Here is a 55,631-nt window from a genome sequence, read left to right on the forward strand (position 1 = left end):
CGCCGCTGATCATCTTCGTCACCGCCTACAACAGCCACGCGCTGGACGCGTTTGAAGTGCACGCGCTGGACTACCTGCTCAAGCCCATCGACGACGAACGGCTGGCGCGCACAGTGGCGCGCGCGGCGTCCATGCTGGCCTGGCGCCACGGCGACGGGTATCGCAACGCCTTGCGCAACTACGCGGCCGTGACGCAACCGGCCCACGCCGAAGTGCTCAGCGTGCGCTCGGTCGGCTCGATCGAACAAATCAGGATACAAGACATCCTGTGGCTGCAATCGGCGGGCAATTATGTGGAACTGCATCTGACGGCGCGCGCGGTGCTGCACCGCATGCCGCTCAGCCGCCTGGAGCAGCTGCTGCCGCCGGACCAGTTCCTGCGCGTGCACCGCACCGTGATCGTGCGGCGCGACCAGATCCGCCGGCTGACGGTGGTGGGCGATGGCCGCCACGAGCTGACGCTGGCCTGCGGCGCGCGGCTGGCCGTCAGCGAACGCTATGTGCGCGACCTCAAAGCCTGCCTGTGAGCGGCTTCAAGCCTCGCCGGCGAGCGAGCGCAGGTCCTCCTCGCGCACGCGGCGCTCGGGCGCCAGCACGCGGGCGATCACTTGCGGATTCAGTCCCATGTTCTGCAGCAGCTCCACCGCACCGGGCGTGCCGACGTCGCGCTGCACCTGCAGCGCCTGCCGCACGATGAAATCATAGGAATGCCAGCCGGCGGTGTCCGACGTTTGCGGCCGCTGGCGCCTGTCGTGTTCCGGTTTCATGACCTGCCCCTCCCTGTTATACCCGCATAGGGTAGCGCAAGATGGGACCAGTCGGCGTACGGTAGGCCTACTCCTTGCCGGGGTCGTGCGACAGCACCACCTTGTAGCCTTCCGGCGCCACCGAGGTATCAAAAGGATAGTTGGCGAGGTTTTGCTGGTCCAGCATGCCCAGCTTGATGAGCACGGTATGCGGCAGCTCCTTGGTGCGTCCCTCCAGCAGGTTGACCGCCGCGTTGATCGCCACCCGCGCCTGGCTCACGCCCTTGGTGTCGGCGGCGGCATAGATGTCCTTGCTGCGCACCAGGTGGGCGATCTCGCTGGTCAGGTCGTAGGCCACCACGCGGACGCGCCCGTCCAGCCCGGCCGCCTTGATCGGCCCCAGCGCGGCCGGCGCGCAGCCGGTGCAGCCGAGCAGGTAATCGAGCCGGTTGCCGTGCCGCGCCAGGATGCGCCCGGCCAGCTGCGCCTGCAGGCCGCGCTCGCTGTCGCCGTAGCGGATGTCCAGGATGTTGACCTCGATCGGCGCCTCCTGCGCGGCGATGCGCGTGCCATCCACCTCGCCCTTGACCCAGCCCGCCCCCATCGGTCCCGGCAGCAGGGCGATGTTGATCGACTTCAGGCCGCGCTGCTGGGCGTCGCGGATGGCCCAGCGCGTGGCCTCCAGGCCCATCGCGCGCAGCGAGGTGGTGACCTTGAGATTCAGGTCGTCGCTGCGGCTGTCGTTGGCCAGCTCCAGCACCGGGATGCCCGCCGCGCGGGCGCGGGCGATCGAGTGGTTGTTGGCCGTCATGCTGATCGGCGAAATCACGATGGCGTCGTATTTGGCGGCGATGGCCTCGTCCATCTTTTGCAGCTGGCCCTGCAGGTCATCGTAGCCGGTGGCGGGCAGGATGTCGGCCGCCACGCCGAGCCGGCGCGCCTCGCTGATCACGCCGTAGGCGCAGCCGCTCCAGTAGGGGTCCTTCAGGTGCGGGAACAGGAAGGCGATGCGCCAGCGTTTGCTCGCGTGCGCGGCCGGCGCGTACAGTCCCGGTACCACGCGGCCGCTGGCCAGCGCGTCATCGGCGGTGCCGTTGGCCTGCAGTGGCCGGAAGATCGACGTCACCGGGATCGGCGCGAACTTGGGCGCCTGCTGCGCCAGCGCCGGCACGCCAACACAGCATGCGGCCAAGAGGGATAGGCTTGCGTGGAGCTTCTTCATGGTCCGGCCCTGTGTTTTTCGCCGCATGCCGCCGGCGCGCGCGACGCGCTGTCGCCGAGCGGCACCAGCACGCCATTGCGCGCGCCCAGCCGCGCCAGTTCGCCCGAGCGCACCATCTCGTTGAACAGGGCGTTGTAGCGCTCGCGCACCGCGCTGAATTTGGGATCGCGCGGGAAGGCCAGGTAGCCGTCCAGCTGCGCGATGTCGGGGCACAGCACCGTCAGCGACTCGCCCAGGTGCAGGCTGTCGATCAAGCCGGTGCTGTTGCGTTCATTGGAGGCCAGCAGGTCGACCCGGCCCAAGGCCAGCATCTGCAGGCCGTTTTCCAGTTGCGTCACTCCGCTGACATCGAGCTGTGGGCGCGCCGCCTCGAACTGCGCGCCGTAATGCCAGCCACGCACGGCGGCGATGCGGCGCGACTTCAGCGCCGCCAGGTCGCCATGCCATGGCGGCTCGGTATCGCGGCGCGCGTAGAACACCATGCGGTCGCGGTAAAACGCCTGATCGAGGAAGGCAAAGCGCAGCAGGCGCTCCGGCGATTTATAGGGGCCGACCAGGATATCGGCCTGCGCCCGCTCCACCATCGCTTGCGCGCGCGGCCAAGGATACAGCTGGAAGCGGATGGTGTCGCCGGCGCGCGCGGCCAGTGTGCGCAGCACGTCCACGCCCAATCCCTGCCACTGGCCATCGCCCCCTTGCTCGAAGACGCGGCTGAACGTGGCGCCCACCGCCACCCTCTGCGCCGCATGGCCGGCCTGCGGCGCGCTCGCGCCCACGACGATGGCCAGCAGAAGAGAGGGGATCTTTCGCATAGCTTTCATACTAGCACGGAGCTACCGCAAATACTGACGCAGGAATGCCACGCTTGCCTCCACCGTCGGTTCCAGCCAGGGGTCGAAGAGCCAGAACGAGTGCGGCGCGTCGGGCAGTATCAATTTATCATTGGCGACGCCGGCCTGCGTCATCTTCGCCATCATCTCCTCCCGCCCGGCCGAGAAGCGCGGCTGGCCGCTGCCGATGAACAGCATGGCCGGCATGCCGGGACGCACGTACTGGATCGGGGAAGCCTCGCGCCACAACGCGACCTGCTCGGCGTAGCGGCCGCCGAACCAGGCGCCGGCCGACGAGGGATTTTTCCTGGGATCGTCCTCGTAGCGCAGCGCCAGCGCGCTGGTGAAGTCGGACAGGCCGTCGATGTTGATGACCGCCTTCACGCCCTCCCCGGTCACGCCGGCCAGCGCGGCGATCTGGCCGCCGGCCGAACCGCCGGCCAGCGCCACGCGCCGCGGATCGATATGCAGTTCGGCCGCATGTTCGCGCACCCAGCGCACCGCCGCCTGCACGTCCCGCACCGCCGCCGGATAGCGCGCCTCGCCGGACAGGCGATAGCTGACCGTCACCGCCGCGAACCCTTGCCGCGTCAGGCGCAACGCCATCGGCACGAACTCGGAGCGGTAGCCGGACTTCCAGCCGCCGCCATGCACGAACACCACCACCGGCAGCTGCTCGCCGGCCGGCAGGTAAGCATCCAGCTTCAGGCAGCGCGCGCCGTACTGCGCATACACCTGGTCCGCCACCTTGCGCACGCCTTCCGGCAGCGCGGCGTCGGCGATGCGGATTTGCGGATACTCGCCCGCCAGCTTGTCGTAGGTGTGGGCGGCGTCATAGGTGTTGGCGGGATCGGGGGGCGGCTCCACGCAGGGTTGCGTGGCGGCCAGCGCGGCGGCAAGAACGGCACTCGGGACGGGCATTGAAACCTCGGCATGAAACACATGCCGCGAGTATGGCATAAAAAAAACCCCTCGGCCGGTGAAGGCGCGAGGGGTTGCTAAGACCACAGACAACACTGGACTACATGAAAAACTCTTTGCTTAGAACGAGCGGCCCACGTTGATGCCGAAGGTGCGCGGCGGCAGGTACTGCGCCTGCCACGGACCGTTGGCGTTCATGGCGCTGGTCTTGATCTTGCCGTCTTCGACGTTGCGGACGAAGGCGTCGAAGTACCACTTCGAGTTGGCGTCGTAACGCAGACCGATGTCGGTACGGTTGTAAGCCTTCTGGCGATCCGGCTCGCCCAGGTTGAACACGCTCAGCCAGCTGGACGTTTCGTAGTGGGTGCTGATGCGCGGGATCAGCGTGCCGTCGGCCAGCGCGAAGCTGTGCTGGTACTGCAGCTGGGCGCTGAACTTCGGCGCGTGCGGCATGGTGTTGCCGGTCACGTCCAGGCAGGTGCTGATGCCGACGATCGGGCAGGCCGGCAGCGCGTAGTCGTTACTGCCGCCGATCAGGTGCTTCAGCTCGGCGTGGGTGTAGGCGGCGGTGAACTGCACGCGGTCTTCCGGCGTGATCTTGGCGGCGATCTCGGTTTCCAGGCCCCACACGGTCGCGCCCTCGGCGTTGTTGGTGGCCAGGCCGCGGGTGCCGTCGGGATTGGTGACCGGCGCGCTGAACTGGAAGTCCTTGAACTTCGAGTAGTAGGCCGAATTGTTCATGCGCACTTTGCCGCCGAGGAAGGTCGACTTCGAACCGATCTCGTAGTTGGTCAGCGTCTCGGCGCCGTAAGGACGGCCGCCGTCCTGCAGGCCGCCCGACTTGTAGCCGGTCGATACCGAGGCGAACACCATATTGTTCTTGTCGATGTCGTAGGTCACGCGCGCCAGGCCGGTCAGCTTGTTGCCGCTGTAGCTGCCGCTGTTGAACGAGTACGGGGTGAAGCCGTTGTTGCCGCCGGGGACCAGCGGGTTCATCGACGGGCTCACCGGCACCTGCGGCACGGTGTCGTAGTTGCTCCAGCCGTTGCCCAGGCCGCCGATGTTCTCGCGCTTGTCCGAGGTGTAGCGGAAGCCGCCGGTCAGGTGCCACTGGTCGCTCACGTTCCAGGTGGCCTGGCCGAAGGCCGCCTTCGAATCCACGGTTTCCTTCGGCTGGATGAAGGAACCCTGCCAGCTGACGGTGCCGATCTCGGTGCCGTTCATGATCGGGATGTCGAAGCGGATGCCGTTGTCCTCGTTGGCGTAGTACAGGCCCAGCAGCCAGTCGACGTCGCGTTTGCCGGTCGACATGATCTCCAGCTCATGGCTGTAGTTCTTGTACTTGGACCAGACGGTGTTGTTGGCCTGGTAGCCGGCGTTGCCCGGGGCGCCCACAGTGGTGAAGCTGGTGGCCGGATTGGCGCCGCCATCCTGGTCGAAGGTCGAGGAACCGTTGAAGCGCGAGTAGCCGGCGATGTAGGCCAGCGCCACATCGTTGTTGATCTGGTAGTCGACGCGGCTGCGCACCGAGTTGGAATCGCGGTTGACGTTGGGCGCGGTGTCGATCAGCGCCGACCAGAACTCCTGGCCCGGACGCTGCTGCTGCAGCAGGTTCATGTTGGGCGTGCCGCGGTCGACGTAGTGCTCGTACGCGATGTTCCACTTCAGGTCGGCCGATGGCTGCCACAGGAAGCTCAGGCGCACCGCGCTCTGGTCCTGGGCGTTGTACTTCTGGCCGTTGCGGATGTAGGAATTCTCGTTGATCGGCTTGAAGGTGACCGGATTCAGCGGGTGCTTGGCGTTCCACTCGGCGATCGCCGGCGCGGCGGCCGCCTGCTGGGCGGCCAGCGATGGAATCACCGGCGCCTGGTAGTCGACATAGCCGTCGTGCTGCTCGTGCACCACCGCCACGCGCATGGCGGCCGTGCTGCTCAGCGGGATGTTGAACGCGCCGCGCGCGCCGACGCGGCTGTAGTTGCCGTAGCCGAGCTCGAAGTTGCCGGCGTTGCTGCCGATCTCGGGCTTCACGGTCTGCATGTTGACGGCGCCGACGGTCGAGTTACGGCCCCACAGCGTGCCTTGCGGGCCGCGCAGCACTTCGATCGCGTCCAGGTCGAATAGCAGCGCGGTCGCGCCTTCCGGACGCGGCGAGTACACGCCGTCCACGAAGGACGCCACTTCCGGGTCGGCGTACTCGGTCTTGGCCGAGTCGTTGCCGATGCCGCGCAGGGTCATGGTGATCACGCCGTGGTCACCCTGGCCGGTGGCCGAGAAGCCCGGCACCAGGTTGACCACGTCCTGGATGGTCTGGACATGGTTGTCGTCCAGCGCGGCCGCATTCAGCGCGGTCACGGCGACCGGGGTTTTCTGCAGCGAGGTGGTGCGCTTGGTAGCGGTAACAAACACTTCGGTGATTTTGCCGGCTTCCGCCGGTGCGGCCTGTTCAGCGGTCGGCGCAGCGGCGGCCTGGGCTTCTTCCGCGTGAGCTACATTGGTGCCGGCCACCAGGGCAAGGATGGCCATCGAGATTGGGGACAGCAGCAAGCGCTTCCCGGACTGCGGTACGTGGACGTTCATAAGTCTCCTTTGCGTAGCGATCGCCGAGGGGGAAGGGCGGTGCTACCATTTATCGTGGAAAACGATTTCATATTATGTGAAAACGATTTCATTTTTCTTGAAAACGTTTTCTGTGTTTGTGAAATCGATTTCATAGTACATAATTCCGATCACCGATGTCAAATTAAAAATTGTTGCAGCGTTGTATCGCCGGCCTCTTCCTTTTGCCGGAGCCCTGCCTACGGAGACCCTTCATAGTATGAAAACGTTACCAAAAGATGGCATCAAGAACGTCCTGATCGTCGGCGGCGGCACCGCCGGCTGGCTCACGGCCTGCTTTTTGGCCAGGCAACTGGGCACCGGCGCCGATGCCGGCGCGGTGCGGATCACCTTGGTGGAGTCGAAGGAAATCGGCATCATCGGCGTTGGCGAGGGCACCTTCCCGTCGATACGCGGCACCTTGGCCACCATCGGCATCGACGAGGCGCGCTTCATCCGCGAGTGCACCGGCACCTTCAAGCAGGGCATCCGCTTCAACCACTGGGTGCGCGAGCCGGGCGCCCCGGGCGCAGACCACTACTTCCATCCGTTCAGCCTGCCGAGCCAGCGGCCCGGCGGTCCGGAACTGCTGCCCTACTGGCTGCAGGGCGCGGCCGGCGAAGGCGTGGCGTTTGCCGCCGCCGCCACCATGCAGAAGCGCGTGGCCGACGCCTCGCACGCGCCCAAGCGCCCCGGCGACGCCGACTTCATGGGACCGCTGAACTACGCCTACCATTTCGACGCCGGCAAGTTCGCCGCCCTGCTCTCCACCCATGCGCAATCGCTCGGCGTGAAGCACGTGCAGGCGACCGTGGAGCGCGTGTCGCTGGACGCCGACGGCGCCATCGGCGCGGTGCACACCAGGGAGGAAGGCGAACTGACGGCCGACCTGTACATCGACTGCACCGGCTTCCGCGCGGCGCTGATCGGCGAGGCGCTGGGCTCCTCGTTCCGCAACATCAACGACGTGCTGTTTGTCGACCGCGCGCTGGCCATGCAAGTGCCGTACGACCAGCCGGACGCGCCGATTCCGTCCTACACCATCGCCAGCGCGCATGAGGCGGGATGGACCTGGGACATCGGCCTGCATGACCGCCGCGGCATCGGCTATGTGTACTCGAGCCGCTACACCGACGACACCCGCGCCGAGCAAATCCTGCGCGGCTACATCGGCAAGCAGGCGGAAGGCCGCAACCCGCGCCAGCTCAAGCTGAACGTCGGCTACCGCGACCAGCATTGGGTGAAGAACTGCGTGGCGGTGGGCTTGTCGGGCGGCTTCCTGGAACCGCTGGAATCGTCGGGCATCGGCCTGATTGAAACGGCGGCCTACCTGGTCAGCTATCTGTTCCCGCACGACGGCGACTTCGCGCCGGTGGCCAAGGTGTTCAACGAGATGATGAAGGCGCGCTACGAGCGCATCGTCGATTTCGTCAAGCTGCACTACTGCCTGACGCAGCGCAAGGACAACCAGTTCTGGATCGATAACGCCGATGCGGCCAGCATTCCGGATTCGCTCAAGGACAAGCTGGCCATGTGGCGCAAGCGCGCGCCGCACCGCATGGACTTTGTGGTGGACTACGAGATGTATCCGCCATCTAGCTGGCAGTATGTGCTGTATGGGATGGAGTATCGGACCGACCTGTACGCCAACGGCAAGACGCTGCCGCGCATCGAGGAGGCGCGCAAGGAGTTCGCCATGATCGCGCAGATGTCGCAGCGCGCGCTGGCCGACTTGCCAAGCCACCGCGCCATGGTGCAATACCTGACACAGCGCGCCGAACGCAAAATCGCCTAACCCCACGTCATTCCCGCGCAGGCGGGAATCCATGCTGAGCATCCCGGGAGGCGGTCTATGGATTCCCGCCTTCGCGGGAATGACCGGTCAGGCCTTGCGATCGGAGCCCAGCCTGGCGCTGGCGGCGATCAGCAGCATGAAGCAACCCAGTCCGCCAAAGGCCAGGTTCAAACTGGAGGCGTGCGCCACGAAACCAATCAACGCCGGACCGGCCAGTATACCGGCATACCCCAGCGTGGTCACCGCCGCAATCGCCAGGCTGGCCGGCATCGCATGCTGGTTGCCGGCCGCCGTGAACAAGATCGGCACCACGTTGGACGCACCCAGTCCCACCAGCACAAAGCCCACCAGCGCCAGCGGCACGTTCGGCGCCAGCACCGAAAGGAAGAAACCGGCCGCGCCGCACAAGCCGCCCAGCAACAGCACACGCTTGCCGCCCAGCTTGCGCACCACGCGGTCGCCGGTCAGGCGGCCCAGCGTCATCGCCACCGAGAACGCCGCGTAGCCGATGCCGGCGCGGCTGGCGTCCAGCCCCTGTTCCGTGTTCAGCAGCACCGCGCTCCAATCCAGGATCGCGCCCTCGGACAGGAACGACAGGAAGCACAATGCGCCGATGAAGATCACCGCGCCATGCGGCATCACGAATAGCGGCCCCTCGCGCGCCGGGCCATCGGCGCCATGCAGCATGTTCGGCGCCGCGATTGCCAGCAAGGCCGCCACCAGCAGCACGATCGCGACGGCCGACATGGTCGGCGTCAGCCCGCCCCACAGCATCAGCGCCATCAGGCCGGCGCCGACAAAGCCGCCGGCGCTGAACAAGCCGTGGAAGCCCGACATCAGCGAGCCGCCGCTCTCACGCTCGACGATCACCGCCTGCACATTCATCGCCACGTCCATGGTGCCGATCGAGGCGCCCACCGCGAACAGCGTGGCGCCCAACAGCAGCGGCGTCGGCGCAAACGCCAGCCCCGGCACGAACAGGCAGACCAGCGTGCCGGAGACCAGCATGACCAACCGGCAGCCGAGTCGCGCGGTCAGCATGCCGGTCAGCGGCATCGCCATCAGCGAACCGCCGCCAAGACACAACAGCAGCAGGCCCAGTTCCGCCTCGCCCAACGCCAGCCGCGCTTTCGCAAACGGCACCAGCGGCGCCCATGCCGCCATGGCCAGACCATTGGCCAGAAAAACCAGACGGGTAGATAAACGTTGCTGCGGTCCGACACGGGTCATGCGCTTGCCTCCATGGATGAGGGCCACAGTATAGTCAATCGCGATCCATATGTGGGTGCACGAACATACCGGCCGCGCGCGGCAGCGCATGATGAACCTCACTTGAATAGAAGGAGCCATCATGCAAACACAAACTCTCCACGCAGGCGTGGCCGGTGCGGCCGCGCCCACCGCCACTGTCGCCGCCGCGCCGGATGGCGACGGCTTTAAGTCCGGCGTCTCATGGGGCGCCATCCTGGCCGGCGCCGCCGCTGCCACCGCGTTGTCGTTCATCCTGCTGATACTGGGCATGGGCCTGGGCCTGTCCTCGGTGTCGCCCTACGAGTACAACGACAAGCCGCTCGGCACCGCCAGCATCGTGTGGATCGCCTTCATGCAGCTGGCCGCCTCCGGCATCGGCGGCTACATGGCGGGACGCCTGCGCGTGAAGTGGGCCGCCATCCATGGCGATGAAGTGTATTTCCGTGACACCGCGCACGGCCTGCTGACCTGGGCGGTGTCCACGCTGCTGATGGTGGCGGTGGTGAGCGGCGGCGCGCGCGCCGTGTTGAGCGGCGCAATCGATGCCGGCAACGCCGTCGCCACCGCAGCGGCGCCGGTGGCCGGCGCCGCCACTGCCAACACGACCGGCAACAACGGCCGCGCCAACACCTATTTTGCCGACATGATCCTGCGCTCGCCCAACGGTGAAGTGGCCACCGAGTCGCAGCGCAGCGAAGTCAATCGCATCCTGCTGACCGATCTCGCCTCCGGCAAGATCAGCGGCGAGGACCGCATCTACCTCGCGCAACTGATCGCCAAGCGGACCGGCGTCACGCAGGCGGAAGCCGAACAGCGTGTGGACCTGATCTACGCCCAGGCCACGCAGGCAGCGGCCGACGCTAAAAACAAGGCTGCAGCCGCCGCCGAGCAAGCCCGCAAAGCTGCCGCCCATTCGGCCCTGTGGATGTTCGTCGCCCTGCTGCTGGGCGCTTTCGTGGCCGCGGTCACCGCCATCGTGGGCGGCCGCAATCGGGATCATGCGCGCGTGGTGGTCACGCAGCGCCCCATTTAAAACAAGGAGAACACCATGCGCTCGATACTACTGTGGATGCTCGGCGTCCCCCTGCCCATCATCATCCTGATCGCGTTGATCCGTTAAAGCTTGCCGACCTCGATCACCGCTTTGACGAAGGCGTCGGGTGCTTCCTGTGGAGGATTGTGCCCGATGCCGCCGGTGAGCAGTTCATGCTTGTATTTGCCGGTGAAGCGCTTGGCGTAGCTGGAAGGTTCCGGATGCGGCGCACCATTGGCGTCGCCTTCCAGCGTAATGGTCGGCACCGAGATGCTCGGGAACTTGGCCAGCTTCGCCTCCAGGTCCGCATACTTCGCTTCGCCCGTTTCCAGGCCGAGGCGCCAGCGGTAGTTATACACCGTCACCGCCGCGTGGTCCGGATTCTCCAGCGCCACGGCGCTGCGATCATAGGTGGCGTCATCGAATTTCCACTGCGGCGACGCCAGCTTCCAGATCAACTTGGCGAAGTCCTTGTGATTCTTCTCGTAGCCCACGCGGCCACGCTCGGTCGCGAAGTAGAACTGATACCACCATTGCAGTTCCGCCGCCGGCGGCAACGGCTGCTTGCCCGCCTCCTGGCTGCCGATCAGGTAACCGCTGACCGACACCAGCCCCTTCACCCGTTCCGGCCACAGGGCGGCCACGATGTCGGCCGAACGCGCGCCCCAGTCATAGCCGGCCAGCGTGGCCTTGTCGATCTTCAGCGCGTCCATCAGCGCGATCACGTCGGTCGCCAGCGCGGCCGGTTCGCCGTTGCGCACCGCCTTCGGATCGAGGAAGCGGGTGGTGCCGAAGCCGCGCAGGTGCGGCACGATCACACGATAGCCTTGCGCGGTCAGCTTGGGCACCACGTCGATGTAGCTGTTGATGTCGTACGGCCAGCCGTGCAGCAGGATCACCACCGGGCCATTGGCCGGACCTTCGTCAACGTAGCCGACATTCAGCTCGCCGGCGTTGATCTGCTTGATGTTGTTGAAGGTGGCCGGCGCGGCGGCGTGGCTGGCGCCCGACAGGGCAAACAATGCGCCGGCAAGGGCGATGGCTTGAATGGTCTTGTTCATTATGCGTCCTCCAGGATAACGGTGGAAAGGCTGGCGCCATCATTGACGCCGGCATCGAGAGAGTAGGGATCGACGCCGTCGAGGCAGCCGATGTTCACGCGCCACAGCAGCGGGTCCTTGCGCGTTTGATGAAAGGGATAAATCCCGCAGTGCTTGCAGAAGTAATGCTTGGCCACGCGGGTGTTGAACTGATAAAGGGTGAGCGCATCCTCGCCCTTCACGATCTTCAACTCGGCCGCCGCGAACGGCGGCGACATCAGCGCGCCCTTGCGGCGGCACAGGCTGCAGTTGCAGCGCGCGGACGGCGTCAGCGCGGTGCGCACTTCAAATTGGACGGCGCCGCAGTGGCAGGAACCGTGATGCAGATCGTTGGTCATGATGCGCTCCCCTTCTTCCGGTTAGATCAGGTTGATTTGCACGTCGATGTTATTCCGGGTCAGCTTGGAGTACGGGCACGCCTGGTGGGCGCCGTCGACCAGCGCCTGGGCGGTTTCACGGTCGATCCCCGGCAGGCTGACGTTCAGGCGCGCGGCCAGGAAGTAGCCGCTGTCGTCGTTGACCAGATCGACTTCCGCGTCGACCGCCACGTCGGCCGGCAGCTTCACTTTCAGCTGGCCGGCGGTCAGGCCCATGGCGCCGATGAAGCAGGCCGACCAGCCGGCCGCGAACAGCTGCTCAGGATTGGTGCCGGCGCCGGTGCTGCCTGGCGAGGACAGCTTGACGTCCAGGCGGCCGTCGCTGCTGCGGGAGGCGCCTTCACGGCCGCCGGTGGTGTGGGTTTTGCCGGTGTACAGTACTTTGCTCATGATGAACTCCTTCTGGGTTGATTTAAATCGCATTCGATTGAAGCGCATGCGTTGTATATTACCAGCAAAAAATCGCTTGTCAAGCAATTCCGATTAAATCGGATCCGATGTATAATCCCCATATCTATCGAAGGAGGTATGTCATGAGCAAACCGGACACCCCGCAACTGTCGGATTTCCTGTGCTTTGCGGTCTATTCAGCCAATCTGGCCTTTGGCAAGGCCTATAAACCCATCCTGGACAAGCTGGGGCTGACGTACACGCAATACATCGCCATCATTGCCTTGTGGGAGGAGGACAACCAGACCGTGAGCGGCCTGGGCGAGAAACTGTATCTCGAATCCAACACGCTGACGCCGATCCTGAAGAAACTGGAGGCGATGGGTTACGTCCACCGCGCGCGCGACGCCGCCGACGAGCGCCAGGTGCGGGTCGGCCTGACGCCGGAGGGCCGCGCCCTGCGCGAAAGCGCCCTGCACATGAGCCTGCGCGACGCCACCGGCCTGACGCCGGAGGAATTCCCGGTGCTGCAGAAAGCCGTGGTCAAACTGCGCAACAACCTAGTGAAGGCGGCGCCGGGCAAGGGCTAGGCCAGTAACGCAACCTGAAGCAAAATTCAGGAAGAGGTGCGGCATTTCTCTCTAAAATTCGGCCCAGTTTCCCGAACTGGTCCGGATACATCATGCGAGAGATAATGCGAAAGTTTTTCATTGCCGCCAACACGTCCCTGCTGGTCATGCTCATCGGTTGCGGGGGCGGCAGCGGCAATGCGCAGCCGCTTGCCTCGGCGGGCAACGGTAACAGCAACGGGACCGCCTCCCAGGCATCGTCGTTCGGTATCGCGAGCGATGCCACGGCCTTCACCGTGGACACGGGCGCGGGCCTGGTGTTCAAGGTCCGCCGGCACAACAGTGACGGCAGCACCAAAGGCCTCGGCGACCTTATCTCGCTGGTCTACCACGGGACGGAATACCAGGATGGCCTGAAAGGCAGCCAGGTCAATTCCGGTTTCAACTATCTGTACACCGGCCGCAGCGATGTCGCCGTCAGCTCGCAGATGGTCGATGCCGATCACATCAAGATTACCGTCACCGCCGGCCAGCTCACCCACTATTACCTCGCCCTGCGCGGCCAGGCCAGGATTTATATGGGCACCTACTTCGCCAGCGAGCCCGATACGCTGAATATGGCCCGCTTCATCGTCCGCGTCCCCATCGCGCTACTGCCCAATGGACCGGCCTCCTCCGACATCCGGGGCAATACCGGCGCCATCGAGGCGCACGACATTTTCGGCTTGCCCAACGGCGAAACGCGGTCGAAGCATTACTCGAATCATCGCCTGATGGACTGGTCCTATATCGGCGCCACCGGCGCCAACGTCGGCATCTGGATCGTACGCGACAACAATGAGGGCAATTCCGGCGGCCCCTTCTATCGCAGCCTGCTGAACCAGGGGACCGCCACCGATCAGGAGATCACCTACATCATCAACTATGGCGAGGCGCAGACGGAGCCGTTCCGGCCCGGCATCCTGAATACCTACACCCTGGCATTCACCGATGGCAGTGCGCCCGGGGCGATCGACACCTCGTGGCTGGCCAACATGGCTCTGAACGGCTACGTGCCCGCCGCCGCGCGCGGCGCCGTGGCGGGCGCCGCCATCACGGGGCAGGACCCGGCGTACCGCTACGTGGTCGGGTTCTCGAATGCAACGGCCCAGTACTGGACGGAGGCAGCGCCGGGAGACGGTCATTTCCGCAGCGCCGGCATGATCCCCGGCACCTACACCATGCGGATTTATAAGAACGAGCTCGCGGTGGACACCCGCAGCGTGACCGTCCAGGCGGCCCAGACCACGAACCTCAGCCCCATCGCCATTGGCGGCGATCCCGCCGCCAGGGCGGCCGTCTGGCGCATCGGCGACTGGGACGGCACGCCGGTCGAGTTTTTGAACGGGGACAAAGTCACCACCATGCACCCGTCGGACGCGCGCATGAAGCCGTGGCAGACCGCCGACTATGTGGTGGGCACGTCGGCGCCGGCGGACTTCCCCGCTTATCAATGGAAGGATATCAACGGCGCCATCACCGTGCGCTTCAACCTGCGTCCGGACCAGATTGCCGACATGACGCTGCGCGTCGGCATCACCACCGCCTATGCGAATGGACGGCCGACGATCACGCTGAATAACTGGACCGCGCCGATACCTGGCGTCTCGCCGCAGCCCACGACGCGCACGCTGACGACAGGCAGTTATCGCGGCAACAACACCCTGTTCAGCTTCGCCATTCCGGCGAGCCGCCTGGTGGCCGGCGCCAATGTTTTATCGCTGGGCGTCGCCAGCGGCTCGGGCACCAAGGCTTACCTCAGCGCAGGCATGGCTTATGACGCCATCGATCTCGTGACGCCTTAGGGGTGGGGTATGAAGCCTGGAAGCTCAAACGGGACGTCCTAGAGGACAACTGGAGCGGGTGAAGGGAATCGAACCCTCGTATGAAGCTTGGGAAGCTGCCGTTCTACCATTGAACTACACCCGCGTGCCACGCATTCTATGCGGGTTTGACCGCTGTTGGCAACCTTGCTCGGCGGTCACTATGATGGAAAATGAGATGGCCGATTTCACCCAAGTGTGATGGCCGTTGCAATTGTAGTTCGCCGAACGACCACTATCTCATCAAATACCATCAGCCAACGAACGCCAATCATTGTTCTCGATGATAGTAGCTCGTAATACAGGAAGCTCCTTACATCCATCCATGGACTGAATCAGTTGCCTAATGGCCGAAACAGTTGACTGAGGCAACCATGGGTTAAGAACAATTTGTTCTATCGTGGCAAGAGGAAATGTGAAATTCTCGAATTTTTTAGAAGATTTAAGGGAGTCAAAAATCAATCTAAACTCTGCCTCATGTTGATAAGCTTTTCTTTTAATAAAAGGAATATCATCAAGCTCAATTTTATTTTTAGATATATCATCCTTAAGCTGCTTCACTGTACGATAGATAACTTTGCGACCAACAATATCTTTCTGTTCTTTCAGCCAATCTAGAAATTCACCTCGCTTAAAATAAATACATGCCCCCGAAGAACCTTGAGTAAATATTCGCCAGTGGTGATACGTCTGAGATGCCTCCGTTAAACATAATGCAAGCACAGACATCAGATCTTTTTTCTTGCGGTAACATTCGACATAGTGCGCGTCGTTCTTATCATCCCACGAAGCAGGATTAAGAAGGGTAAGCGACTTAGATTTAAGCATTTGAAGTACATATGGGAGATCTGTATATCTTACAAGTTTGTCGATTGCCATATTATTTCACATTATTAAAATTTAATTTTACAAAAATAATACAATTTTAAAAATTCTTCTTATCTTTAATGTTTTTTAAAAAAATATTTCTTCATTTCTTCGCTATCAATCGCATTAAATGCATGCTCTTTAGCCTTAACTGAGCTTCTAAATCTCTTCTTACCCTCTTTGCCATTGGCTCGTATGTAAAAGTCACCACTGATTTCCTTGACAATCTCAATCGAAAAACCTTTGAAAAAGATCCTTTCGAGGCTGTTTGTCACAGTCCAACGGCTAGCCATCAAAAATCGCTTATATCTGGAAAGTTTCTTTCGAGCATTGCTCGCATCTTCAGTGCCAGTTAAGTTATCACAACAATCAGTTCCCACTTCCATCGGCTCCCAATGCCGATGCGAAACATAATGAACATAGCGAATGGACGTCCCACATAGTTCACAAACTCCGATGAGATCGCCTAAATCACTCTCCCCGTCATAAGTCCAGCCATGATCTGGTCGAATTTCTCCGTGTTCGCGGGCATGACAACCTTGGCAAAGAGTTTCACAGTCATCGAAAGAGTACTCCCAAGGCTTACGGTTCTTGATGTAACGCTTGTGGTGCACCTGAAGGATTACTCCGTCAGCCTCCGAGCGGCCGCAATTCACACAACTCCCTTCGTCTATTTCAATGACGGCGGCACGAAAAATCTTCCACTTCTCGTTAGTATATGAACCCATTCTGGCCTGAAATTAGAGTAAAATTATTTAATAAGTAACTTATATTTTATAATAGCAATATATAAAATCATTTGCAGATAATTTTGAGAAAGATCGAGCTAACTTTGATTTGTGAATGGTGGTTGGATCAGAAAACTGCAATATTTCGCGAGCCCACATCATGAATGCTAAGACTACTGCAACCGAGCTGTCCAAGGCAACGAACGATCAGAAATCGGCAACACCCGCCGTTACGACCACCACGCCACAAACTGTTGCACCGGCATCGCCAAGCGCAGCTGGACCGATTAAAACCTCCGCTACGCCGATTTCATCGACGCAGACGACAGATGCGACAGCGAATGAAGGAAGAAGCGATGCTAGCGTTTCTCCTCCGGTCAAAGCCGAGAAGAAATCAAAAGCACCGACGAAAATGGAAATTGCCTCCGTCATCTACCTGCGCATGTCCAAGCAAAAGGACGTGACCCGCAAGCAAATCGTGGAACAGTTCGTATTGGAGGCCAAGCTGAGCGCAGCCGGGGCCAGCACCTACTACCAGCTGATCAAAGCGAAGCTGGGCTGAGACGCAATTGCAGCCAGCCTACCTGCACAGGCTGGCGCAATCTATAGCGTTCTGTTGCATCGATTTCGCAAATAAGGCAAACTCAAACCGGACGTACCAAAAGGTATTCCGATTTGCTAGTCAGACTGAGTCGACTGGCTCCCGCGATGTTCTGAGAGCAGACGGGGTTTCTTAACACAGGAACCCATATGCCTAATACCCTTAAGCGCTTTCGCGCAAGTGCATTTCTTCGTCAACATGGCCGCTGCATCTACTGTGATAAACCGATGTGGCTGTCTGGCCTTGTCCTTTTTGCTGACGAACAAAATCTCACCGTCAAACAGGCACGCCATCGTCAATGCACAGCTGAACATCTCTGCGCAAGAAAGAATGGAGGGAACGACACCTCAGCCAATATCGCTGCCGCCTGCCTGTTCTGCAATCTACGCCGCCACCAGCGTAAAGCTGAATTGACACCAGAGCAGTTTCGAGTTCACGTTCGAACACGAATGGCGCGGGGCCGGTGGCATTTATGATCAATCCCGGCACGCCAGAATTGCGCTTACTCATTATGCAAGTTCGGCCTTTGGTTGACATCGCCCATCGGCAATCATCTTCGTTAACCATTGATCGAGGAAATTGTTCAGCTCCGACTTCGCCATCGGACTGAACGCCATCATCTCTGGACAGAACACCCGGCGCGATCCGAAGCAATCAGTGTAAGTCAGCGCGCCCACCGTCTCTGCCGCCAAGAACACTTCGACGGTCATATCAGGATCGGGAATCGCCGAGCCATGTAGACGCTCAAGATAGTGGCTCATGCGCAGCACCAGCCGGTGCTTGTTGCGCTCGATCACATCGATATTGACATCGTTGTGGCCGAGCGCGGTGAGCTTGACTGGTCCGTTCATGTCGTGCAGGCCGGGCAAAAGTTGAAGCAGCTTGCGATAGTTTTCTTGATAACGATCCATTCCGGCTCCTCATTGATTTCAATGCAGAAACCATCCTTGGAAAAGTGTGAACAGACAACGCTGCCATAAGCGATCACAGCCTACCAAAGTGAGAATGTGTGATTTTTCCAGTCAGGCAAGATGCTATTCTGAACATCAAGCAACGTCCATTTAGTGCTATAGCATTCCCCGTTTCTCTATGTTCTTAGTAGCACACAGTTATTAAAACTCACTATTTGAAAAGTTATTTGATTTTTTATCGAGGTTCTCAGTGTCCACCGTAACCAGAAAAACTGAAATGTCAGCAGTGAATGGGACGCCAGAAAAGCGGCTGTTTCTTTCTATAATCAGCGACTACGATCTTCGTACGGGTATTTGCGAGCTTATAGATAACGCGCTTGATCTAGCAGTGGCAAATTCGACGTTAAACACACTAAAGATCGCGGTTACACTCGACGCAGATCGTCAACTTATTCAAGTGAAAGACAATGCTGGTGGGGTACACCATGATCAACTTCGTCTACTCGTAGCCCCGGGTGCAAGCGATCGAAAGTTCGGGCGGGAGCTGATAGGAATTTTTGGAGTTGGGGGAAAGCGTGCAGGGGTGGCTCTTGGCGAGCTCGTTGAGATAAAAACACGAAGTAAGGGAAGCAAGAGCGCTCAAATAAACATCGACTCTGAATGGCTAGCTTCTGACGACTGGGCATTAGCGGCATATGAGATCCCTGCAATAGAGGCAGGAACAACCATTGTCGATATTTCAAAACTTCGGCGTAGTTTTACCGAAGATGACGTTGAGGAAATCTCCACCCATTTAAGAGAAACGTACTGCTGGTTTATTGAAAATGGATGTGAGTTACGCCTTAACAATATCGTCCTTGATGGCATTCGTTTTGACCAGTGGGCCTATCCACCTAACTTTCATCCTAGTGTGGCTACCTTTGATTTTTACCCGGATGGTTCACAGAAGGTAACCGCGAAGATCAATGCGGGATTAATTCTGGATCGAGATCCAGAAAAAGAGAATTATGGCGTTTATTTTTATTGCAATAACAGACTCATAGTAAAAGAGTTACGTACGAGGGATGTTGGATACTTTGTCACTAGTGAAGCAGGCGTTCCGCACCCAGACGCGTCTTTGTGTCGCGTTCTTGTTCAGTTAAACGGTCCGGCTGAGCTAATGCCCTGGAATAGTAGTAAAAGTGGCATAAATTATCATCACTTGGTTTTTCTTCAAATACGACCGAGATTAATTGATCTCGTTAAATTTTATAGTTCTTTGTCGCGCCGCTTTAGACATAGTTGGGAATCAGAAGTTTTCCAGCACACGTCTGGGACTCCAATGGTTATTCCCGGCGAAGAAATGTTGGCTTCAAAGAAAATTGTATTACCTCCTCTGCCTCGGGTCAGAAAACTAGCAAGAATTGATGAATTAAAAGCCACAAATTCAAAGGTGTTAAAGGATAAACCTTGGACTCTTGGCCTTGTTGAAGCGCTGGGTCTAGTTGATGTAGTCATGAAGCAATCGCTAGACACCAGAAACCGTGCGGCAATGATCTTGTTAGATAGCAATTTTGAAATTGCACTTAAGGAATTCATCGTCAACCGAACTGATTTATTTCCACCGCATGTATATAATGATTCAAAAATTAGCACTATATTCAAGGCGCGCCATCAAGTAATCAATGAGGTGAAAGCGCACGTGACAATTTCCCCGGTTCTGCTGGGCAAGGTAAGTCATTACTACAATTTAAGAAATAAACTCGTTCATGAGCGCGCTACCGTAGGTATAACTGATAACCAAATACTAGACTATCGAACGACTGTGGAGAAAATTCTAACTAAGTTGTTTGGTTTGAAGTTCCCTAAAGATTAAAGATCAAAGGAAATTAAAGAAATAGTTTTAAATCCTCATCAGCAGCTTTTTCGACTAGACGTGGGGTCGAAACTGTGATGGCGGATAACTTGTTGATTAAGGTGGAGTTTTTGTGTGATCGCATATTCATGCGTTTGAAACGCGCATGAACAGTGGCGTTTAGCGATGTGGCGGGGCTTGGGAAGCTGCCGTTCTACATTGAACTACACCCGCATGCCTCGCATTCTACGCGGCATTACGTCATCTTGACAAAGCTGCAGAGACTAAACCCCGTCAACTTCTCTATAGCTTTTGACGGCGTCGTTTGCGTGCTCGGAAATGGTTTTGAGAATTTTGGGGTGCTCCTTGTATTTTTTTGTCAAATCGAAAAGCTGGCGGTTGGCAGCGCCGCAGTATTTAGTGATCGCTTTTGTGATTTCTCTGCGCCTTGCTTGGGGTAAGTCCCCATCCCACTCCCTGCCATATGCTCGCAGCTTTCAGCATTGTTCACAAAAACTTGTACGTCTTTCGGCAATTGGTCTGCCGCCAAAACACTCTGCGCGGTAACTAATAGGAACATGAAAATAGCTTGTTTATCATTTTGTATCTCCTCGCCTAACGGCCCGTGGCCGACCAATGCGGTTTATCCTTGGCGCCGCCGATATATTTCTTCACGCCGAGAGCCAACGCTTACATTGATCCAGGCTGAAGATTAATGATCTTCCGGGTCCGACCACAGCGCCATGTACAACTCGGAGCGGTTCAGCAGGTTCTTGTCCATTTCCGGCAGGCGGTCCTTCGGCGGCTGCAGCGGGTGCTGGTTGAAGCCGCTGTAGCCCAGGCCCATGCGGCCGCCGGGCACCGCGTAGCCGGTGAACTCCATGATGGTCGGCAACAAGTCGAAGTGCAACAGCTCCGGGCGGTTCGGCGCCGGCGCGTCTTGTGAGATGAAGCGGTTGAAGATGGTGCGCTCGCGCAGTTGCGACAGTTTCGACGTCAGCGGGTTCTTGCGCGACAGGTGGTCGCCCAGGATCACGATGTTGGTGTCTTCCAGATAGCCGTTCTCCTGCGCGTAGCGCACGAAGTCCGCCACCTCGGCCGCCGTGCACGAGACCACGCCCTCAAAGCCGGTGAAGCCGCGCCGCGCGCAGTCGGCCGACAAGTGCCCTTCCGGCTCGTGCGTGTCCACAGTCAGCAGCGTCAGGTTGAATTTCTGACCCGACTCCTTCAGCGCGCGCAGCTTGGTCTTGGCGCGGCTGAACAGGTCCGCGTCGTACAGGCCCCAGCCATTCATATCGCCGCTGTCCACGCCGCTCTTGAGCCACTCCTCGCGCCCATATACCTCGTGATAGTGGTGCTGGGTGAGGAATTTGTCCTTGCCGGCGAAGTTGGTCGAGGCGCCGCCCATGAACACGTTGCGATAGCCGCGTTCGGCGAGCAAATCGGTCAGGCACACGGCGTTCTTGAGGAAAGAGTTCATCACCTGCCCCTGCGTGTTGCCGTCGAAGATAGTCATGCGCTCCAGCGGCACGCCGCACTGGGTCGCCACCATGGCTGCGATGGTCCAGCCGGTGCCCGGCACCTGCTGGTACGCATCGAAACTGGTTCCCCGCAGCGCCGTGAGCGGCGCCAGCAGGTCGCGGCCGAAAGTGGCGGGCGAGGCGTAGCTCTGCTCCAGGCTCTCGACGTAAATCAGGACCAGGTTCTTCGGCTGCCGCGCTACCACGGAAACCGACGCCGGTCGAATGTAGTTGGCGCCGAAATAGTCGGGGCCGAAATCCGCTGTTACATATTTAAAGGCCGACACATCGCACATCCAGAACGTGGTCGCGCCGAACACCAGCAGCTGCGGGAACCAGCGGTGAACGCGGTAGAACAGCGCATGGCAGCACCGCGGCGCGCGCGCGATCACGCGGCGCATCCTGGCCTCGAGATAGAACAGCAGCGCCAGCAACACCAGGGGCGCCAGCACGCACCAGCGCACGAAGCGCCAGGTCACCGCCGGGTCGACGGTGTCCATCAGCTCGACGCCAAAGTTCAAGTGGTACACGATCTGGTCCAGATCCGGCTGGCCAAAGGACCGGTGGATCCAGTAGCTGAAACAGAACAGGAAGATGGCCAGCAGGTACAGGCCGCTGCGCAGCATGCGCGATCGGAGATGTGTTTTCATTCCGCCATCTTCCCTATGCAACTTGTCTGCAAAGTTGCGCTGCGCCGCCGTTTTGTATCGTAGTGTTGTGCGGCGTTTACATAGATTTACTTCGCAAGCGCGCTTATCTCATGCACAATGTCCGGGCCTCTTTTGACGACAAGGACGTAACATGAAAGCAGTTCTGGGTTTGAGCCTGGCGCTGGCGTTTGCCGCCCCCGCCGCCGTCGCGCAGACGGATCCCATCTCCGTACTGGTAAAACAGCTGGAACTGGAGAAGTACAAGGCCACCATCAAGGGCCTGACCAAATTCGGCGACCGCCGCCAGGGCACCGAGCGCAATCGCCAGGCGCTGGACTGGATCGAGGCGCAGCTCAAGTCCTACGGATGTAGCAACACCGAACGTTTGCAATATCAATTTACACAGCCGGCGCCGGGCGAACCCGCGCCCAAGCGCGCGCCGGGCATTCCGAGCGGCGGCGCCGGCGGCCCTCCGGGCCAGGGCGGCAGCACGCTGTTCGGCAACCGCATCCCGACCGGCGTGAATACCGATCCGATGCGCCAGCCCGACGAACGCCTGCGTGCGCTGAACGCCGAGCAGACGCCGGTCGGCACCTCGCCGCGCGAGAACGTCTACTGCACCAAGGTGGGGACCACGCATCCGGAAGAGATGTACATCGTCAGCGCCCACATGGACGGCATCGGCTTTGGCGAGGCGGCCAATGACGACGGTTCCGGCACCGCGCTGGTGATGGAGCTGGCGCGCATCTTCAGCATGCCGGGCGTGGAGACCGATCGTTCGATCCGCTTCATCTTGTGGAACAACGAGGAGACGGGCCTGAACGGCGCCGCCGCCTACGTCGAGCAGCGCAAGGATTTGCAGGGCGTCGAGTCGCCCAAGGGCTCGGGCAAATATCCGGAGCCGAAGTGGCTCGGCATGATCCAGCACGACATGATGATGTACGATCATGGCATGCCTATCCCCAAGGTCGGCGCCGATGGCAAGGTCACCTATGTGTCGCCGCCCGAGCAGCGGCTGGAGGCGGACGTCAACATCGAGTATCAGTCGGTGTCGAAGCAGGCCGAGGGTTCGGCCAGGCTGGCGTGGGCCTTCCGCGCCGCCAACGACAAGTACGCGACCAACTACCCGGCCGCCGTAGGCTTCCACATGACCAATACGGATTCGACACCGTTCATGGATTTGGTGCCATCGATCTCGCTGCGCGAGAACGAGCGCGGGCAGCAGATCGGCGCCGGCTGGAATCCGAACTGGCACCAGCCGACCGACAACTACGACAACTACTCGGACAAGGACTTCCTGCTTGGCCTGAACGCGGCCCAGACCACGCTGGCCGGGGTGGCGCAGCTGGCCGGGGTGCGCATCAGAAAATAAGGCTTATTGTTTCTGATAATTGACCGAGCGCGGGCCGTACAACATGCCGTTGTTCAGGCCCGCCGACAACAGGCGCGTGCTGGCCACGCCAGCCACCGGGTGCGACTGATCGGTGGTGCTGTTGATGACCTGCTTCACGGCGGCCGCGACCAGCGCGCCGATCAAGCCGCCGGTGTTGTTATTGCCACCCTCGTTGCTGGAGGCACTCGCGGCACCGGTCCACAGCACGGTACCGCTTTTCAGGTCCACCAGCTTGGCTTCAGCCGCCACCACGACCACACTGTCCAACACCGTGTAGGTAGAACCGTACTTGTTGATGGTGATGTACATGCCCGCATCGGCGCCAAAAATCTCCTGCAGCTTGGCCGTTGGCAGCTGGTGGATATCGGCCGATGTGGTCATGCCGTTTTGCTTGAAGGTCTCATTCACGAGAGCGACCGGCAGTACATAGTAGCCAGCTTCCGCCAGAGGATAGGTCACCTGCGCGTAGACGCTGTTGCCGGCGTTGACTTCCGGCGAGTTATTCAGCGGCGGCAGCACCAGGATGGAACGCGGCTTGGCTGCTTTGAACGCGGTGTAGTCATATGGCGCTGGCTTGGTGCCAGCGCAGCCGACAGCCAACACCAGCGGCGCCAGGCAAGCGCTCAGTTTCAAGATACGCCCGATCATAATTTTTCACCCTTCTTCACTTTCGCCAACAGGAAATCCATGTAGGCCGCCGACTCCGGAAACAGTTTTTTCTCATCCTCGAACTGCGCCACCATCTGATCCTGCTTGCCGGTGATCGAGTACAGCATGCCAAGGTGCGCATGGAAGCCCGGCGGCACCGAGGCGCCCTTGGCGCTGATGGTCTGCAGCGCCTTTTCCATCTCGGCGATCTGCTGATCCGGGCTTTCGCCTTTGAAGTGTTGATAGACCTGAGGCTGATAGCCATCCCAGCCATACAAGGTTTTCGGTGCGGAAGCGCAACCGGACAGCATGGCGCTGCCAGCCAGCGCCAGCATGATCGCGGCGCGTGTCAACCAGATTGTTTGCATTGGCGTCCTCACTGTGCGCGCAGCTTCAAGGCGCCGGCGTCCACGCCCGCCACCAGTTTGTCCACCGCCTCCCGCATGGCCAGATCCAGCACCTTGCCGTTCAGCGTGGCGTCATAGCTAGCCGTGCCGCCAAAGCCCAGCACCTCGCGGTTCGACAGGCTGTATTCGCCGGCACCAGCGGCCGAGTACACCACTTCCGAGGTGGCGATATTCACCACATTAAGCGTCACCTTGGCGTATGCCACCTGCGTCTTGCCACGGCCGGCAATGCCGAACAACTGATGGTCGCCAACTTCTTTGCGGCCAAATTCCGTCACGTCGCCGGTGACGATAAAATCGGCGCCTTTGATATTCTGTGTCTGCTGCTTGAACCCGGCTTCCTGCTTCATTTCGCTCAGGTTGTCGCGATCCAGCACGCTGAAACGGTTGGTTTGTTGCAGATGCGAGATCAGGACGGTTTTGGCCTGGCTTCCCAAACGGTCTACACCGTCGGAAAAGATGCCGCGCATGAAACTGGAACGGTTATCGAACTTGCCGACCGCGATCAGCGAACGCGGACCAACATAAGGTTTGGCCGCACTGGCCACGGTAGCCACGGCAACGGCCTGAGAACTTTCTGTTGCGCACCCGGCGAGTGCCGAGATCGCCAGCGCTGCAGCCAGCAACTGGACGTTTTTTTTGATTTGCATTTTTTCCCCAAAGTGAAGGCTGAATTCTTAATAAAAATAAAGAATTCCCATATGCAATTTTATAGATTATCGCAACCGATAATCTATCCAATAGTCACGAATGGTTCAGGATTCTTGCAACGCCTCCAGCACGATGTCGTGCAACCGCTGGGCCGGCGGATTCAGTTCCGCTTCGGCGCGATGCAGCAGCAGGCCGACGTCGGGCAGCGGTGGCAGGCGAGGGTCATCCAGTACGCGCAGCGATGATGGCACGCCCATCCCGGTGCGCACGGTCAGGCCCAGTCCCGCCGCCGCCGCGGCCCACACGCCGGACAGGCCCGGGCTGGTGAAGGCGATACGCCATGGGATGCCGGCGTTGTCCAGCGCGCGCGTGGCGGCGCTGCGCATGATGCAGGGCGCGTCCATCATCACCAGCGGCAGCGGTTCATGTTCGGGCAGCGTCAGCCGCGTTTCGTCGGCGGCGCCGATCCAGCGCATCGGCAGCACGCCTACCTTTACCGCATGCGCGGCAGGCGCGCCGCCATCCCAAGCCAGGGCCAGATCCAGTTTGCCGCCACCCAGCAGTTCCATCAGTTCCGAGTTGCGCGCCACGCGCGCTTCAATGCGCACCTGCGGGTGCACGCGCGTGAAGCGCCCCAGCACCTCGGTCAGCATTTGTTCGCCAAAGTCCTGCTGGATGCCGAGCCGCACGCTGCCCGCCAGTTCGGCGCCGCGCACGGCGTTGGCCGCTTCGTCGTTCAGTTCCAGCAGGCGGCGCGCGTAGCCCAGCAGCGATTCGCCGGCCGGCGTGGTGGCCATGCCGCGCCCTTCCTTGCGCAGCACAGGCATGCCGAGTTGATCCTCCAATTTTTTCAGCTGCGCGCTGACGGCGGAGGTGGAGCGCCCCAGCCGGTCCGCCGCCTTGGCGAAGCTGCCCAGGTCGACGCCGGTGACGAAGGTGCGCAAAACGTCGAGGTCGAAGGTAATTCGTCGCATAACCATCCCGCTTTATCGAACTATTTGTCAAAATATTCCTGATTTTCAGGATTAATTTAGGCGTGTATCGTGTGACTGTCAATTGAAAAAAGGGAGCGTCATCATGCCTATGAGCCGTATTTCTTTGTTGAAAGGGAAATCGCCTGAGTACATCCGTGCGCTGGGCGATAGTTTGCAACGGGCGATGGAGGAGTCGTTCAATGTGCCGAAGAACGACCGCTTCCAGCTGGTGCATCAGCATGAGCCTTACGAGATGATGTTTGACCGGTCTTACGAAGGTGGCCCGCGCTCGGACGATTTTGTGCTCATTACGATCACCATCGGCAAGCCGCGCAGCACCGAGATGAAGCAGGCATTTTATCGCCGGCTGGTGGAGCTGCTGGCGGAATCGCCGGGCTTGCGGCCGGAGGATGTGATGGTGGTGGTGTCGTCGTCGCAGGGGGATGACTGGTCGTTTGGTGGCGGGCGGCCGGCCGCGTCCTTGTTGGGAGTGCGGTCGTGATTGCGATGCAGTACAGCTTTGTGCTGCCGGCGGATTACGATATGGCGGTGATCCGCGAACGCATCGCCACCAAGGGGCCGCTGCTGGATGGCTTGCCGGGATTGGTCTTCAAGGCGTATCTGTATGCGGATGGGGCGGAGCATGCGTATGCGCCGTTCTATCTGTGGCGCGATGAGGAGGCCATGCATGGCTTTCTGAACGGGCCGGCGTTCGCAGGCGTGGCGCGGGCGTTTGGATGGCCGTCGGTCAAGACCTGGACGCCGTGGCATGCCAGCGTTGGCGCGGACGTGCGCGCGGCGCGGTTTGCCACGCGCGGTGGCGCGGTGATTGCGCCGTATAGCGCGTTGTCGGAGTTGCGCCTTCAGGAAGAGGCGTTTGCGCGGCAGGCGTTGGCGCAGGGTGCGCTGGCGGTGGTCGTGGGGTTTGAATCGGTGACGTGGACGATCACGCGCCTGTGCCTGTGGCGTGACGCGCCGCCGGTGGAGGCCGGGCAGCGCTATTCGGTGGGGCATGTGTCGGCGCCGGCAGGGGCCCTGGTTGCAGTCAGGTAGCGCGCGGTGGCGATTTATCAGGCGTTCTATGGATTCCGGCCTTCGCCGGAATGACGGGGGTGGTGCTAGCGTAGCAGGAGCAGGGCTTGCTGTGGCAGGGCGTTGGCCTGGGCGACGATGGAGGCGCCGGCTTCGCGCAGGATGCGGGTGCGCGTCAGTTGCGCCGCTTCGTCGGCGTAGTCCGCGTCCAGTATCCGCGAACGCGCCGCCGACAGATTGTCCGCCGCGTTGCCGGCGTTGCTGGCCGCCGCCGTCAGCCGGTTGCTGGTCGCCCCTAGCTGCGCTCGGATATCGTTCACCTCATTCAGCTTGCCATCGATGTATTCCAGCGCCGCACTCGCGCCGCTGAACGTCGACAAATCCATCGGCGGCTCGCCCGGCGTGTAGGTGGAACGCGGCTGATAATCCGGTGCGCCAAGCCGCACCGATGTCAGCGAGCCGGCGCTCAGACCCGCTTGGGCCGGATTGTTCCCGCTGATCTTCATGGCGTGCACGCCGGGGCGCGGCGCCTCGTTGATCGTCACCGTCCCCTTGTGCGCGCCGCCGCCCAAACCCAGGGAGCCCAGCGCCCCGGCCACCGCCTCCGACAACACGATATCGCGGCCATCGATGGAAGACAGGGTCAGCGTGCCGCCGCTGGCGCTGGCCGTGACGCCGCTGGTGGCGGAAGTCGCGCTGATCGCACCCGCCGCATTGGCGGCACGCACGGCTGCCGTGCCGCCGCCGATCGCCCCCACGTTCACGCCGTTGACCGAAAACGACGACGCCCCCAGCACCCCGCCCGCATTGACGGCGCCGTCGAAGCTATTGGCCGCCGTGGCCGAGATGTTGAGGATATTCGAGGCGTTGATCGCCGCCGCCACCGCGTACGCGCTGTCCGCCGTCTGCCCCACCTGCGCACCGGCGACAGACGCCCCTACCGCGGCGTTATTGATCACCAGGTCAGCAAACTGAATTGCGCCCAGCACCGGCGTGCCGACCGCCGTTGACTGCTGCGGCGCCACGTCCACCATGCCTGTCGCGTAGCTCTCCAGGGCCACCGCGCGCGGTATCGCCAGCTGCATGATCTGCCCGGCAGCCGCCCCCACCTGCAGCTGCTGCGAGAACGATCCATCCAGCAGACGCTGATTGTTGAAGCGCGCGCCATCGACGATATTCACATTGGCCGCCACCAGGGCATTGACTTCCTGCTGTATGGCCGCACGGTCAATCTTGCTGTTTGTGTCATTGGCCGCCTGCACCGCCAGCTCGCGCATGCGCTGATAGTTGGCGTTCAGCTGGCCGGCCGCGCCATCCGCCACCTGCAGTAGCGAAATGCCATCATTGATATTTTGATTCGCCCGCCGCAAGCCGTTCACCTGCGCCGTCATGCGCGAACTGATGGCCTGCCCGGCCGCGTCGTCGCGCGCGGAATTGATGCGCAAGCCGCTCGACATGCGCTGCAGATGCACGGCCATGGCCTCGCCCGAGCGCGTAAGACTGCGCTGGGCGTTCAAAGAGGCGATGTTGGTGTTGATCTGCATGGGCGGCCGTCGTCCCGGGCGCGAAATTGCGCTCGTCGTCTAAATAACGGCCATTCCAACGAGAAACTTGAACTTTAGCCGGGCAGCGCTTCCATGCGCTCGCGCGCCTGCGCCAGCTGTTGCGGATCCATGCGGCTGGCCGCGTTGGGCAGATAACGGGTGGCGGCGCCGTAGCCGGCGCGCTGCGCCATGGTCAGCCACATCCACGCCTGGGCGGCGTCGGCGCGCACGCCCTGCCCGGCCAGATACATCAGGCCGAGATTGAATTGCGCCCGGATGTGGCCTTGCGAGGCGGCCTGCAGATACCAGTGATGCGCCTGGGCGTAATCCTGCGGCACGCCGAGGCCATTGTCATAGCGCAGGCCAAGCGCGAACTGCGCCTGCGTGTGGCCCTGCTCCGCCGCCTTGGCATACCAGTGGTGCGCCTGGCTGCAATCGGGCTGCGGGCCCTCGTCGTTGTCGTACAGGAGACCGAGGCTGTACTGGGCCGCGACATAATCCTGCTCGGCCGCGCGGCGATACCAGCCCATGGCCTTGCGATAATCCTGCGGCACGCCGCGCCCTGTCTCGTAGCGCAGGCCCAGGTCGAACTGCGCGCGCAAGTGGCCCTGGTCGGCCGCCTTGCGATACCAGAAAATCGCTTCCTGATGATCCATCACCACGCCGTGGCCGGCGTCGTACAACAGGCCCAGATGGTACTGCGCGCCCGGGAAGCCCTGCTCCGCCGCCTTGCGATACCAGAACTGCGCCTGCTCGTAATCCTGCTCCACGCCCTGGCCATGGTGGTAGCGCAGGCCGAGATTGTTCTGCGCCGCCGCGTGCCCCTGCTCTGCCGCCTTGCGGTACCAGTCCAACGCCTTCTGCTCGTCGCGCGGCACGCCCTGGCCGTTATCGTAGATCAGGCCCAGGTTGAACTGCGAGCTGGCGTGATCCTGCTCCGCCGCGCGGCGGTACCACAGGATGGCCTTCTGCGAATCCTGCGCGATGCCGTCGCCCTTGTCGAAGCGCAGCGCGAGGTTGAACTGCGCCGGCGCGTAGCCCTGGTCGGCGGCCTTGCGATACCACGACATGGCCTGGCCCACATCCTGCGGCACACCCTGGCCATTGTCATAGCGCAGGCCGAGATTGAACTGCGCGCGCGCATACCCCTGCTCGGCCGCCTTGCGATACCAGAAGATGGCCTGCTTGAAGTCCTGCGGCACGCCTTTGCCGGTGTCGTACATCATGCCGAGATTATTCTGCGCGCCGGCGTCGCCCTGTTCGGCCGCCTTGCTGAACCAGTGCATGGCTTGCTGCGTGTCGTTCGGCACGCCCTGGCCCTTGGCATACAGCCAGCCAAGGTTGTACTGCGCGGCCGCGTAGCCCTGCTCCGCCGCGAGGCGATACCAGGCGGCCGCCTCCTCGAAATTCTGCTCGACGCCCTGGCCCTTCTGATACATCACGCCCAGGTTGTACTGCGCGTGTTCGAGTCCCGCCTGCGCGGCCTGGCGATACCAGACCACGGCCAGCTCATAACTCTGCGCCACGCCCTGTCCGTTGAAATACATGAAGCCAAGGCTATGCTGAGCATTGGCCACGCCGCGTTCCGCCAGTCCCTTGACGCGCAGGAATTCAGCTGTGTACGTACTGCCGTTGTTCGCGTCGGCTTCGTTGGGACTGTATTTCGTCATGCTTTCTTATCAGGCTTGAATCGCAATCATCGCCGGTTGTTCTTCAACGGTGCCGGGCACCGGGTGCAGCACAGCGACCGAGGGCGATGACCGGCGGCTCTGCTCGTGCAATACATCGATAAAGCTGGTCAGCGAGATCGGGCGATGGTACAGATAGCCCTGCATCGTGCTGCAGCCATTGGCTTCCAGATAGCGCGCCTGCACTTCGGTCTCCACGCCTTCCGCCACCAGGTGCAGGCCCAGGCCCCGCGCGATGGAGATGATCGCCAGGATCACCGGATAGTGACCATTCTCGTCGTGGATCTCCTTGACGAACGACTGGTCGATCTTGATGGTGTGGATCGGGAAGCGGTGGAGATAGGCCAACGACGAATAGCCGGTGCCGAAATCGTCGATCGCCACCGACACGCCCAGCTGGCACAACTTGTTCAGCTGTTCGATCGCATACTGCGGATTGCGGATGCAGATGTTTTCGGTGATCTCGACTTCGATCTGCGCCGGCGAAATGCCGTAGCGCGTCAGCGCGCCGCGCATCTTCTCGAAGAAGTCGCCGCGGTCCAGATATTGCGGCGACAGGTTGAGCGACAGGCGCAGCGCCTCGCCGCCGTTGGCGTTCCATTGCAGCAGGTCGCGGCACAGCGCGCCCAGCATCCAGTCGGAGATCGGCAGCATCAGACCATTCTCTTCGGCGAACGGCAGGAACTCGCCGGCCGACAGCAGGCCGCGCTGCGGATGGTTCCAGCGCATCAGCCCTTCGGCGCCGATGATGCGGCCGGTGGCCACGTCGACCTGCGGCTGATAGTACATTTCCAGCTCGTTGTGCTCCAGCGCCTTGCGCAGCGCCTGCTCCAGCGCGATCTTCTGGTGCGACACATCCAGCATCGAGTTGTGATAGAAGCTGTGGCCATTCTTGCCCAGCGCCTTCACCTGGTACATGGCGATGTCCGCGTGGCGCAGCAGTTCGTCGATGGTCTCGCCGTCGCCCGGATAGATAGCGATACCAATCGACGCGGAGATGTGCACCTGATGGCCATCGAGGTCGAACGGCCGTTGCAGACTTTCGAGGAACTTGTCCGCGATGGCCTTGGCGTCCTGACGGTCGCGCAGCTCCGGCAACACGATGGTGAATTCATCGCCACCCTGGCGCGCCAGCGTGTCGCCGCGGCGCAGGCAATCCTTGAGGCGCTGCGCCGCCTGCTGCAGCAGCTCGTCGCCCTTGACGTGGCCCAGCGTGTCGTTCACCAGCTTGAAGCGATCCAGGTCGACGAACATCACCGCCAATTCGGTCAGCTTGCGCTTGGCCTGAATCACCGCCAGGCCAAGGCGGTCCTTGAACAGCATGCGGTTCGGCAGGTCGGTCAGGATGTCGTGGTAGGCCTGGTACGAGATCACTTCCTCGGCGCGCTTGCGGTCGGTGATGTCGCGCGCCACGCCGTAGGTGCCGAAGAACTCGCGCGTCTTCACTTCGTGATCCGGAATGTGCATGCCGATCGCGTTCAGCGAAATCGTCATCAGCGTGTTGTTGAAGGTGCGCTCGATGCCGCCGCCGGCGCCGGTGCCGGGATTGCACTTCAAGCGCAGCTCGACGTTGCGCGAGGCGCGTTCATCGACGCGGCGCTCGTTGAAGGCGTAGCGCGCGCGCTCCTGGTCCTCGTCGTGCACCAGCACCGAGTAGTGCCGGCCGATCAGCTCTTCGCGCGTAAAGCCCAGCAACTGCTGCACGCGGTCGTTGACGAAGGTGAACTTGCCCTCGTGGTTCAGGGTGTAGATGATGTCCGGCGACGAGTCCACCAGATAGCGGTACATCTTTTCCGAGTTTTCCAGCTTGGAGGCGATGCGCTCGTTGTCGATGGCGAGGCGGCGCTTCTGCAGCGCGTTCTCCACCGTCTTGAGCAGCTCCTCGCGGCTGTAAGGCTTGCGCAGGTAGTCGTAGGCGCCGCGTTTCAGTGCGCCGATCGCCGCCTCGATGCCGACGTCGCCGCTCATCACGATCACGTCGCCGTCGATCTCGCGGGCGTTGATGTAGTCCATGATCTCGTGGCCGCTCATGTCAGGCAGGCGCAGGTCGAGCAGGATCAGGTCGAATTTCAGCTTGGTCAGCTGGGCCAGCGCCTCGCTGCCGCAGGTGGCGGTCACCAGATGGTAATCGCGGTCGCGCAGCAGCTCGTACAGCGACGACAGCAAACGCGGTTCGTCGTCAACCAGCAGCAGGCGCGGGCGATTATCGTTGGACAGAGGTTCGACGGGGGCTAGGTCGAAAGAGTTCAGGTTCATCATGGCCTTAGACGGAATCCATCACCCGCGTTTGTACGCTGGCGACTTGGCTGGTACTGCCCTTGGCGGGCAGCAGGATTTCAAAGGTAGTACCCGTTTTGCCGGATCGGCAGGTAATCAGGCCTTGCATTTTCTTGACCAGGCTATGGACGATGGACAGTCCCAGCCCGTGGTGGGCACCTTCCTTGCTGCTGCGTACAGGGGAGAACAGGTTGGCCAGCACCTCGGCCGACAGACCCGGACCGGTGTCGCTGATCACCAGTTCCAGATACAGCTTGCGCTCGCGGTTGACATGACCGCGATTCGAAATTTCGATCTTGCCGCCGTCGCCCAGTGCTTCGACGGCGTTCTTGATCAGGTTGACCAGGATTTGCTTGAGCAGGTCGGCGTCGCCGTCGATCTCGGCCGGCTCCTCCGGCATGCGCACCACGATCTGCACCGAGGCCGGCACGAACTCGGTGGCGCGGAACAGGCGCAGCACGTCGTCCACCACCTTGGCCACGTCGGTGGTGCGCGCGGTTTCCGTCGGCTGCAGATCGGCCAGGCCGTTGATCAGTTGCCCGACACGGTCGATCTCTTCGTTCAGGATGGACATCTCGCCCACCACCGGTTCACGCTTGGCCAGCTTGCCGTCCAGGACCGACAAGTAGTTCTTGATGATCGACAGCGGGTTGTTCACCTCATGCACCACGCGGCGCGAGGCTTCGCGGTATTCCTCCGCCACGTGGGCGATCTGGCGCTTGGCGTGGCCGCGTTCACTGATCGCGGTTTCCAGCGAGGTGGCGGCCTGGGTGCCGAACGACTGCAGGAAGCGCTCGCGCTTTTGCAGGTGCGGCATCTGCCATGCGGGCACGCCGCCGATCAACACCCCCAGGCAGCGCTGATTGGCCACCAGCGGCAGGCACACCATGCTCTCGCTGCCGAGGATGCGGAACAGCTGCTCTTCCGCCACGTTGTGCACCTGGCCTTCACGTACGACGTAGGCCAGCTTGCGCTCCAGCGCCGACTGCGCCACCGCGCCGCCCTTGTTCAAGGGGATGACGAATTCGGCCAGCCGTTGCTGGTTATCGCCGGTGGCCATGCCATGCAGCGCGTGACCGGTTGGATTCTCCAGCAGCAGCACGGCGTTTTCGAAATCGAACAGGATGCGCGCCGAGCGCGTGATGGCCTCCAGCAAGCCGGTCTCGCCATGTTGACGGGCGAAGGTCTGGCCCATCTCGGACACCAGCATGATGTTGCGCACTTCCTCGGACAGCCGCTGCTGCACCGGATCGAGCGCCGGCGGCGCGTAGGCCGTGGGCGCCACGATGTCGTCGGCGCCGGTCAGGTCGATGCCCAGGTAGTCGGCGGACTTGGCCACCTGGCGGGCGGCGTTCTTGATGATCAGTTCCAGCTTCTCGCCATCGAGGCTGCACAGGCGCGCCGATTCGGCGATCGCCTGCTCCTGGTCGTCGTGGCAGCACAGCAGGTGCGCCAGGCGCACCATGCGGATCAGCGGATGCGCCGCCTCCAGGCGGGCGATAGGCTCGTGGTGATACAGCACGCTGTCGGCCAGGAAGGAGTCCAGGTTCCAGCGCTCTATCAGCCAGGCGCCGGCTTCCGAGTGGGTGATTTGCAGCGTACGCTGTTCGACCGCGCACAGGTCCTCGTCGTCGCGCGCGGTGAAGTTGAAGGCGTATTCCTTGGGCGCGGTGGCCAGCAAGGCCAGGCGGCCGACGTTGTGCAGCAGGCCGGCCAGATAGGCTTCCTCGACGTGCGGGTACTCCATCTGCTTGGCGATGTCGCGCGCGATGACGGCGGTGGTCAGCGAGCCTTTCCAGAACCCGCGCAAGTCGGTGCTGCCCGAGTGGGGGAAGCTGTTAAAGGTCTGGAATACCGATTCGCTGATGACCAGCGTCTTGATCATGTCGGTGCCGAGCGACACCAGCGATTGTTCGAGGCCCACCGTGCGCTGGTTGCGGTGATAGGCGGAGCTGTTTGCCACGGTCAGGATCTTGCTGGTCATCGCCGCGTCCTTGGCGATGAGGGCGGCGAGTTCCGGCATGCCGGCGTCGTCGGCCTGCAAGTGCTCAATCAACTTGATGAGTATCTGCGGCATGGCCGGCAGACGGGCAATCAGCAGTCGATTGCGTATATCATGGTCAGATTGTTGATGCATCGTATCAAACATTGCCGCCAGTAGACATCGAACAAGGGGCGGAACTTAACGGCCAAATTCCGCAAACGTAGGCTCCATGCGCTTTTCCGGCGTTTTTTGGGCCGGAAAAAATTGCCTTAAAAAATTATATTATCACAAAGACTGATAATAACTTAACAGCAAGTAAAATTTCTTCCTAAACTAAGTCTTTTTCCTGCCGTTAACGATTATCGGACTTGATAGCGCGATAATATGCTCCGGTAATAGCGCGACGTCAACCACAAAACGAGAGCAGAGGCACTAAACACCGTCTGTCCCGCGGCTAGCCAGAGGGCGGAGTGTGATAGCACGGGGGCGATCACCCCGGCCACGATGGCGCCCAGCAGCGTCACCGCGAACGATTGGCAGGACGCCACCGTGCCCCGGATGTGCGGGAACAGGTCCAGCGCCAGCAGCGTGGCCCCCGGCGCCACCACCGACATCCCGAAGGTATAGAACAGCATCGGCAGCACGGTCCACGGCAGCGCCGGCGGCAGGAAGGCGTGGTAGATCAGGTTCAGCACGGAGGCCGACAGCAGGAAGCAGAAGCCGATGCCGATCTGTCGCGAAAATGTCATCTTCCCGGCCATGCGGTTGGCCGCCAGCGCGCCGAGGAACACCCCGCTCACCGAGGGAATGAACAGCCAGCCGAATTGCGAGGCGCCCAGGTGCAGCTGCTGCGGCAGGAACTCGGGCGCCGCCGAGATGTAGATAAACAGGCCGGCGAAGTTCAGCGCCACCACCCCGGTCTTGAAGTGGAACAGCGGCGAACGCAGGATCTCGCCATAGTTACGCACTAAAAAGCGCGGGTTGAAGGGATGGCGTTTTTCCGGCGGCAGGGTCTCCGGCAGGCGGCGGTAGCAGAAAATGAACAACAACACGCTGTAACCCAGCAGAGACAGGAAGATCGCGCGCCAGTCGAATAACGTGACGATCCAGCCGCCGAGGATGGGTGCGACGGCGGGGGCGATGGAGAAGATCATGGTCACCAGCGACAACAGGCGCGCGGCGGCGGCGTCCTCGTACAGGTCGCGGATGATGGCGCGCCCCACCACCACGCCGGCGCCGGCCGACACGCCCTGCATGATTCGGAACACCCACAGGTAGTGCACCGTGTGCGCCGAGGCGCAGCCCAGCGTGCCGATGGCGAACATGGCCAGCGACACCAGGATGACGTTGCGGCGGCCGAAGGCGTCGGACAGCGCACCGTGCCACAGCACCATGCCGGCGAAGGCCAGCATGTAGAAGGTCAGGCTTTGCTGGACTTCCAACGGCGTGGCGCGCAGTGTGGCCTGGATGTTGGGGAAGGCGGGGAGATAGGCGTCGATTGAGAACGGGCCTAGCATGGACAGCCCGGCCAGCATGGTGGCCAGCGCGGCGGCGGTCAGCGGTTTGCGGTGCGGTGGCTCGGGCGGCGGGACGTCCTCGATGGTGTCCTGGTCGGGGAGGTCGGCTGGCGGTGTCGGGAGCATAAGGGGTCTCCTGTCAGGTGTGACCGCGCGTCATTCCCGCGAAGGCGGGAATCCATAGGCAGCGGGCAGGCATACGGCGCATAGGTTCCCGCCTGCGCGGGAACGACGTGGACTTACTCTTTAGGTTTGGCGGCTTCGCGGCGGTTGAAGCCCGCCACCATGTCGAAGCGGAACAGACGGCACTCCAGCGCCCCGTTGAAGAACGGCGTCTTGCGCGATTCCTTCAACCGCAGCAGCTTGGGCACGCCCAGATCGGCCGTGAACAGATACACCGTCCAGCCGGCGAAGCGCTGCTTCAAGGTGCTGCTGAAATCCGCATAGAAGCTGTTGGCCAGTTCATCCTGCTCCAGCGAGCTGTCGCCGCGCACGCCGATACGTTCGCCATAGGGAGGATTGGTCAGCAGAATGCCCGGCTGCGCAGTCGGCGCCTGCACCTGCTGCGCCTCGATCTGCTTCAGCGGCACGTCGAACAGAATGCCGGCGCTGCGCAGATTGTGACGCGCCATCGCCACCATGTCGCCCGAAATATCCGAACCGAAAATGGTTGGCTCGGCCGGCAGCGGATTTGGTTTGATGGCGGCCTTCATCTCCTGCCAAGGCTGCGGATCGAAGTCATGAAACTTCTCGAACGCGAAACGGCGGCGCGCGCCCGGCGGCACGCCCTGCACCATCTGCGCGGCTTCGCACAGGATGGTGCCGGAGCCGCACATCGGGTCGAACAGCGGCATGCCCGGCTTCCAGCCAGCCACACGCAGCAGGCCGGCGGCCAGGTTCTCGCGCAGCGGCGCGTCGCCGGTCTCGGTGCGCCAGCCGCGCTTGAACAGCGCCTCGCCCGAGGTGTCCAGGTAGACGATGAACTGGTGCGCGTCAACGAAGCCGAAGATGCGCATGTCCGGTTCCTTGGTATCGACCGAAGGGCGCTTCTTGTACTGGTCGAGGAAGCGGTCACAGATCGCATCCTTGATTTTCAGCGTGGTGAACTCCAGGCTTTTCAGCGGCGACTTCACCGCCGTCAGATCGACGCGGATGGTGTGGTCGTAGCCGAACCATTCTTCCCATGGCTGCGCCAGGGTCAGGTCATAGATATCGTTCTCGTTCTTGTAGCCGCCGGCGGCCATGCGCATCAGCACGCGCGAGGCGATGCGCGAGTGCAGGTTGATGCGATACGAATCCTCAAGATCACCGGAAGCGTGCACGCCGCCGGGGACTTCGTTGTGCACCTTCATGGTGGTGCTTTGTTGCGCGATCTCGCGCAGTTCTTCGGCCAACGCCGCTTCCATGCCGCGCGGGCATGGGCAAAAGAAGGATGCCATAGGTGTACCTTTTGTCCGTTAAAAAATACCGTTCTCTCAGAACGGCTTCACTACCACCAACAACACGATGGCCAGCATCGCAAACACCGGCAACTCGTTAAACACGCGGAACCACTTGTGGCTACGCTTGTTCTCACCGCGCTCGAAGCGCTTGAGGATGCCGCCGCACATATGGTGATAACCGATCACCAGCACCACCAGCGTCAGCTTGGCGTGCAACCAGCCCGGCATGTGCACGCCGTACTGCATATACACCAGGATCGCGCCGAACAGCACCGCGAACACCGACAGCCACATCGAAAAGCGATACAGCTTGCGCGCCATCAGCAGCAGGCGCGCGGTGGTGTTCTTGTCGGTCTCCATCGCCAGGTTGACGAAGATGCGCGGCAGGTAGAACACGCCGGCCATCCAGGCAATCACGAAGAAGATGTGCAGTGCTTTAATCCATAACATTTTCTATTACCTTGCTTATGTTTCGAACAAGAGAATCTTCAAATAAATCAAACGACTTAAGTCCTCGTAGAGCAGCAAAGCTAGTCGTTCGCCGAGCAACCAATGCTCTTTCCTTTTCCGGGCTAAACTTCTTTAACGCTCGGCCACTCTTTTCTGTAGCAACACAAAGTGCATTTAAAAGAAGAGCCTTAGGATCAAGTTGTGTCTCCCACAATCGCTTATGGGGCAATTTAAGGTCGACTCGACCATTCTGATTTCCTGCCGCAGACCTAATCGCCATCTCGTCTGATAACAGCCATGCTTCAGTCATTCGCACCGGAATAATCGGAGTACAAATAGCATCTAGCTTATCTAAGGCCGTATTTATTTCTTCCAATCTTTTTTCTACCCCTTGTCCTTCCTCGTCCCGATGCACGAGAAGGATATCGCATGGAAAAAACTTAATTGCAGCCGGGATTCTATTTTCCAGACTCATGCCTATCTTACCCAATTCTTTAGCGAAGGTAGATTGAAAACGAATATGTGGAAAATTCTCAGAAATAAGCCAGTCGATTATCGGAATAAGGACCTCATCTGAGGTACCATCCGCCAAAAGAGTGCATCGAAGTATCTTCATAGAATGATTACTTCGCAACCAATTCCATTTGATGCTTATATACCTGCATCAAATTCAATCTTCCCGCAACGGTATCAGCAGGATCATCTTTTCCTAGAAAATCCAAAAGCGCCGCAAAAGTTACTGTTTCATTTTCCGAAATAGCATCAACACCAGCTTTAGTTCGCCACGTCCCAATTATCGGATAAAAATTCGACAAAGAAGCACCATCACGCTTATACGCCTGAGAAACAATAATGTTATCTGTTTGTAGTCTCTGAATAACCAAAGGAGAATGTGTATTTATAATTATCTGACGAAGCGGGTTATCTTCACTTACTGCATATTCGGTATCAACAGCCATCTCGCTCAGCAGCTCTACAATTGCAGGTATCCGAGCAGGGTGGATTCCGTTTTCTGGTTCCTCCAAACAGATTACACCGCCAGACTCCGCGTCAGCTCCAATAATAGACAAAGCTAAGAATCGGAGGGTTCCATCAGACAATGCCCTTGCTTCATGCTTAATCCCACTAATAGTTTCGAGATAAAGCGTTTTCAATTGGCGCCGTTCATCAATGTCAACTGATATTTTCCCAACATCGGGTAACAGGTTCGAGAGCTGGTTCGCCACTTCCTCATATTTTCCTAAACGATCTAATGTTGCCGGCAAATGCTCCCCCGTCGGAGACACCTTACTGGCAGCTAGGAAGTCATCAGGACGGCGCAAAGAGCTAGACTCTAGTTGCAAATTTATCCACGACTGCATCTCTCTTCTTGCTGCAAGTGCTGTTGGTCGATCTATTGTATTGATATTACTTAAGATAGTTCGTTCAGCCTTAGAAATAGGAATACTGATCGGCTGTCCACTTGTTTGATCTTGGCGAATTTTCGCCACATTAGGCTCTTTAGGATCAATATAAATGAAGTTAACTTTACTTCCACCCCTATAAATGGACTCAAAGAATTCTTTAGACATTGGGAATCCGAGGCGCCGCTTAGCATCGCCTTTTTGGATAAAATCCAACGATTCATGAACCAACTCGATTCCTTCAGGCGTCGAAGCTGTTGCAGGAATGTAACGCAACCCCAATTGGTACTCTAGGTATGTGACCTTGGGCTTTGCCTCGCGCCCAAAATCATCAACAACGATGCCATTCACGAGGAAATCAACTTCAAACTCCATCAGTTGAAATTGATCTTTTGCCGTCTTCGTAAACAGTGAGGATATACTCGCCCTCTGCCGGCTGCTATTGCGGATTCTTGTTGCTGCATCAATTATTGATGTATCAGCAAGATCTTTCAAGAAAAGGATGGCATCAAAAAGGTTAGATTTGCCGACCCCATTTATACCAGCTACACAAGTAAATGGGCCAAAGTGAACCTCTATATCCTCTAAGCTCTTGAAACCCTTGACCTTCAGTCTAGTCAGCATAGCCCTCTCTCCTGCCCGATATCAACAACGAACTTCCCCATGTCCCAAAACGATATATTTTAGCGATGTTAAACCTTCAAGCCCCACCGGGCCGCGCGCGTGCAGCTTGTCGTTGGAGATGCCGATTTCGGCGCCCAGGCCGTACTCAAAGCCGTCCGCGAAACGGGTCGAGGCGTTGACCATGACAGAGGCCGAATCCACTTCGCGCAGGAAGCGCATCGCCGCCGAGTGGTCCTCGGTGACGATGGACTCGGTGTGCTTGGACGAGTAGGTGTTGATGTGGTCCATCGCCTCGTCCATGTCGGCCACGATTTTCACCGCCAGGATGGCCGCCAGGTATTCGGTCGACCAGTCTTCCTCGGTGGCGTCCACCAGATGCGGGTAGCCGGCCAGGATCGCCTTCGCTTCGGCGTCGGCGCGCAGCTCGACCTGTTTGGTCGCGTATAGCTTGGCCAGTTCCGGCAGCACCGCCGGGGCGATCGAACGCGCCACCAGCAGCGTCTCCATGGTGTTGCAGGTGCCGTAGCGGTGGCACTTGGCGTTGAACGCGATGTCCAGCGCCTTCTTCATGTCGGCCTTGCTATCGATGTAGACGTGGCAGATGCCATCCAGGTGCTTAATCATCGGCACCGTGGCTTCCTCCATCAGGCGCGCGATCAGGCCCTTGCCGCCGCGCGGCACGATCACGTCCACGTACTGCGGCATGGTGATCAGGGCGCCGACGGCGGCGCGGTCGGTGGTTTCCACCACTTGCACGCCGTCGGCCGGCAGGCCGGCGCCTTCCAGTCCTTCCTTCACCAGCTTGGCCAGCGCGCGGTTGCAGTGGATGGCTTCCGAGCCACCGCGCAGAATGGTGGCGTTGCCGCTCTTGATGCACAGGCCCGCCGCGTCCACCGTCACGTTCGGGCGCGATTCGTAGATGATGCCGATGACGCCCAGCGGCACGCGCATCTGGCCGACCTGGATGCCGGTCGGGCGGAATTTCAGGCCGGAGATTTCTCCGATCGGGTCGGGCAGCGCGACGATCTGGCGCAGGCCTTCCACCATGGTGGCGATGGCCTTGTCCGACAGCGCCAGGCGGTCCAGCATGGCCGGTTCCAGGCCGTTGGCGGCGGCGGCGTCCATGTCGAGTTTATTGGCGGCGCGCAGGGCGTCGGCGTCGCGCTCGATCGCGTCCGCGATCAGCGACAGCGCGCGGTTGCGCTGCGCGCTGTTGGCGCGGGCCATGGCGCGCGAAGCCTTGCGCGCCTGCTGGCCCAGTTGTTCCATGTAGTGTTTGGTATCCATCGTTATCCTAGCAGCGTCATTCCGGCGCAAGCCGGAATCCATAGAACGCATGCGCTGTGTTAATGCATGCCTTCCATGGGTACCGGCTTTCGCCGGTACGACGGGTTTCAGCCGCGGGCGACCTTGAGCGCCAATTGCAGCATCGCGTCCCAAGCGTCGCCGGCATGCGCCTTAGTGCGCAGTCCCTTGATCATTTTATCCACCTGCGCGGCATCCTTCATCGCCGCCTCCAACGTCGGCAGCGAAATGCGGCGCAGCGCCGGATCCATCATGCGTTCCTTCGGCCCCCAGATGCGATGCTCCTTCAGCAGCGCCCCCAGCGGCCGGCCTTGCGCCATGCCCGCCTTCAGCTTGAGCAGCGTGCGGATCTCGTCCGACACCGCCCACAGCACCAGCGGCAAGGCCTCGCCCTCGCCTTTCAGGCCATCCAGCATGCGGATCAAGCGCGCCGGATCGCCGGCCAGCATCGCCTCACTAAGCTTGAACACATCATAGCGCGCCACATTCAGCACCGCCTCGTGCACCTGCTCGTAAGTCAGCTTGCCCGGCTCGTGCAGCAAAGCCAGTTTCTGAATCTCCTGATGGGCCGCAAGCAGATTGCCTTCCACGCGATCCGCGATGAAATCAATACTCTGCCGGTCCGCGCTCTGCCCTTGTTGGGCAAGGCGCTGGCCTATCCAATTGGGCAAATGCGCCCGTTCCACCTGCGGGATGTCGATATACACCGCCGCCTGCTGCAGCGCGGTCACCCACGCCGCCTTCTGCGTCTGCCAATCCAGCTTCGGCAGCGTGATCAAAGTCAGGTTGTCCGGACTCAGATCCTTCACATAATTCTGCAGTGCCGCGCCGCCATCCTTGCCCGGCTTGCCGGTCGGGATGCGCAGCTCGATCAGCTTCTTGTCACCAAACAGCGACAGCGCCTGATTGGCCGCCAGCAGCTCGCCCCACTTGAAGCTGCGCTCCACGGTCAGCACGTCGCGCTCGGAATAGCCCTGCGCGCGCGCCGCCTTGCGGATCTTGTCCGCGGCTTCCAGCGCCAGCAAATGCTCGTCGCTGGTGATCACGTACAGCTGCGACAGCGATTTGCTCAAATGGCCGTCCAGCGCCTCCAACCGTAATTGCATGCGGCGCCTTTACTGAATCGGCACGGCCGGCGGAATCGTCGACGGCTGCGCCGATGGCTGCTTGTCGGCCGGCAGCGGCGTCGGCGCCAGCGACACGCCCGGCGTTTTCACGGCGGCGATGCGGCGCATCATCTGCTGTACCAGGTCGGTCTGCATGTCCTTGTACAGCAGGGCTTCTTCCTGCTCTTTTGCCAGCAGCTGGGTTTCGTTAAAGTCGATCGGGCGCGTCAGCGTGATCGTGGTTGGTCCCAGCAGCTCCGTGCCCTGCTTGTCCAGCACGCGGAACACGATGTTGTAGGTCAGCAGATACTGACGCACGCGGCCATTGCTGTTCAGCGACAGAATGGTTTTGGTCTTGGTCTTCTCGGGATTCGACAGCACGTCGACCACGCCGTCGGCGTCCTTGGCGGCGCTGACCACCGTGGTGCCGCCGTTGGCGCGGATGTTGCGCTTCAAATCGATCGCCAAAGGCGACGACTCCGGCAGTCCCACGTAAATCGTCGGGAACGGCAGCGTGTAATGGCCGCTGTCGCCGCGCAGGTGGAAGCCGCAGCCCGACAGCGTCAGCGCCGCCGCCAGCACCGCCGCGCTCAAGAACTTCGAAGTCGTTGCCATATCTCTGCCTTACACGACGATGTTGACCAGTTTGCCCGGTACGACGATGACCTTCTTCGGCGCGCCTTCGATGAATTTCTGCACCGCCTCGTTGGCCAGCGCGGCTGCCTCGATGGCCGCCTTGTCGGCGCCCTTGGCCACCACCACGCTGCCGCGCAGCTTGCCGTTCACCTGAATCATCATCTCGATTTCCGACTGTTCCAGCGCGGCCGGATCAACCTGCGGCCATTGCGCGTCCAGGATGTCGCCGGCGTAGCCCAGCTCCTTCCACAGCACGTGGGTGATGTGCGGCGCCACAGGGTTCAGCAGGCGCAGGAAGATCGCATAGCCTTCCGACAGCACGGCCGCTTCCACGTCCTTGGCCGATTCCAGCGTGTTCAGCATCTTCATGCAGGCCGACACCACGGTGTTGTACTGGATGCGCTTGACGTCGTAGTCGGCCTGCTGCAGCACCTTGTGCACTTCGCGGCGCAGGGTCTTGCCGGCGTCGGTGGTGGCGGCGGCGGCCAGCGGCGAGCCGGCGGCGGCGATGGCTTCACGCTGCGCATAGCCGAAGTTCCACACGCGCTTCAAGAAGCGGTTGGCGCCTTCCACGCCACTGCCCGACCATTCCAGCGTCTGTTCCGGCGGCGAGGCGAACATGGTGAACAGGCGCGCGGTGTCGGCGCCGTATTGTTCGATCTGCGCTTGCGGGTCGATGCCGTTGTTCTTCGACTTCGACATCTTCTCGGTGCCGCCGATCTGCACCGGCTGGCCGTCGTCCTTCAGCACCGCGCCTTGTGGGCGGCCCTTGTCATCCAGGGTCAGGTCAACGTCGGCCGGGTTGAACCAGGTCTTCTTGCCGGCGGCGTCTTCGCGGTAGTAGGTTTCGTTCAGCACCATGCCTTGGGTCAGCAGGTTGACGAAGGGCTCGTCGAACTTGACCAGGCCCAGATCGCGCATCACCTTGGTCCAGAAGCGCGCGTACAGCAGGTGCAGCACAGCGTGTTCGATACCGCCGATGTACTGGTCCATCGGCATCCAGTAATCGTTGCGGCTGTCGACCATGGCTTCGTTCGAGCCCGGCGAGGTATAGCGCATGTAGTACCACGACGAATCGACGAAGGTATCCATGGTGTCGGTTTCGCGACGGGCCGGTTTGCCGCACTGTGGGCAATCGCACTTCAGGAAGGCTTCGTACTTGTTCAGTGGGTTGCCGCTGCCATCAGGGACGCAGTCTTCCGGCAGCACCACCGGCAGGTCTTTTTCCGGCACCGGTACCGAGCCGCAATCGGCACAGTTGATCATCGGGATCGGCGTGCCCCAGTAGCGCTGGCGCGAGATGCCCCAGTCGCGCAGGCGGAAGGTGATTTTCTTCTCACCCAGGCCCTTGGCGGCCATGTCGGCGGCCACCGCGTCCACCGCTTCGGCGTAACGCAGGCCGTCGTACTTGCCGGAGTTGGTGACGATGGAGACTTCCTTGTCGCCATACCATTCCTGCCACGCGTCGGTGGAGAATTCCTGGCCTTCGGCCTTGATGACCTGCTTGATCGGCAGGTTGTATTTCTTGGCGAACGCGAAATCGCGCTCGTCGTGCGCCGGCACGCCCATCACGGCGCCGTCGCCGTAGGTCATCAGCACGTAGTTGCCGACCCAGACTTCCACCTTGTCGCCGGTGATCGGATGGGTGACGAACAGGCCGGTCGGCATGCCCTTCTTCTCCATCGTGGCCATGTCGGCTTCGATCACGGAGCCCAGTTTGCACTCGGCGTTGAAGGCGGCCAGCTCCGGGTTGGTCTGCGCGGCCAGCACGGCCAGCGGGTGTTCGGCGGCGACGGCGCAGAAGGTCACGCCCATCACGGTGTCCGGACGGGTGGTGAAGACGTACATCTTGCCGTCGTTGATCAAGTTGCCGTCGGCGTCCTTGATGTCGTGGGTGAAGGCGAAGCGCACGCCGGTCGACTTGCCGATCCAGTTGGACTGCATGATGCGCACGCGCTCAGGCCAGCCCGGCAGCTTGTTGTCGACGTGTTCCAGCAGTTCCTCGGCGTAGTCGGTGATGCGCGCGTAGTACATCGGGATCTCGCGCTTCTCGATCACCGCGCCCGAGCGCCAACCCTTGCCGTCGATCACCTGCTCGTTGGCCAGCACGGTCTGGTCGATCGGGTCCCAGTTCACGGTGCCGGTCTTCTTGTAGATGATGCCTTTTTCCAGCATCTTCAGGAACATCCACTGGTTCCACTTGTAGTACTCCGGCTTGCACGCGGTCATTTCGCGCGACCAGTCGATGGCCAGGCCCATCAGCTCCATCTGCGAGCGCATGTGGGCGATGTTGGAATAGGTCCACTGCGCCGGCGGCACGTTGTTGGCCATCGCCGCGTTTTCCGCCGGCATGCCGAACGCATCCCAGCCCATCGGCATGAGGATGTTGTAGCCGTTCATGCGCAGGTAGCGGTACATCACGTCGTTGATCGTATAGTTGCGGACGTGGCCCATGTGCAGCTTGCCCGATGGGTAAGGCAGCATCGAGCAGGCGTAGTACTTACCTTTAGGGAAGCGCGGGTCGTTTTCGACGGCTTTGTAGGCGTCGATGGCCTTCCAGTGGGATTGAGCGGCTTTTTCTACGTCGGCGGGACTATATTTATCTTGCATGATGATGTACGGCCAAAAGTTGAATATGAACCGGACATTATACCGTTTCATTCCCCCGCTGAGCGCGTAAGCCCCGATGACGACCATTCCGGACGCTTTTCCAGCGGCACCACGGCCTGGTCGAAGCTGTCCAACTGCTTGAGGGTCGCGCTGTCATAGAGGATTTCGCGGCCGGCAAAGTGGCTGCCACCGCAGTCGATGGCGATCTGGCTGCCATCCTTCCAGAACCAGAATTCACGGATGAACGGACCGCACTTGAGCGAGCGTGTCTCGCCATTGCGGTACAGGCGGATCTCGTCGTCCTTGACCTGCCAGGCAGCGCTTTTGCCGTCGGGTGACCGCAGAGCGCCAGACGGGACCGGTCCGGCATGGGCGAACAGGCACAGGGCAAGAAGACCCGCGCCCAATGCTGCCCGTCGTTTCATCCGCCGGCCGTATCGGTCTGCTGGCTGGCGATCAGGACCGCGCCGCAAGAGGTTTTCATGCCTTCGACGGCGACGTTTTTGCCCATCGCGATGAAGCTGGTCTCGCCTTCGACGATGGTGTGCGTGCCCCGGCACTTGGGGCAGCTGACCTTGTGGCCAACGCCCGCGATCGGCTTGCCCATGCAGATGCTGTCCTGGAAGCCTTCCAGTACGGTGCCGTTGTGCGAGGTTTTGTCGCCTAGCCGGATGATCGCCTTTTCGCCCACGATTACGTCCCAAATAAATATAAAATAAGCATGATTGCTAGCTTACCTCAACCTTGAGACGGACTCTGCACGATTCAATGCACTACCGCGAATACCCTCCCCATCCCGAGCTCGCCGCCCATGTGGCGTGCGTGTGGGCGGCGCGCGCGCCGGGCGGGGCGCATACACACCGGGTGCTGCCCGACAATTGCGTGGATATCCTGTGGCAGGATGGCGGCCAACAGGGGTTTGCGGTGGGCATGATGTCGTCGGCCATCCTGGTCGCCAGCGCGCGGCCGGTGCGGACGCTGGCGGTGCGTTTCAAGCCCGGCATGGCGCGACTGTTCCTGACGACGCCGCTGCACGCGCTGACCGACCAGCGGGCCGATATCGACCAACTGTGGGGCCGCGGCGACGCCGACCGCCTGGCCGACGCGCTGTGGGCCAGCGAAGCACCCGAGCGGGCGCGACTGGCCCTTATCGAGCGCGAATTGCTGCGGCGGCTGAAGGCTGCCAATGGCGGCGGGCGTGGCTACGCTGCGGCGCTGGGCGGTAGCGCATCCGGGGACCGGCTCGGCGTCCCACTCGTGCAGCGGGCCTTGGCGGCGCTGGAGAGCAGCGGCGGTGAGGTGCGCGTGGAGGCGCTGGCGGCGCGGCTGGGCGTCTCGCGCCAGCATCTGGCGGCGCAGTTCCGCGAGCAGGTCGGGCTGTCGCCCAAGCTATACGCGCGCATTTGCCGCTTTCGCCGCGCCACGGCGGCGCTCAGGGCTACCACGGCGCCGGACTGGGCCCGGCTTGCGCTGGAGTGCGGCTACTTCGACCAATCCCACCTGATCCACGACTTCCAGGAACTGGCCGGCAGCACGCCCGAGCGATTCCATTTTTCCAATCAAAGCGCGGCCTGATGTGCCAAGATGGTGTTTTCACCAACTGGAGACACAACATGATCAAGGGACTGCGCACGGTGGCCTATCCGGTGGCCGACCTCGCCGCCGCCAAGGACTGGTACAGCAAGGTATTCGATACCGCGCCCTACTTCGACCAGCCGTTCTACGTCGGCTTCAGCATCGGCGGCTTCGAGCTGGGCCTGATCCCGGACGGCAAACCCGGCACCAGCGGCAGCATGGTCTACTGGGGCGTGGACGATATCGAGGCGGAAGTCGCCCGCATCACCGCGCTGGGCGCCACCATCCACGGCGCCATCCAGGACGTTGGCGAAGGCATCCGTACCGTCGAACTGGCCGACCCGTTCGGCAACCTGCTGTGCCTCATCCTGAATCCGCACTTTGATTTAAAGGCGGTGCGCTAGCGATTGTGGGACAATACCGCCTCAGCAAATAACGAGGTAGTCACATGTCCCGCCGTAACGCCAATCTCATCAAAACGCCCGAGCAAATGGTTCAGGCCCGCGTCGCCGCCCAGCTGGCGGCCGACGTGCTGACCATGATCGCACCCCACGTCAAGCCGGGCGTGACCACGGCCTACCTCGACAAGCTGTGCAACGACTACATCGTCAACGTGCAGCAGGCGATTCCGGCCAACGTCGGCTACGGCGGCTTCCCGGCCACGGTATGCAGCTCGGTCAACCACGTGGTGTGCCACGGCATTCCGTCGGAAACCCAGGTGCTGAAAAACGGCGACATCATCAACATCGACGTGGCCGTCATCAAGGATGGCTGGCACGGCGACACCAGCCGCATGTACTACGTGGGCGAGCCCAGCAAGCAAACCCGCAAGCTGGTGGAGACCACCTACGCCGCCATGTGGGCCGGCATCCGCGCGGTGAAGCCGAAAGCCACGCTGGGCGACGTCGGCTTCGCCATCCAGACCGTGGCCGAGAAGGCCGGCTACAGCGTGGTGCTCGATTACTGCGGCCACGGCATCGGCCAGGTCTACCACGAGGATCCGCAGGTGACGCACTACGGCCGTCCGGGCCAGGGCATGGTGCTCAAGCCAGGCATGCTGTTCACCATCGAGCCGATGATCAACGCCGGCAAGGCCGCCACCAGGGAATTGAGCGACGGTTGGACCGTCGAGACGCGCGACAAGTCGCTGTCGGCGCAGTGGGAACACATGGTGCACGTCACCGAGACCGGCTTCGAGGTGCTGACGCTGGCGCCCGGCGAGACCGGCGCCAAGGCCAATATTCCGAACGCCGTGCCTAGCGCAGCGTGAGCTTGAGGGCCGGCTTCTCGCCGTAATCTTCGTAGCGCTCGTTCAGGCCGGCCACGCAGTAGGTGATTTCTTCGAGAATGTCGGGCACGGCGGCCTTCATCGCCGGCGCGTCCTTGATGACGATCTCCAGCACCTCGTTCGGCTTGAGCTTGAACTTGCTCATGCTGTCGTCGTCGCGCAGATAGCTCAGGCAATCGACCCAGGCATCCATGGTGTTGCCGTAGCCGTCGGGAAAACCCATCGCCGCCTTGCACTCGGCGTGGAAGCTGTCGAAATCCTTGATGGCGGCGCCATTCAGTTCCGCGGTTGCCATTACTTCTTCTCCTTGGGGTCCGTCACGAACCCCAACTTCGTTAATCCATTGCTTTGCGCGGCGGCCATCACCTGCGCCACCACTTCGTAGCGGGTGTCCTTGTCGGCACGCAGCTGCAGTTCCGGTTGCGGCGCCAGTTTGGCCGCCTCGATCAGGCGCGACTCCAGCCCATCCTTTTCCACCGGATCGTTATTCCAGAACACCTGCCCTTTGGCGTCGATCGACAGCGTGACCGTGGCCGCCGGCGCCGTTTGCGCGGCCGGCGCCTGCGCCTTCGGCAATTCCAGCTGCACCGAGCCGGTGAACATCGGCGCGGCCAGAATGAAAATCACCAGCAGCACCAGCATCACGTCCACCATCGGCGTGACATTGATGTCCGCCATCGAGCCGGGATTGCGGTGGTGATTGAATGCGCCGAAGGCCATGATCTTACTTGGTCAGGTAAGCGTGCAGGTCGTGTGCGAAGGCGTCCAGCTCCGCCAGGGTCAGGCGGTTGACGCGGTTGAAACCATTGTAGGCCAGCACTGCCGGAATCGCCACCGTCAGGCCGATGGCGGTCATCACCAGCGCCTCGCCCACCGGGCCGGCCACTTTGTCGATCTGCACCGTGCCGTGCGAGGAGACATTGGCCAGCGCATGGTAAATGCCCCACACCGTGCCCAGCAGGCCGACGAACGGCGCGGTGGCGCCGATCGAGGCCAGCAGCGTCAGGCCGGCTTCCAGGCGGTTGGTGGAACGTTGGATCGCCGCGCGCAGCACGCGCGTGGCCTGCGCCGAGCGATCCATCTCGCCGCCCAGCGAAAGACGGGGCGAAGCGGCCAGCTGCGCGGCGCCTTGCTGCGCCAGCGGCAGGAAAATCTTTTCGGGATCGGCCAGCGCCAGCGCGGCCACGCCATCCTGCATGCTGGGCGCGTCCCAGAACGCGTGCACAGCCGGCGCGCCGCGGCGGATGCGCCAGGCGGCATACGCCTTGGCCAGGATGAAGAACCAGCTCACCAGCGACATCGCCAGCAGCACAAACGCCACCGCGTGGCTGATGGCGTCACCCTGCTCCCAGAAGCGGCTCAGGGTGAATTGGCTGGCGGCGGGATTCATTTGTCCTTCAGGCCCAGCACGTCGTACATGTCGAACAGGCCGGTCGGCTTGTCGGCCAGGTAGCGGCAGGCGCGGATGGCGCCATGCGCGTAGGTGACGCGGCTGCTGGACTTGTGGCTGATCTCGATGCGCTCGCCGATGCCGGCAAACAGCACGGTGTGGTCGCCGACGATGTCGCCGCCGCGGATGGTGGCGAAGCCGATCGACGATGGATCGCGCTCGCCGGTCACGCCTTCACGCGCGAACACGCCGTGTTCCTTCAGGTCGCGGCCCAGCGCGTCGGCGATCACCTCACCCATTTTCAGCGCGGTGCCGGACGGGGCGTCGACCTTGAAGCGGTGGTGGGCTTCGATGATTTCGATGTCGTAGCCGGTCGACAGCGCCTTGGCGGCCTGCTCCAGCAGCTTCATGGTGACGTTGACGCCGACCGAGAAGTTGGGCGAGAACACGATCGCGGTTTTCTTGGCCACCTCGGCGATGGCGGCCTTGCCGGCGTCGTCGAAACCGGTGGTGCCGATCACCAGCTTGATGCCGTGCTCGGCGCAGTATTTCAGGTGCTCGAGGGTCGCTTCCGGACGGGTGAAGTCGATCAGGTACTGCGCGCCGGCCAGGCCCTTGCCGAAGTCCGACTCCACCGGCACGCCGGCCGGCTTGCCGAGGAAGGCGGCGGCGTCGGCCTGCTCCGAGCCGGCGCGGTCCAGCGCGCCGGACAGGCGGGCGTCGTCGGCGTTTTGCACGGCTTCGATCAGGATGCGGCCCATGCGGCCGCCGGCGCCGGCGATGGCGATGTTCATTTGCGTCATGCTGCGTATCCTTGTTATTTCTTGTCGTTGCTGATCGTCACACCGACCGGCGACGCGGCCGCCGGGTTGTCGCTGCCGGCCGGCAGCGGCGCGGTCGGGGCCGGCTTGGACAGCGCGGCATCGATCGCCGCTTCCTTCTTGGCGTTGGGCGCCGGGCCGGCGATACGGGCGATGTATTCTTTCTCGGTCGGCAAGTTGCCGCCCTCCCAGCGCTCCACCTTGCCGTCCTTGTCAAAGAACACGATCACGCGGCTGGTGGTGATTTCGCCATTGCCCTTGGCCAGGCGGAAGGCGTAATCCCAGCGGTTGCCGTGGAAAGGATCGGTCAGCAGCGCGGTGCCGAAGATGAAGCGCACCTGGTCCTGGGTCATGCCCACTTTCAGCTGTGACAACATTTCCTCCGAGACGAAGTTGCCCTGCTGGATGTCCGGACGATACGGCGAGAAGAACCACATGAAGCGTTGCAGCTTGGTAATAGTGGTGGTTTGCGCGCCCTTGCTGGCGTCCAGCGTCGGCTCACTGTCTTTCACCTCGGTCGATTTCTCGCCCAGCGTGGTTTTGGTCGCGCAGCCGCCCAGCGCCAGCGCCACGCAAGCGGCGGCGGCGACGGGAGTAAGACGGTGCAACAAAGACTGCGAAAAAGCCTGGGTGACGCGCATAAATGTCCTCAATCTGGTCGGGCGGATGTGCTGAAAAACGCTATATCATAAAGCACCCGGCACGGGACGGGGCAAATCTTTGTAACCGGATCAGTCGGAGTACGGTAAACTAGCGGCTAGCTATCGCCAACCAATCTACGAGTCTCGACCATGGGTAACAATCCTACCGATCTGAAGGCCAGCGGCCTGAAAGCCACGCTGCCACGCATCAAAATCCTGGATATTTTCCAGAACAGCGAAGTGCGCCACCTGACCGCCGAGGACGTCTACAAGATCCTGTTGGCGGACAATATGGACGTGGGCCTGGCGACCGTCTACCGCGTGCTGACCCAGTTCGAGCAGGCCGGCCTGCTGAACCGCAACCACTTCGAGACCGGCAAGGCCATCTTCGAGCTGAACGCCGGTTCGCACCACGACCACCTGGTGTGCGTGGACTGCGGCCGCGTGGAAGAGTTCTACGACGAATCGATCGAGGAGCGCCAGCACGCCATCGCCAAGGAGCGCGGCTTCAAGATCGCCGAGCACGCGCTGGCGATCTACGGCAACTGCACCAAGACCGCCTGCCCGCACCGCCCTTAAAGCCGTCATTCCGGCGCAGGCCGGAATCCATAGAACGTTTGCGGCCATGCGTATTCAGCATGGATTCCGGCCTGCGCCGGAATGGCGTGCTAGTTGTGACTTAGTGCATTCGACAGCAATTTCGCGGTGATATCGACGATCGGTATCACCCGCTCATACGCCATCCGCGTCGGGCCGATCACGCCCAGCGTGCCGACGATCTTGCCATTGGCCGTGTACGGCGCGGTCACCACGCTCATCTCATCCATCGGCACCAGGCTCGATTCGCCGCCGATGTAAATCTGCACCCCGCTGGCCTTGGTCGACACGTCCAGCAGCTGCATCAACCCCGTCTTCTGCTCGAACATGTCGAACATCTGGCGCAGCGACGTCATGTTGGATGACAGGTCGCTGACCGACAGCAGGTTGCGCTCGCCTGCGATCACCATATTGTCGGAATCGTCGGCCATGGCCTCGCTGCCCGCCTCCACCGCCACCTGCATCAGGCGGCCCATGTCGTCGCGCAGCTGGCGCAGCTCGCTCTGCAGGCGCGCGTGCACCTCGTCAAACGCCAGCCCGCCGTAATTCTGGTTGATGTAGTTGGCCGACTGCACCAGCTGGGCCGGGCTGTAGTCGACGTCGGTCAGCAGCAGGCGGTTCTGCACGTCGCCGTTGGGCGCCACGATCACCAGCAGGATGCGCTTCTCGCCCAGGCGCAGGAACTCGATCTGCTGGAACACCGACTCGCGGCGCGGACTCAGCACCACGCCGGCGAACTGCGACAGCGACGACAGCATCTGCGCCGCGTTGGTGATCATCTTCTGCGGCTGCGGCGACTGCAGGCGCAGCTGCGCGCCCACCGCCTGCTCGTCGAGCTGCTGCACCGTCAGCAGGGTGTCGACGAAGATGCGGTAGCCGCGCGGCGTCGGCACCCGGCCGGCCGAGGTGTGCGGGCTGGCCACATAGCCCAGCTCCTCCAGGTCGGCCATGATGTTGCGGATGGTGGCCGGCGACAGGTCCAGCCCGGAGATCTTGGAAAGCGCACGCGACCCCACCGGCTGGCCGTCCGCGATATAGCGTTCCACCAGGGCCTTGAGCAGGGTTTGGGCACGATTGTCGAGTTGCATACTAAATACCGGTGTAAAAGTCCTGTTTATATTATGCACTTCAATGCTGGATCTGCCCACGTATCCAGTGCAGCAGTTCGTCGAACGTGGCGCAAATCGCATCCGGCGTCACGCCCGCCTCCAGGTGGGCGGTGCTGCCATGGCGGTTCATCCAGACCGCGCGCAGGCCGGCCGCCTGGGCGCCCTGCACGTCCAGCCGCAGATCGTCGCCCACGTAGACGGCGTCTTGCGGCGCCACCCCCATGGCCGCGCAGGCGGCGTGGAAGATGGCCGGGTCCGGCTTGGCGCGGCCGAACCGCGAGGACGACAGCGCGTACTCGAAATGGTGATCCATGCCGATCACTTCAAGATCCGCGTTGCCGTTGGTGATCACGCCCAGCCGCAGCATGCCCTGCAGCAGCGGCAGCGCCGGCAGCACGTCGGCGTACGGCACCACCAGGTTGCGCTGCACGGCGAAGTGCCGCATCGAGCCCTCGATGTGGGCCGGGTCCTCGCCCAGCTCGGCGAACACCTCGGCCAGCGCCTCGCGCCGCAGCTGGTACAGGTCGGCGATCAGCTCCGGCCGGCGCTCCAGCAGCGCCATGCGGCGCACCCGCAGCTCGGCCACGCTGAACGCCTGCGCCACCCGGGGGGCGTGCTCGGCCAGCCAGGCGTGCCAGCTCTCCTCGGCGGCGGCGATCACCGGGCCGATCGGCCACAGGGTATCGTCAAGGTCAAACAGCAGGGCGAGCGGACGGCGAGCGGTCATGGTGATGTAGGCAAATAAACACCATGGTAACATCAGGATTATTCCGCTGGAGATCCCGTGCTGTTACCCATCCTGAAACGCCTGGCCCCGGCCATGCTGCTGGCCGGCTGCGCCGCCACCAATCCGCCGCCGCCGCCCGACTTTACCTCCTACGTGGTGATCGGGGAATACGGCGCCGCCGTGGCGCGCGTGCTGATCGACGCCCCCGCATGTCCCGAGATCGTGCTCGACCAGCGCGGCCAGCCGATGACGCTGCGCGCGCCGGCCCAGACCATCCCGCTGCGCCCCACTCCGTCGGCGCCGGCCGATTCCAAGCCGGCCGAGTTTCCGCTGTTGACCTGCGAAGCGGCCCTGCCGGCCGGCACCACCAGCGCCACCGTGCTGGGACGCAAACTGCCGCTGCCCAAGGCCGAGCCGACCCGCATCGTGGTGCTGGGCGACACCGGCTGCCGCCTGCAAAAGAGCAGCAATAGCTGGCAGGCCTGCAACGACAGTGCGCAATATCCGTTCGCCACCGTGGCGGCGCAGGCCGCCGCGTGGAAGCCGGACCTGGTGATCCACGTCGGCGACTACCACTACCGCGAGAACGCCTGCCCCGAGGGCAACGCCGGCTGCGCCGGCAGCCCCTGGGGCTACGGCTGGGACGCCTGGGACGAGGACTTCTTCGCGCCCGGCGCCAAGCTGCTGGACGCCGCGCCGTGGGTGATGGCGCGAGGCAATCACGAGAACTGCCAGCGCGGCGGCCAGGGCTACTGGCGCTTCCTCGATCCGCGTCCGCTGCTCAAGGGCCGCGACTGCAACGCGGCGGCCGACGACAATGTGGGCAACTACAGCGATCCCTACGCCATTCCGATCGGCCAGTCCACCCAGCTGCTGGTGCTGGACACCGCCAACACCACCTGGAAGGGCTTGAAACCGGGCGACGTCGGCTACGACAAGTACCGCGACCTGTACCGCAAGCTGGACGCGCTGTCGCAACGGGCGCCGCGCAACATCGGCATCTCGCACCACCCGCTGCTGGGCATGGGCGCCGACCGCAAGGCCGACGGCGGCATCGTGCTGCTGCCGGGCGACGCAGGCCTGCAGGCGGCCATGGGCTCGCTCAACCCGCTGCTGTTCCCGCCGGCGATACAGGCCATGCTGTCCGGCCACGTGCACCTGTGGCAGCAAGCCAGCTTCTCCAGTCCGCATCCGAGCCAGTTCATCGCCGGTTTTGCCGGCACCTCGGAAGACATCGTGCCGCTGCCGGTGCAGCTGCCGCCGGGCGTGACGCCGGCGCCGGGCGCCGTGGTCGAGCACTTCAGCTCGTGGGTGGACGGTTTCGGCTTCATGACCATGGAGCGCCGCGGCCCCGACCAATGGCAGGTGGAAGTGCATGATTTGCAAGGAAACATCCGCAACCGCTGCACGCTGGACGGGCGCCGCTCGGTGTGCGAGGTGGCGCAGGTGAAGTAAGCCGGCGACACAGGCTGTTACATCCATTTGCAAGGGCAAGCATGCCAAATGCACTAAAATACGGCGCACAAGTGTAATATGCTGCCTCCCGCGCGTGCTGCCGGGCCCTATTCGTTTTGGAGAGAGAGTTTTATGAAAAGTTCGTATCTGCGTGCGGGCCTGGCCCTGCTGTGTGGTGTCATTCTGAGCGCCTGCGGCGGCAATGACGGCAACCTGTCGCTGTCTGGCTCTATCCTGTATGACGGCCCGGCCAAGGCCGGCCTGGTGCTGATCAACAAGGGCAACGGCGAAAAGCTGGCCATCGAGACCGGCGCCTCCAGCTTTATCTTCACCAAGCTGCTGGCCAGCGATGAGAGCTTCGACGTGGAAGTGGACACCAATCCGACCGGTGCGGAGTGCAAGGTCGCCAACAACACCGGCAACGCCAACGTTTACACCGTGTACCGGGTGACCGTCACCTGCAAAGCCAACCCGTTCGTGCTGGGCGGCACCGTCAAGGGTCTGACCGGTACCGGCCTGGTGCTGGCCAACGGTT

The 55,631-nt window shown here is 61.6% G+C and carries 56 protein-coding genes and 1 tRNA gene (2 of these 57 only partly in view); 17 read left to right on the plus strand and 40 right to left on the minus strand.

From position 1 onward, the window contains the following. Positions 1-527: the 3' portion of a LytTR family DNA-binding domain-containing protein gene (locus FHW83_RS19900; RefSeq protein WP_176648081.1), read on the plus strand. 223 nt of this gene lie to the left of the window's left edge; 527 of the gene's 750 nt are visible here — the last part of the coding sequence; the start codon falls outside the window, past its left edge; its stop codon occupies positions 525-527. A gap of 6 nt (positions 528-533) precedes the next feature. Here the strand turns inward: FHW83_RS19900 and FHW83_RS19905 are convergent, their stop codons facing one another. From FHW83_RS19905 to FHW83_RS19925, 5 genes are all read right to left on the minus strand, one after another. Further along, complete coding sequence (locus tag FHW83_RS19905; protein ID WP_176648082.1) at positions 534-767, minus strand: hypothetical protein; 234 nt, start codon at positions 765-767, stop codon at positions 534-536. A 67-nt stretch (positions 768-834) separates the two neighbouring features. After that, on the minus strand, positions 835-1,968 hold the full coding sequence (torT, locus tag FHW83_RS19910; RefSeq protein ID WP_176648083.1) for a TMAO reductase system periplasmic protein TorT: 1,134 nt from the start codon (positions 1,966-1,968) through the stop codon (positions 835-837). Next, positions 1,965-2,780 carry an ABC transporter substrate-binding protein gene (locus FHW83_RS19915; protein WP_176648084.1) on the minus strand — a complete coding sequence of 272 codons (816 nt, stop codon included), beginning with the start codon at positions 2,778-2,780 and terminating at the stop codon, positions 1,965-1,967. The genes torT and FHW83_RS19915 overlap by 4 nt, the downstream gene beginning before the upstream one ends. 21 nt (positions 2,781-2,801) lie before the next feature. Continuing rightward, positions 2,802-3,719 (minus strand): alpha/beta hydrolase, encoded by a 918-nt coding sequence (locus FHW83_RS19920; RefSeq protein ID WP_176648085.1) that lies wholly within the window; start codon positions 3,717-3,719, stop codon positions 2,802-2,804. Positions 3,720-3,839: 120 nt separating this feature from the next. Further along, positions 3,840-6,296: a TonB-dependent receptor gene (locus FHW83_RS19925; RefSeq protein ID WP_176648086.1), complete on the minus strand. Its 2,457-nt coding sequence runs from the start codon at positions 6,294-6,296 to the stop codon at positions 3,840-3,842. 238 nt (positions 6,297-6,534) lie between these two features. On the opposite strand from FHW83_RS19925, the gene FHW83_RS19930 reads away from it, so the two are divergent. Continuing rightward, on the plus strand, positions 6,535-8,109 hold the full coding sequence (locus tag FHW83_RS19930; RefSeq protein ID WP_176648087.1) for a tryptophan halogenase family protein: 1,575 nt from the start codon (positions 6,535-6,537) through the stop codon (positions 8,107-8,109). An 87-nt stretch (positions 8,110-8,196) separates the two neighbouring features. Here the strand turns inward: FHW83_RS19930 and FHW83_RS19935 are convergent, their stop codons facing one another. Then, entirely contained in the window at positions 8,197-9,339 is a 1,143-nt protein-coding gene (locus FHW83_RS19935) for an MFS transporter (RefSeq protein ID WP_176648088.1), read from the minus strand. Positions 9,340-9,460: 121 nt separating this feature from the next. Here FHW83_RS19935 and FHW83_RS19940 point away from each other — a divergent pair, with 121 nt between their 5' ends. Further along, a complete protein-coding gene (locus FHW83_RS19940; RefSeq protein WP_176648089.1) occupies positions 9,461-10,393 on the plus strand; it encodes a hypothetical protein in 933 nt (310 codons plus the stop codon). Between the two features lie 83 nt (positions 10,394-10,476). Here the strand turns inward: FHW83_RS19940 and FHW83_RS19945 are convergent, their stop codons facing one another. Genes FHW83_RS19945 through FHW83_RS19955 form a run of 3 tightly spaced genes read right to left on the minus strand, consistent with a single transcriptional unit; the run spans position 10,477 to position 12,260 of the window. Then, positions 10,477-11,454, minus strand: coding sequence for an alpha/beta fold hydrolase (locus FHW83_RS19945; protein WP_176648090.1), 978 nt, complete (start codon positions 11,452-11,454; stop codon positions 10,477-10,479). Continuing rightward, complete coding sequence (locus FHW83_RS19950; protein WP_176648091.1) at positions 11,454-11,831, minus strand: GFA family protein; 378 nt, start codon at positions 11,829-11,831, stop codon at positions 11,454-11,456. The genes FHW83_RS19945 and FHW83_RS19950 overlap by 1 nt, the downstream gene beginning before the upstream one ends. 21 nt (positions 11,832-11,852) lie before the next feature. After that, complete coding sequence (locus FHW83_RS19955; RefSeq protein WP_176648092.1) at positions 11,853-12,260, minus strand: organic hydroperoxide resistance protein; 408 nt, start codon at positions 12,258-12,260, stop codon at positions 11,853-11,855. A 143-nt stretch (positions 12,261-12,403) separates the two neighbouring features. On the opposite strand from FHW83_RS19955, the gene FHW83_RS19960 reads away from it, so the two are divergent. Next, positions 12,404-12,850, plus strand: a complete 447-nt coding sequence (locus FHW83_RS19960) for a MarR family winged helix-turn-helix transcriptional regulator (RefSeq protein WP_176648093.1) — start codon at positions 12,404-12,406, stop codon at positions 12,848-12,850. 104 nt (positions 12,851-12,954) lie between these two features. Beyond that, a complete protein-coding gene (locus tag FHW83_RS19965) occupies positions 12,955-14,673 on the plus strand; it encodes a rhamnogalacturonan lyase B N-terminal domain-containing protein (protein ID WP_229224270.1) in 1,719 nt (572 codons plus the stop codon). Between the two features lie 50 nt (positions 14,674-14,723). Here the strand turns inward: FHW83_RS19965 and FHW83_RS19970 are convergent. The 3 genes from FHW83_RS19970 to FHW83_RS19980 form a co-directional block, all read right to left on the minus strand. Continuing rightward, positions 14,724-14,797, minus strand: a tRNA-Gly gene (locus FHW83_RS19970). A gap of 137 nt (positions 14,798-14,934) precedes the next feature. After that, positions 14,935-15,570 carry a DUF2971 domain-containing protein gene (locus FHW83_RS19975; RefSeq protein WP_176648095.1) on the minus strand — a complete coding sequence of 212 codons (636 nt, stop codon included), beginning with the start codon at positions 15,568-15,570 and terminating at the stop codon, positions 14,935-14,937. A gap of 65 nt (positions 15,571-15,635) precedes the next feature. Continuing rightward, positions 15,636-16,286, minus strand: a complete 651-nt coding sequence (locus tag FHW83_RS19980; protein ID WP_176648096.1) for an HNH endonuclease — start codon at positions 16,284-16,286, stop codon at positions 15,636-15,638. Positions 16,287-16,446: 160 nt separating this feature from the next. Here FHW83_RS19980 and FHW83_RS19985 point away from each other — a divergent pair, with 160 nt between their 5' ends. Together FHW83_RS19985 and FHW83_RS19990 are read left to right on the plus strand one after the other, a co-directional pair. Next, on the plus strand, positions 16,447-16,848 hold the full coding sequence (locus tag FHW83_RS19985; RefSeq protein WP_176647896.1) for a hypothetical protein: 402 nt from the start codon (positions 16,447-16,449) through the stop codon (positions 16,846-16,848). Between the two features lie 188 nt (positions 16,849-17,036). Then, entirely contained in the window at positions 17,037-17,363 is a 327-nt protein-coding gene (locus tag FHW83_RS19990; RefSeq protein WP_176648097.1) for an HNH endonuclease, read from the plus strand. 33 nt (positions 17,364-17,396) lie between these two features. Here FHW83_RS19990 and FHW83_RS19995 read toward each other — a convergent pair whose 3' ends face one another. Then, positions 17,397-17,798, minus strand: coding sequence for a DUF1249 domain-containing protein (locus FHW83_RS19995; RefSeq protein ID WP_176648098.1), 402 nt, complete (start codon positions 17,796-17,798; stop codon positions 17,397-17,399). A gap of 250 nt (positions 17,799-18,048) precedes the next feature. Between FHW83_RS19995 and FHW83_RS20000 the strand changes: the two genes are divergently transcribed. Further along, the gene (locus FHW83_RS20000) at positions 18,049-19,653 is read left to right on the plus strand and encodes an ATP-binding protein (protein ID WP_218106359.1); all 1,605 of its coding nucleotides are present in this window, start codon (positions 18,049-18,051) and stop codon (positions 19,651-19,653) included. Positions 19,654-20,344: 691 nt separating this feature from the next. Here FHW83_RS20000 and FHW83_RS20005 read toward each other — a convergent pair. Beyond that, positions 20,345-21,802, minus strand: a complete 1,458-nt coding sequence (locus tag FHW83_RS20005; RefSeq protein ID WP_176648099.1) for a sulfatase-like hydrolase/transferase — start codon at positions 21,800-21,802, stop codon at positions 20,345-20,347. 151 nt (positions 21,803-21,953) lie between these two features. Here FHW83_RS20005 and FHW83_RS20010 point away from each other — a divergent pair, with 151 nt between their 5' ends. Beyond that, a complete protein-coding gene (locus FHW83_RS20010) occupies positions 21,954-23,174 on the plus strand; it encodes a M28 family metallopeptidase (protein WP_176648100.1) in 1,221 nt (406 codons plus the stop codon). 3 nt (positions 23,175-23,177) lie between these two features. Here the strand turns inward: FHW83_RS20010 and FHW83_RS20015 are convergent, their stop codons facing one another. The 4 genes from FHW83_RS20015 to FHW83_RS20030 form a co-directional block, all read right to left on the minus strand. Further along, a complete protein-coding gene (locus FHW83_RS20015) occupies positions 23,178-23,843 on the minus strand; it encodes a DUF799 domain-containing protein (protein ID WP_176648101.1) in 666 nt (221 codons plus the stop codon). Then, positions 23,840-24,211, minus strand: a complete 372-nt coding sequence (locus FHW83_RS20020) for a DUF4810 domain-containing protein (RefSeq protein WP_176648102.1) — start codon at positions 24,209-24,211, stop codon at positions 23,840-23,842. The genes FHW83_RS20015 and FHW83_RS20020 overlap by 4 nt, the downstream gene beginning before the upstream one ends. A gap of 8 nt (positions 24,212-24,219) precedes the next feature. Beyond that, positions 24,220-24,900, minus strand: a complete 681-nt coding sequence (locus FHW83_RS20025) for a CsgG/HfaB family protein (protein WP_176648103.1) — start codon at positions 24,898-24,900, stop codon at positions 24,220-24,222. Positions 24,901-25,005: 105 nt separating this feature from the next. Continuing rightward, positions 25,006-25,875: a LysR substrate-binding domain-containing protein gene (locus FHW83_RS20030; RefSeq protein ID WP_176648104.1), complete on the minus strand. Its 870-nt coding sequence runs from the start codon at positions 25,873-25,875 to the stop codon at positions 25,006-25,008. A 103-nt stretch (positions 25,876-25,978) separates the two neighbouring features. Between FHW83_RS20030 and FHW83_RS20035 the strand changes: the two genes are divergently transcribed. Both FHW83_RS20035 and FHW83_RS20040 read left to right on the plus strand, forming a co-directional pair. Further along, positions 25,979-26,377, plus strand: a complete 399-nt coding sequence (locus FHW83_RS20035) for a tautomerase family protein (protein WP_176648105.1) — start codon at positions 25,979-25,981, stop codon at positions 26,375-26,377. Between the two features lie 5 nt (positions 26,378-26,382). Continuing rightward, positions 26,383-26,928 (plus strand): DUF4865 family protein, encoded by a 546-nt coding sequence (locus tag FHW83_RS20040; RefSeq protein WP_218106370.1) that lies wholly within the window; start codon positions 26,383-26,385, stop codon positions 26,926-26,928. Between the two features lie 65 nt (positions 26,929-26,993). Here the strand turns inward: FHW83_RS20040 and FHW83_RS20045 are convergent, their stop codons facing one another. The 15 genes from FHW83_RS20045 to FHW83_RS20115 all read right to left on the minus strand — a co-directional run bounded on the left by FHW83_RS20045 (position 26,994) and on the right by FHW83_RS20115 (position 46,184). Then, positions 26,994-28,451, minus strand: coding sequence for a flagellin (locus tag FHW83_RS20045; protein ID WP_176648107.1), 1,458 nt, complete (start codon positions 28,449-28,451; stop codon positions 26,994-26,996). Positions 28,452-28,525: 74 nt separating this feature from the next. Next, positions 28,526-30,121, minus strand: coding sequence for an SEL1-like repeat protein (locus FHW83_RS20050; RefSeq protein WP_176648108.1), 1,596 nt, complete (start codon positions 30,119-30,121; stop codon positions 28,526-28,528). Positions 30,122-30,130: 9 nt separating this feature from the next. After that, entirely contained in the window at positions 30,131-32,395 is a 2,265-nt protein-coding gene (locus FHW83_RS20055) for an EAL domain-containing protein (protein WP_176648148.1), read from the minus strand. A 7-nt stretch (positions 32,396-32,402) separates the two neighbouring features. Next, positions 32,403-34,493: an HDOD domain-containing protein gene (locus tag FHW83_RS20060; RefSeq protein WP_176648109.1), complete on the minus strand. Its 2,091-nt coding sequence runs from the start codon at positions 34,491-34,493 to the stop codon at positions 32,403-32,405. A 266-nt stretch (positions 34,494-34,759) separates the two neighbouring features. Then, positions 34,760-36,043 carry a multidrug effflux MFS transporter gene (locus FHW83_RS20065; RefSeq protein ID WP_176648110.1) on the minus strand — a complete coding sequence of 428 codons (1,284 nt, stop codon included), beginning with the start codon at positions 36,041-36,043 and terminating at the stop codon, positions 34,760-34,762. Between the two features lie 113 nt (positions 36,044-36,156). Next, complete coding sequence (locus FHW83_RS20070; protein ID WP_373997239.1) at positions 36,157-37,356, minus strand: class I SAM-dependent RNA methyltransferase; 1,200 nt, start codon at positions 37,354-37,356, stop codon at positions 36,157-36,159. 36 nt (positions 37,357-37,392) lie between these two features. Then, positions 37,393-37,809, minus strand: a complete 417-nt coding sequence (locus FHW83_RS20075) for a CopD family protein (RefSeq protein WP_176648111.1) — start codon at positions 37,807-37,809, stop codon at positions 37,393-37,395. Continuing rightward, entirely contained in the window at positions 37,796-38,425 is a 630-nt protein-coding gene (locus tag FHW83_RS20080; RefSeq protein ID WP_176648112.1) for a hypothetical protein, read from the minus strand. The genes FHW83_RS20075 and FHW83_RS20080 overlap by 14 nt, the downstream gene beginning before the upstream one ends. A 7-nt stretch (positions 38,426-38,432) precedes the next feature. Then, complete coding sequence (locus FHW83_RS20085; protein ID WP_176648113.1) at positions 38,433-39,836, minus strand: AAA family ATPase; 1,404 nt, start codon at positions 39,834-39,836, stop codon at positions 38,433-38,435. Between the two features lie 21 nt (positions 39,837-39,857). Then, the gene (locus FHW83_RS20090; RefSeq protein WP_255490472.1) at positions 39,858-41,165 is read right to left on the minus strand and encodes a glutamate-5-semialdehyde dehydrogenase; all 1,308 of its coding nucleotides are present in this window, start codon (positions 41,163-41,165) and stop codon (positions 39,858-39,860) included. Between the two features lie 65 nt (positions 41,166-41,230). Further along, positions 41,231-42,247 carry a DNA polymerase III subunit delta gene (gene holA / locus FHW83_RS20095; protein WP_176648115.1) on the minus strand — a complete coding sequence of 339 codons (1,017 nt, stop codon included), beginning with the start codon at positions 42,245-42,247 and terminating at the stop codon, positions 41,231-41,233. 9 nt (positions 42,248-42,256) lie between these two features. Further along, a complete protein-coding gene (gene lptE / locus FHW83_RS20100; RefSeq protein WP_176648116.1) occupies positions 42,257-42,862 on the minus strand; it encodes an LPS assembly lipoprotein LptE in 606 nt (201 codons plus the stop codon). 9 nt (positions 42,863-42,871) lie between these two features. Further along, positions 42,872-45,493: a leucine--tRNA ligase gene (gene leuS, locus FHW83_RS20105; protein WP_176648117.1), complete on the minus strand. Its 2,622-nt coding sequence runs from the start codon at positions 45,491-45,493 to the stop codon at positions 42,872-42,874. Between the two features lie 47 nt (positions 45,494-45,540). Beyond that, the gene (locus tag FHW83_RS20110; protein WP_176648118.1) at positions 45,541-45,918 is read right to left on the minus strand and encodes a hypothetical protein; all 378 of its coding nucleotides are present in this window, start codon (positions 45,916-45,918) and stop codon (positions 45,541-45,543) included. Continuing rightward, on the minus strand, positions 45,915-46,184 hold the full coding sequence (locus FHW83_RS20115; RefSeq protein WP_176648119.1) for a PAAR domain-containing protein: 270 nt from the start codon (positions 46,182-46,184) through the stop codon (positions 45,915-45,917). Before FHW83_RS20115 ends, FHW83_RS20110 begins: the two co-directional genes overlap by 4 nt. A gap of 53 nt (positions 46,185-46,237) precedes the next feature. On the opposite strand from FHW83_RS20115, the gene FHW83_RS20120 reads away from it, so the two are divergent. The 3 genes from FHW83_RS20120 to map are packed head-to-tail and all read left to right on the plus strand — an operon-like array spanning position 46,238 to position 48,338. Continuing rightward, positions 46,238-47,068, plus strand: coding sequence for an AraC family transcriptional regulator (locus tag FHW83_RS20120; RefSeq protein ID WP_229224271.1), 831 nt, complete (start codon positions 46,238-46,240; stop codon positions 47,066-47,068). Positions 47,069-47,106: 38 nt separating this feature from the next. Then, positions 47,107-47,472, plus strand: a complete 366-nt coding sequence (locus FHW83_RS20125; protein ID WP_176648120.1) for a VOC family protein — start codon at positions 47,107-47,109, stop codon at positions 47,470-47,472. Between the two features lie 44 nt (positions 47,473-47,516). After that, a complete protein-coding gene (gene map / locus FHW83_RS20130) occupies positions 47,517-48,338 on the plus strand; it encodes a type I methionyl aminopeptidase (protein WP_176648121.1) in 822 nt (273 codons plus the stop codon). On the opposite strand, the gene FHW83_RS20135 is transcribed toward map, so the two are convergent. From FHW83_RS20135 to FHW83_RS20155, 5 genes are read right to left on the minus strand one after another with little or no spacing between them, the layout of a single operon-like run. Further along, a complete protein-coding gene (locus tag FHW83_RS20135) occupies positions 48,325-48,651 on the minus strand; it encodes a barstar family protein (RefSeq protein WP_176648122.1) in 327 nt (108 codons plus the stop codon). The genes map and FHW83_RS20135 overlap by 14 nt on opposite strands. Further along, a complete protein-coding gene (locus FHW83_RS20140) occupies positions 48,651-49,076 on the minus strand; it encodes a biopolymer transporter ExbD (protein ID WP_176648123.1) in 426 nt (141 codons plus the stop codon). The genes FHW83_RS20135 and FHW83_RS20140 overlap by 1 nt, the downstream gene beginning before the upstream one ends. A 4-nt stretch (positions 49,077-49,080) precedes the next feature. Then, positions 49,081-49,746: a MotA/TolQ/ExbB proton channel family protein gene (locus FHW83_RS20145; RefSeq protein ID WP_176648124.1), complete on the minus strand. Its 666-nt coding sequence runs from the start codon at positions 49,744-49,746 to the stop codon at positions 49,081-49,083. After that, positions 49,743-50,549, minus strand: a complete 807-nt coding sequence (gene dapB, locus FHW83_RS20150; protein ID WP_176648125.1) for a 4-hydroxy-tetrahydrodipicolinate reductase — start codon at positions 50,547-50,549, stop codon at positions 49,743-49,745. The genes FHW83_RS20145 and dapB overlap by 4 nt, the downstream gene beginning before the upstream one ends. A 14-nt stretch (positions 50,550-50,563) precedes the next feature. Next, positions 50,564-51,208 (minus strand): outer membrane protein assembly factor BamE, encoded by a 645-nt coding sequence (locus FHW83_RS20155; RefSeq protein ID WP_176648126.1) that lies wholly within the window; start codon positions 51,206-51,208, stop codon positions 50,564-50,566. Positions 51,209-51,358: 150 nt separating this feature from the next. Here FHW83_RS20155 and fur point away from each other — a divergent pair, with 150 nt between their 5' ends. Continuing rightward, positions 51,359-51,787, plus strand: coding sequence for a ferric iron uptake transcriptional regulator (gene fur, locus FHW83_RS20160; protein ID WP_176648127.1), 429 nt, complete (start codon positions 51,359-51,361; stop codon positions 51,785-51,787). 89 nt (positions 51,788-51,876) lie between these two features. Here fur and hrcA read toward each other — a convergent pair whose 3' ends face one another. Further along, positions 51,877-52,893 (minus strand): heat-inducible transcriptional repressor HrcA, encoded by a 1,017-nt coding sequence (gene hrcA / locus FHW83_RS20165; RefSeq protein ID WP_176648128.1) that lies wholly within the window; start codon positions 52,891-52,893, stop codon positions 51,877-51,879. Between the two features lie 40 nt (positions 52,894-52,933). After that, a complete protein-coding gene (locus FHW83_RS20170) occupies positions 52,934-53,641 on the minus strand; it encodes an HAD family hydrolase (RefSeq protein WP_176648129.1) in 708 nt (235 codons plus the stop codon). A 57-nt stretch (positions 53,642-53,698) separates the two neighbouring features. On the opposite strand from FHW83_RS20170, the gene FHW83_RS20175 reads away from it, so the two are divergent. Both FHW83_RS20175 and FHW83_RS20180 read left to right on the plus strand, forming a co-directional pair. Beyond that, positions 53,699-55,096 (plus strand): metallophosphoesterase, encoded by a 1,398-nt coding sequence (locus FHW83_RS20175; protein ID WP_373997240.1) that lies wholly within the window; start codon positions 53,699-53,701, stop codon positions 55,094-55,096. Positions 55,097-55,228: 132 nt separating this feature from the next. Beyond that, positions 55,229-55,631, plus strand: the 5' portion of a protein-coding gene (locus FHW83_RS20180) for a hypothetical protein (protein ID WP_176648130.1). It continues 209 nt past the right edge of the window; the window shows 403 of its 612 coding nt (coding positions 1-403); the start codon lies at positions 55,229-55,231; the stop codon falls past the right edge of the window.

It is taken from the genome of Duganella sp. SG902, assembly GCF_013376005.1.
GTDB lineage: Bacteria > Pseudomonadota > Gammaproteobacteria > Burkholderiales > Burkholderiaceae_D > Rugamonas.

Coding starts and splice junctions, on each gene's coding strand:
- FHW83_RS19940 (WP_176648089.1), top strand. CDS start 9,461: ATGCAAACACAAACTCTCCACGCAGGCGTGGCCGGTGCGGCCGCGCCC.
- FHW83_RS19930 (WP_176648087.1), top strand. CDS start 6,535: ATGAAAACGTTACCAAAAGATGGCATCAAGAACGTCCTGATCGTCGGC.
- FHW83_RS20170 (WP_176648129.1), bottom strand. CDS start 53,641: ATGACCGCTCGCCGTCCGCTCGCCCTGCTGTTTGACCTTGACGATACC.
- FHW83_RS20090 (WP_255490472.1), bottom strand. CDS start 41,165: ATGGATTCCGGCTTGCGCCGGAATGACGCTGCTAGGATAACGATGGAT.
- holA (WP_176648115.1), bottom strand. CDS start 42,247: ATGCAATTACGGTTGGAGGCGCTGGACGGCCATTTGAGCAAATCGCTG.
- dapB (WP_176648125.1), bottom strand. CDS start 50,549: ATGACGCAAATGAACATCGCCATCGCCGGCGCCGGCGGCCGCATGGGC.
- FHW83_RS19995 (WP_176648098.1), bottom strand. CDS start 17,798: ATGGATCGTTATCAAGAAAACTATCGCAAGCTGCTTCAACTTTTGCCC.
- FHW83_RS19990 (WP_176648097.1), top strand. CDS start 17,037: ATGCCTAATACCCTTAAGCGCTTTCGCGCAAGTGCATTTCTTCGTCAA.
- FHW83_RS20145 (WP_176648124.1), bottom strand. CDS start 49,746: ATGAATCCCGCCGCCAGCCAATTCACCCTGAGCCGCTTCTGGGAGCAG.
- FHW83_RS20125 (WP_176648120.1), top strand. CDS start 47,107: ATGATCAAGGGACTGCGCACGGTGGCCTATCCGGTGGCCGACCTCGCC.
- fur (WP_176648127.1), top strand. CDS start 51,359: ATGGGTAACAATCCTACCGATCTGAAGGCCAGCGGCCTGAAAGCCACG.
- FHW83_RS20060 (WP_176648109.1), bottom strand. CDS start 34,493: ATGCCGCAGATACTCATCAAGTTGATTGAGCACTTGCAGGCCGACGAC.
- FHW83_RS19915 (WP_176648084.1), bottom strand. CDS start 2,780: ATGCGAAAGATCCCCTCTCTTCTGCTGGCCATCGTCGTGGGCGCGAGC.
- leuS (WP_176648117.1), bottom strand. CDS start 45,493: ATGCAAGATAAATATAGTCCCGCCGACGTAGAAAAAGCCGCTCAATCC.
- FHW83_RS20155 (WP_176648126.1), bottom strand. CDS start 51,208: ATGCGCGTCACCCAGGCTTTTTCGCAGTCTTTGTTGCACCGTCTTACT.
- FHW83_RS20015 (WP_176648101.1), bottom strand. CDS start 23,843: ATGATCGGGCGTATCTTGAAACTGAGCGCTTGCCTGGCGCCGCTGGTG.
- hrcA (WP_176648128.1), bottom strand. CDS start 52,893: ATGCAACTCGACAATCGTGCCCAAACCCTGCTCAAGGCCCTGGTGGAA.
- FHW83_RS19905 (WP_176648082.1), bottom strand. CDS start 767: ATGAAACCGGAACACGACAGGCGCCAGCGGCCGCAAACGTCGGACACC.
- FHW83_RS20035 (WP_176648105.1), top strand. CDS start 25,979: ATGCCTATGAGCCGTATTTCTTTGTTGAAAGGGAAATCGCCTGAGTAC.
- torT (WP_176648083.1), bottom strand. CDS start 1,968: ATGAAGAAGCTCCACGCAAGCCTATCCCTCTTGGCCGCATGCTGTGTT.
- FHW83_RS20040 (WP_218106370.1), top strand. CDS start 26,383: ATGCAGTACAGCTTTGTGCTGCCGGCGGATTACGATATGGCGGTGATC.
- FHW83_RS20065 (WP_176648110.1), bottom strand. CDS start 36,043: ATGCTCCCGACACCGCCAGCCGACCTCCCCGACCAGGACACCATCGAG.
- FHW83_RS20080 (WP_176648112.1), bottom strand. CDS start 38,425: ATGAAGATACTTCGATGCACTCTTTTGGCGGATGGTACCTCAGATGAG.
- FHW83_RS20140 (WP_176648123.1), bottom strand. CDS start 49,076: ATGGCCTTCGGCGCATTCAATCACCACCGCAATCCCGGCTCGATGGCG.
- FHW83_RS20070 (WP_373997239.1), bottom strand. CDS start 37,356: ATGGCATCCTTCTTTTGCCCATGCCCGCGCGGCATGGAAGCGGCGTTG.
- FHW83_RS20010 (WP_176648100.1), top strand. CDS start 21,954: ATGAAAGCAGTTCTGGGTTTGAGCCTGGCGCTGGCGTTTGCCGCCCCC.
- FHW83_RS20055 (WP_176648148.1), bottom strand. CDS start 32,395: ATGAACCTGAACTCTTTCGACCTAGCCCCCGTCGAACCTCTGTCCAAC.
- FHW83_RS20020 (WP_176648102.1), bottom strand. CDS start 24,211: ATGCAAACAATCTGGTTGACACGCGCCGCGATCATGCTGGCGCTGGCT.
- FHW83_RS19965 (WP_229224270.1), top strand. CDS start 12,955: ATGCGAAAGTTTTTCATTGCCGCCAACACGTCCCTGCTGGTCATGCTC.
- FHW83_RS19985 (WP_176647896.1), top strand. CDS start 16,447: ATGAATGCTAAGACTACTGCAACCGAGCTGTCCAAGGCAACGAACGAT.
- FHW83_RS20085 (WP_176648113.1), bottom strand. CDS start 39,836: ATGCTGACTAGACTGAAGGTCAAGGGTTTCAAGAGCTTAGAGGATATA.
- FHW83_RS19935 (WP_176648088.1), bottom strand. CDS start 9,339: ATGACCCGTGTCGGACCGCAGCAACGTTTATCTACCCGTCTGGTTTTT.
- FHW83_RS20025 (WP_176648103.1), bottom strand. CDS start 24,900: ATGCAAATCAAAAAAAACGTCCAGTTGCTGGCTGCAGCGCTGGCGATC.
- FHW83_RS19925 (WP_176648086.1), bottom strand. CDS start 6,296: ATGAACGTCCACGTACCGCAGTCCGGGAAGCGCTTGCTGCTGTCCCCA.
- lptE (WP_176648116.1), bottom strand. CDS start 42,862: ATGGCAACGACTTCGAAGTTCTTGAGCGCGGCGGTGCTGGCGGCGGCG.
- FHW83_RS19950 (WP_176648091.1), bottom strand. CDS start 11,831: ATGACCAACGATCTGCATCACGGTTCCTGCCACTGCGGCGCCGTCCAA.
- FHW83_RS20075 (WP_176648111.1), bottom strand. CDS start 37,809: ATGTTATGGATTAAAGCACTGCACATCTTCTTCGTGATTGCCTGGATG.
- FHW83_RS20135 (WP_176648122.1), bottom strand. CDS start 48,651: ATGGCAACCGCGGAACTGAATGGCGCCGCCATCAAGGATTTCGACAGC.
- FHW83_RS19975 (WP_176648095.1), bottom strand. CDS start 15,570: ATGGCAATCGACAAACTTGTAAGATATACAGATCTCCCATATGTACTT.
- FHW83_RS20050 (WP_176648108.1), bottom strand. CDS start 30,121: ATGACGAAATACAGTCCCAACGAAGCCGACGCGAACAACGGCAGTACG.
- FHW83_RS19960 (WP_176648093.1), top strand. CDS start 12,404: ATGAGCAAACCGGACACCCCGCAACTGTCGGATTTCCTGTGCTTTGCG.
- FHW83_RS20005 (WP_176648099.1), bottom strand. CDS start 21,802: ATGAAAACACATCTCCGATCGCGCATGCTGCGCAGCGGCCTGTACCTG.
- FHW83_RS20045 (WP_176648107.1), bottom strand. CDS start 28,451: ATGCAGATCAACACCAACATCGCCTCTTTGAACGCCCAGCGCAGTCTT.
- map (WP_176648121.1), top strand. CDS start 47,517: ATGTCCCGCCGTAACGCCAATCTCATCAAAACGCCCGAGCAAATGGTT.
- FHW83_RS19920 (WP_176648085.1), bottom strand. CDS start 3,719: ATGCCCGTCCCGAGTGCCGTTCTTGCCGCCGCGCTGGCCGCCACGCAA.
- FHW83_RS19945 (WP_176648090.1), bottom strand. CDS start 11,454: ATGAACAAGACCATTCAAGCCATCGCCCTTGCCGGCGCATTGTTTGCC.
- FHW83_RS19980 (WP_176648096.1), bottom strand. CDS start 16,286: ATGGGTTCATATACTAACGAGAAGTGGAAGATTTTTCGTGCCGCCGTC.
- FHW83_RS20110 (WP_176648118.1), bottom strand. CDS start 45,918: ATGAAACGACGGGCAGCATTGGGCGCGGGTCTTCTTGCCCTGTGCCTG.
- FHW83_RS20030 (WP_176648104.1), bottom strand. CDS start 25,875: ATGCGACGAATTACCTTCGACCTCGACGTTTTGCGCACCTTCGTCACC.
- FHW83_RS19955 (WP_176648092.1), bottom strand. CDS start 12,260: ATGAGCAAAGTACTGTACACCGGCAAAACCCACACCACCGGCGGCCGT.